We start from the raw sequence: 57671 nt of genomic DNA on the forward strand, positions 1-57671 counted from the left end.
TGAGGGACAGGCCGCCGACAGGCCAGCGGCACAGCGCCGTCCTGCAGTGCTGGCCCCGCCACCAGCCCAAACCCTTTTTCAGGGGCAAGTAGCTATGACAGCGAGCTGTGCTGGCTGCGCACCGATCACCACGGCACTCGCACCCTCGGTCGGACCCAGCACCTCGGAGGACGGCACCTATGGGGCGAGCACCAAGCGCCTCGTTCAACCGAGTCTGACGGACAGGCCGTTGTCAGTGCCGGTGGGGCCAAGCCGAACGATGAGAGGGCTACGCACCATCGGTGGCGCTCAGCCTGTACCGCTGAGTGCTGGTCACGACCCTCTCGGCGGAAGCAGCGGTGTCGGTGCCATCGTCAGCATCCAGCTCGCGCGCCCACACATCCACTCCCGACACGTCCGGCGAGTGCCTCCATGCGCCAGACATTGTCCGCTCCAGGAAGGCGCGTCGCCCCCTGTCGGCCATCCACTCTGCCTGATCCGTACGGCCAGCTACCGATGTCAGCTGATAGACGAGCTCCGCGTCTTCGGAGGAGTCGGCCAGCGGAGCGCCCCCTACCGATCCGCCCAGCGGATACAGCACGGTGTACGGAACCTCGGCGGGCTTCCCGTTCACCAGCGGCAACTTCCCGAGGCCGCACGGACGCCCCGTCGCTTTCGCGATCATTTCCTGGAGCGCCTTCGACACTGGCGCTCGGTCGATCACAGGTCGCCTCCGGCAAAGTACGCGGCCGCGGGCCCTTCGACGCTGAGCACCCCGTACCGGCACAGGCCGAGCGCGTCCCACTCCATTACCCCGGGCGTGGTCAGGATCGACAGGCTCCGCTCCCCGTCCTCATCAAAGACCTCGGCGACCACGATCGCTCGGGCCAGCAGCCCCCGTTCGTGTTCGGCGAGCACACCCGCCAGAGCGTCCTCAAGGCTATTGCTCATGTCGCTCACAACGCCCCCGAGACCGCGTCGCGAAGCTCCCGCACAAGGAGCGGTCCGAAGGCGTTGGCTGCCGGCCCCAGGTGCGGGAACGGGGGCTGGTTGTAGTGGCGGCCGAGACTGTCGATGCCGACGAACCCGAACTCCAGCCGCCTGCCCTGCGGAGCATTTGTACCGACCTCGCCCACGATCACGGGCCCGGCCCGGTGTACATCGGACTGCCACGATGCCCGGTACTTGCCGGTGATCACTCGTGGGCCGGGCCTACCGGACGCATTGCGCTGCACCTGCACCACCAGTGCCTTTGCACCGTGCCGCATAGCGATCTCCGCCGCGGACACTGCCGCCTTCCCACCACGGTCCAGCGCGGCTGCCAACTGGGATGGATGCTGAAAGGTTCCGCCGCTCACAGCGCCACCAGCGTTCGGTTGTGCTCCTCCAGCCACACGGTGCGCAGCACCGGGAACGACGACACTTCACCCAACGCCGACACCCGGTACGTACGGCCGACGGCTTGCTCGTCGCGGGCTTCAACGATCAGAACAGTGTCGTTCTCCCGTACCCCCGGCGCCGCAAGAGGCAGCAGCAGCCGGTAACCGGCACGCACCTCCTGGACATACGCACCGTCCTGCCCCGAGCCCTTGCTGCGGATCCGCTCCTGGTGCGCGTAAAGCCCCGCCTTGTCCTCGTACACGATCATCGGTGGTGCCGGTACAAGGTCACCGGTCCCCGGATCGAGCATGTCGTCACCGCTGCTTCGGGTGACCTGCACCTTGTCCGGCATCAGATGGCGCTCCGCAAAGCGGACGAGCCCGGATTGGTCAAGCACCCGCAGCCCACTCCCTCAGCTGCGCCAGCATCCCGCGGGTCAGCTCACCCGGCCGCCCATCCAGATCATCTCGGTCGAGAACAGCCTCATCGAGCCTCTGCCAGTCCACCGCGTCAAGGAAACCGACCACGACATGACGAACATCGGCGGGCTCCACGACCACCTCGGCCAGGCCGTCGAACTCGATGCCACGCCAGCCCTGCTGGACGTACAGGGTGACCTCGGGCCCTTCGTCGACGGTCTGCGTGATCCGATACGCCTCCACCGCGGAGGCGACATCGTGCCCGTCGATCTCGATGACCGCAGGCTCATCCGGGCGGGCCGCGATCCGAACGCGGCGGGGCTCCAGGTACGTGCTCATGCCCTCGACAGTAGGTGCGCGAAGCGCAGTTTCCTCCCCAAAGCGGACGCAGCCGAACGGCAGCAACCGGCTTCGCCTCAGTGGGCGCTGCTGTTCACCGTTCGCGTCGGATCAGAGAGTCGTAGGCGCCGAACTGGGGGAGGGGCTCCCAGTTGCTGGTCATGTCGATGCCTCGACGGTTCTCGCTGGAGACTTCGTCTCCCACTTCGACCTCTTGTACCGCAACTCCGTCCGGAGTGAAGTCGTACGACTCCATGCGCCAGGCGTCTGCGTAGCCGCCACGCTCCTCGGAATCCCCGTAATCGTAGATCCTGACCGTCTCCAAGAAGAGCGCGCCGGTCATCACCGTGAAGCTGTAGTGCAGCTCATCGCGTCCGAGATTGTCCATGAAGGTGACCGCCGTGAATCCCGTCTCCAGACGGATCTCCACACGGAGTTCAGGCGACGGGGCGCCAGTAGCGATCAGGACGGCCGTGTACAGATCCCCTGAGGCGTGCCGAACTCGGGCTTGCTCCGGCGGTAGAGGGTCCATGGGCTCCTCGGCGAGGTTGTTCCACTCCTCGCAGTAGGTCCAACTGCCGGTCACTTGCCTGAACCACCTTTGAGGAATTGTGTCCGTGTGCGCTGCATATGGGCCGAACGCGAGTTACCAGGGCAGGGGTTCGGGCCGCCGGTACCACCACCAGCCCAGCTGTGCACTCTGCGACTCCGGTCCCAGTAGCAGCTCCGCCAGCAAGCCCTGCCGGTCCTCCGAGGTGAGTCCGACATAGGTGCTGTCCAACTGCTGAAGACCCTGTTGAAGTACCGCCACTGCGGTAGGAGGAAGCTGGCTGGGGAAGACCTCGAGACCGTCCCGTGCCGCGAGCCGCTCGCAGTACAGATCCGGGGGGCACCAGCCGGAACCGGCCCACCCTGATGCCATATGGCTGACGAGCTTCTCCCACGCTCCAAGGTGATCTGAAACTTGCCACTCCGGACTCCCCGGGGTCAGGGACTGCGCAGGGATCTGTTCGTCGAAGCTGTCTGAAATAGGGGTGGGAATCTTCAACTCCCTGACAACTTCCGGGAACCTCACGACTCGTACGTTCGGCAGTTGCCGGACTGGGGATTCGACGGCATCGATGCGGTAGACGGGCGCCTCGTCGTCGGATTCGTAGAGGCGCGCCCGCGTGAAGTGCTGTTCGGGGGTGGCCGCCCAGTAGGCGCTCGGCAGGTCCTGCTCGGCAGGGAAGAGGACCACTGCCCCGGTTGCAGCAGCGACTTGCTGTGCCAGCGCCGACTCCGAGGGAGGATCTGTGACGGACTTCTGAGCGTAGATTTCCAAGGCCCACGACAGGCTCCCGCGAAGCGTGCTGTATTCACACGACACGGCAGCTTCCCAGTTCCGCAGGTCGGGATCGCCGAGGGAGTCGGCAACGTCCACATCCCGAACATTGATGTTAAATGCGGACGCCAGGATGGTTGCGAGCTTGGCTGGTTCTGCTGCATCCGTAACCAGCAGATTGTACATCATGGCATGATCCCGTTGTAGATCTTCAAGGCTTTTTCAATGGCTTCAGGGTTCTCTACGAACTTCGGATCTCTCGCGAGTCGGGGGGATGCCGAAACGTCACCGCGAGCTCGGGCAATTTCCCTTAGAGCCCCATATTCAACCCTGTTCAGATTCACTATGTTCGCCCCACTGTCAGGGAATACGGTCCCGCTCTCTTCCACCCCGTAGGTGCGGCCATTGATTTTGTAGCGCGACAGGCTCTTGACCCACTCGGCTCGCCCTGCCGCGATACCTTCAATGTCCTGCGCCACCTCCCGCTCGTGGCCCCGCATGATGACGCTGTTCTTCGTCTTGGCCGTGCCAGTGCCTGAGCCCGAGACGGTATGCCGGGAATGAGGGAAGCGTAGCTCCTTGCCCGCAGCGATGCCGTCGATGTCGTCGCCCGCCTGCCAAGACTGCCTTCCTGGGCTCGAGCCAGAGGTTCCCCCGTTGGACTCCGATGGCATGGCGTCGCTGCTGCCGCCCTGACTTCCGTTCGCCATAAGGGCAATACCAGCCACGCCGAGGGCGCTGACCTCGGCGACTCCCAGGGATCCTGCCGCGCCCACGGCCACTCCGCCGCCGGCCAGGGCCAGCCCGGCGGGCGGGAAGAGCATGAGGAGACCGAAGAGCGCGAGGATGGTGAAGGCGATCCCCAAATACAGGTCAAGGTCCTCCAGGAACGCCAGGAGCATCGCTGCCGGACCGGTGGCATCCCCGTCCAGCGGCTCGCCCTGACGGTAGTGGACGAACAGCAGGAGGCTGCCGGTCGCAAGCGCCCCGGCCGCCGCCCACACACGCAGGCGTATCAGCGCGACGATCTCAGCGAGCGGCTGTTGCCTTGCCTTACGCCAAGCGCGCAGCAGGAGGACCAGTTGAAGCAGCGTCCAGGCCAGGGCCGCGATGCCGAACCACAGCAGGATCCGGGGGCCGTTGCCGGTCGTGAACCACTTCTGCAGATCCTTCGTGGACGTGAATGAGCCCACGCCGAGGAAGAGCAGCGACGGCAGCATCAGGATCAGCGGAATGACCATCATCGGCCAGCGCCGCCGCCAGGGCCGCAGGTGGCGTGCCGACTTGAGCAGGCTGCGCACCCGGGTCTTCTCCCAGGCGCCCTGGTGGTTGGAGGCGTTCATCCGTGCCGCGGTGGCTGCCACTGCGGCGTGCAGTGACTGCAGGCGGTCAGGCGGGACGCGCCCGGCGGCATAGCAGAGGGACCTGCGCATGCGGGCGAACCGCAGCGCGATCAGCAGACTCCACGGCACGCGCCAGGCCGCGAACCCGCCCAACGCGCCCAGTCCGGTAAGGCCCTCGCGCTCAGCGTCCAGCAGGATGGCGGGCATGGCTTGCCGGCCCCGGCGTATCGCCGTGTAGTCCAGGGCCATGGCGAGCACCAGACAGACCAAGGGCGCCCACTCCAGGACTGCGTCGGGGAACCTGAAAAGAGTCTTGGCCCACCCGGCTCCAGCCGACCCACCGCCGGTGTAGTTGAACAGCGCGTGGTGCCCGATCGCGTACACCAGCGGCAGCAGGCCCAGCAGCCGACGCCAGCCACGGGCCCGCAGCAACAGCGCCACGCCCAGCCCGTCGACGGCTCCCCAGACCAGATGCAGATTGATGCCCAGGCTCGTCTCCGTGAAGCTGAAGTCCAGCGTGCCGAGCGAGTTGGGCAGCCACGTGCTCAGCACAGTCGACCAGTCGGGAATGTAGGGAGAACCCTTGCCGATGCTGCCGATCCCGCCTGACAGCATCCAGCCCCCGCCACCCGGGAGCGGGAAGGCCCGCTGGGCATCCAGCATGTGCGAGAGCAGGACCTCCAGCAGGCCGAGCCCGGCACCGGTCGCCGCACCCAGAACGACGAAGTCGGCAAAGCCCAACTGAGAGCGGATCTTCAGGTTCACCCCCGCCAGCACCAGCGGCGCGATCTGCGCGAGTTCCTCGACGACCGGGACGAGGGTGTAGGAACCGTTCCCCATCGCCTCGGTCAACGACTGGCCCGGATGCGAGACGGCGGCACGCGCGTAGAAGTACTCGATGAGCACCGCCATCACACCACTGCCGTACACGCCGACCGCAACCGTCACCAGCACAGTGGTGAGTTTCAAGGACCGCACCGGCGAGGCCAGCAAAGCCAATTGCAGAACACCGTATATCGCCGCGGCCGCCATAATGAGCGTCACGCACAAACCCCCGATTGCCAACAACCAGCACAAGCCCCAGGAGGCTAACAGCACGCCTTACAGCCGCGAATGGCTGGCCCCTGGCCCGCCGAGAAGAGGCTGGATGGCGCAGGGCGTATTCCTCGTGGGGCCTAACTCGCAGTAAATGGCCCGCTGTTGCAGAGCATTCAGGGAAATTCCGCCCATGCGCTCACATCTGGCGAGATATTGGATACGATCACTCGCCTCGACGGCAGATGAGATGACGCCGTGAAGGGTGGGTGAAAAACACGCACGTCGCAGATGGCACAGGGTTCGGAGGAGTTGAACCCGCCATGCATTTGCCCGAGCTTCACTGAAATGGGCAGCCAGCCCAGCTGCCACACGAGACCACAGCAACAATCGAGCACGCTGCTGGTCACGGGCCGGGCTTGAAAAATTCGGCCACAGGTAGATAGTGGTGCCACCGCTGCTTAAACACCGTCAGGAGAGTAAGTACCCCGGCAGCGGAAACCATCGTCGCCGCTGCCAACTCGGGCAAATGCAAGAGTGATACCGCGACGGGGACACCAGCTACGACCACCACGGATACCCCGACACGCAGCAGCTCCCGATCCCGAACCGGAGAGAGCCCGGTCAACGAAGCAGCGGGAAGCAGCGCGCCAACATGCCCCGCCGCGTACTGCTCGGCAATGGTGGCCATGTGGCCCGCTAGCTCCTCGAGTGCGTCGCCCGGCTCGCCCGAGTCGAGTTGAGACTCCGCAGCGCGAAGTTTCGCCACAACCTGGCCGGCATGCCGACGCAGTTCCCCGCGTCGCGGGAACTTGCGGGGAACAGTCCCGCGTAAGAGGTAGGCACGCTGGACGCACTCCTCCACGATCCGCAGCGAAGCCGACACAGTCCGCAACTCCTCCGTGCGCCGTGAACCTCCCGCCCGGTGAGCCTCGGCGCATGCCTTGATTGTCTCTGCGCAGTGCATCACCACGATGCATCTCCGGGTCCAGACGAACGCCTCGCGAGTGGCACCTGCGACGAACGACAGGAAGGCAGCCCAGACGATGAAAGCGACGACGGCAAAGGGCCCAGGGCTGAGATTGCCGCTGAGGACCGCCCCCGCCAGATACACCAGGCCCGTATCAACCAGGAAGGCCACCGCGACTACATGCAGGGTCGCCCAAAGGGCAGTACCTACACGCCGGCGAAGGGTGGCACGAACAGGGAGGGGGAGCGGCCACCAGTCAAAATGCAGACGATCCAAAGAAGTTCGCAACTCGGCAATCTGCTTGTCGGCCACACGCCGCACCCGGTTGGGTCGCCACCGACCTATGGGCTCCGTGATCGTCATGAACTGTGAGGATGCCACGGCACTTCCGTGCGAGGGACCAGCTTCGGCACACTGCGAAGCGACAGGCCATCAAGACACGGGCATTGCTCATAACCCTCTCTGCCCGTTCCGTCGCAGCATGCCTCCCCAGGCAGCCCGCTGGCTAACGAGCTCGTGAATGGTTGGTGGTGGCGCGTCGAGAGCCGCGGATTCGCTGCATAGTTCACTTTCGCGGACTGCTTGCCCACGCAGCGGTCTGTTGGTGGGAGAGGAGCCCGGCGGCGGCTTGGACGATGACCGATGCCGTGCTCGACCCGGATGCGGCGAGTCCGGCACCAAAGACGCCGTCGGCCACACCATGACGATCGCCGACGGCGGCTACCCCAGAACCGGACTCGTGATGCCGCACCGTCGCCGGGCCGGCGAGGAACTCGCCGAGTGGAAACAGGAGCACAACCGCTCACACAAACAGGTCCGGGCCCGTGTCGAGCATGCCTTTGCCCACATGGAGACCTGGAAGATCCTTCGCGGCTGCCGCCTCAAGGGCGACGGCGTACACCACGCCATGCTTGGCATCGCCCACCTACATAACCTCAGCCGTGCGGGTTAGGCAGCTGCACACGTCACGTACACCGAAGATCATTGCGGGACAGCCCTTAGCAGGCGCCCGGCGTCCTGATGGATACGCGGCAGCACATGCAGGCAGCCGCGTCATCGACAGGCCTGCCGCGCGGGTGCGTGGTCAGCAGGGTGCGCAGCCTCGGTTCGTAGGCGATGAGCCGTGGCCCCTGGGTGGGGTCGAGGCGGTGGATCGCGGTGCGGAACGCGATCACCTCACGACGGAGATCTAGGTCGGTGCGGACAATCCGGATGTCGATGAGTCCTTGGGGAGTCGAGACGCGCCAGGAGCGTGCCCCGCTGAGATCCGCGGGCAACGGCCAGGGCGCCAGCGCGCCAATGTGCGCCTTGGCCCATTCGGCTATCTGGGCGGGTATCGGAGTTGGGGGCGCGGACGGTGGCTGGCGAGATCGGGGGAAGCGTGGGGGCTCATGAGCGTGTGGTGGACGAGGGGGTGTCGGACTGGGGCGGGCGCGGTGAAGGGACCGGCGCGCTGTTGGAGTTCTGCTCGTTATGCTGAAATTGGGCGGCCTGCAAGTTGTACAGCTCGGCGTACAGCGACCCGTTTTGTGCGAGGAGTTGGTCGGGGCTGCCGGATTCGACGAGGCGGCCTTCATCCAGGACATGGATGAGGTCGGCGTGCCGCACCGAGGCGAGTCGATGAGTGATCAACACGATGGTTTGCCCTGCATCAGCCAAGGCTCGAATTTGACCGAATACCTCCAGCTCAGCGCGACTATCCAGCGCCGCGGTGGGCTCGTCCACGATCAACAGATCACCGGCTCTGTACGCTGCTCTGGCAATCCCCAGACGCTGCCATTGACCGCCGGAGAGCTCCACCCCTCCGCGAAAGCCACGCCCGAGCAGGCTGTCGAGTCCGCGCGGCAGCTTCGCGATCATTTCCTGAGCTCCCGCATGGTCGATCGCGCCCTGAAGCCGGTCGGCGTCCATGGGGAGTTCGGGGCGGCCGATGGTCACGTTGACGCGGGCGGTGAAGACCCATCTCGTGAAGTCCTGCGCCACCATGGCGATCCTTGACGTGAGCTGCCTGCGGGAGGCGTGTGTGCTGTCCACGTCGTCCCACAGGATTCGCCCGGAGCTGGGCTGGTAGAGCCCGGCCAGCAACTTCACCAGGGTGGTCTTGCCTGCGCCGTTGACCCCGACGAGCGCGACGATCTTGCCGGTGGGGATGGTCAGCGACACATCCTTCAGGGCCAGTTCGCCTTCGCCGCCTTGCCCAGGGTATGTGAAGGACACGTTCTCGAAGCGGATCTCATTCACCCGTTCAGGAAGATCGACGCCCCCGGACGGGATGGCACGCCGGTCGGCCTCGGTGACCAGACGCTCCAGATCGGCGACGTGCAGGGCCTCTCTGTTCAGGGAGTTGAGCTGGTTGACCAGTGTTGTCAGGCTCGCTGCCCCGGTGCGAATGCCGATGATGGCCGTGCCGGCCACCGCGAGAGCCATGGTCCCGGACCACAGCAGAGCGCAGAGGGCGCCGTAGGTGGCAGTGGTGGCCAGCCCGGTCCAGGCCGAGGCGATCAGCACGGTGCGCCCCTCCTGGTGCGCCACGCGGTCCTTCTCGGCCTCGGCCGCCTCCGACATGCCGCGGAAGTGCTTGAGCAGGAACGGGCCGACTTGGTGTACCCGAATCTCCGGTGCCGCCTTCGGATCAATGATCATTTGACCGATCTTCTGGCAGGCCCGGGAGTGCTGGACCCAGGCCTGGAAGAGGCGGTAGCGGCGCTGAGCGGTGACCAGAGCGGACCAGCCGCTGGGCAGCGCCATCAGCACGAGCATCGGCATCAGGAGCGGGTCCAGCACGGTGAGCACGCTGAGCGCGGCCACGAAGCCGAGCAGCGCGTTGATGACCTGGGTGCCCATCTTGATGCAGTAGCGGGCTGAGATCGCCCCGTACTGCGCGGAGTCCAGCAGGCGATGGAACTCGTCGTCTTCGATGGCCGCGAGTTCGACTTGGCAGGCCCGCTCCAGGTATGCCTCAGTCGCCCGTCGCTCCGCTTTGGGTTCGAGGCGGCCAGTCGCGTACGTGGACCGTGCCCGGCACAGTGACGTCAGCACCGTGGATAGGGCGATGACTGCGAGAGCCGGGGCCGCAGCCCGGGCCCGCTCCTGCAGGCCGGCACTGGTCATGACGTGCGCCAAGGTCGCGTTGACCGCGAGGAGGGCGACCACGCGGGCGATGCCCTGGACGAGCTCTGCCCCGATCAGCTGCCGTGTGGCGCTGCGGTCGGCGGCCCAGGCGAGCCGCAGGACGGTGGCCAGCTGCGCGGGCAGCTGCTTGATCATGCTCCTGAAGCTGATGTTGAGACGAGCCTCTTCGTGCCGTGACCACCCCTGGTCGTAACGCAGCGGCCCGCCGAACAACAACTGCTCAGACTCCGAGGTCTCCGTTGCTTCGATGCCTGGGTTTCGCTTCGCCATAGGGGCTCCTGACACGGGTGGCGGGGCTAGGGCAGTTCGAGCTGTGCCGGCTGGGTGGCGCGCGGCGTGCGGCTGGCCACGCGGACGAGATCGTGAAGACTCGTGATCGCTCGGGGACGCGCGGCCGCGGTGAGCAGGCGGCGGAAGAGTTCGGCGGTCACCGTGACGTCGTCCATGGCTCGGTGCCGTCGGGCGGGCTGGGGAATGCCGTGATGGGCGAGGAGCGCGTCGAGATCATAGGCAGGCAGACCCGGCAGGATGTGCTTGGCGAGGAGCCGGGTATCCACGATCCGGGTCTGGGCCAGGTGCGGGCATGCGGCCCGGTAGGCGTACAGGATGTTCGCCTCGGGCGGGGCATGGTGCGCGACCAATAGCGTTGGAGTTGTCGGCAGGATGGTGTCCAGAGCGCGTAGCGCGGCTCTCGCCGCGGGGGCTTCTGCGAGATCAGCGGATGTGATGCCTGTCTGCGCGGTGTCCCGGATGGTGAGGGGCGCGTGCTGGGGCGGGCTGATGAATGACTGGTAGGAGAGGCCGTTGGGCATCGGTCCGCGGCCGGGGACGTGCTGTATGCCGAGGGCGGCGACCTCGATGGGCTCTGCTGGATAGCCCTTGGGAGTCGTGCCTTCGAAGTCCATGACCACGAAGAGCACGTCCCGGAACTGTGGATCGTCAGCCAACCGCTCGCGGTACGGCGTGGTGTCGGTCATCGGTGGTCTCCGGGCTGGTTGGCTGAGGTCCTGAGCGCGTCCTCGAGGTCGTCGAAGTCGTCGAGGAGGCGGCGGATGCTGATCTGCCGGTCCTGCCAGTGCTGCTGCAGGTCGGCCTCTGCGTCGTGCGGCAGTTTGTACTCGCCGGTGGTCGCTCCGTAGAGGCTGAAGAGCATGTAGAGAATCGCGATCCGTACGCACGCCAGGACATCGCCCAGGGGCAAGCTGGGGTTCTCCGAGCGGTAGGCGGACACCATTGCCGTCGCGCAGGATGCCCACTGGTCGCTTGTAGCGACGGTCCGGGGATCGAATGCGGCGCGCCCCAATTCCCACGCTGGGAAGGCTTTCGCGCTGCGAAAGTCGATGATGCCGGTGACGACATCGGTGAGCACAAGAATGTTGGGTCGGGTGATGTCCGCGTGGAGTGCCTGCTCCACCAGGTCCTCTGGGAGACCGGTCCGGAGCCGGTCGACGTGCTGGGTGAGGTGGTGGCGACGCTGGTCGAGCTGCTCACGCAACTGTGCCAGATCGTTGTGCCCGTGCCGTCTGGCCATGGCCAGCACGGCGTTGCACCTGGACAGGGCATCTTCGATGGTTCCGGTTCGCCACCGTGATTGCTGCACGAACTTCGGGAGGGGATATGCGGCCAGCACTCGGTGCATGCGCCCGAGGACCATTCCGATGTGCTCCGCGCGGGCGACGCTCATGGCGGTCGTGGCCACCCGGCCGGGGGCCTCGTCGGTCACAGCCCACGCGCTGCCCTCGGACAGGGCGACGAGATCGCCGTCACGGTCTGCCCACGTCTTGGGCACGGGGAGATCGGCTGCCCGGCAAAACTCGGACATGTCCAGGGCCGACCGCGCTGCATCCAAGTTGGCCGTCGACGCGTACTCCTTCACGAAGAGCCGCCGCCCGTCGGATGTCAGCACCCGCCGGTTAACGGTGTCCGTGCCCATCGGCACCCGCTCTACCGTTTCGACCGTGATCTCGTACCGCTCAGCGAGCACGTCAGCCGTAAGTTCCTGTTCCCAGTCCGCCTCGTCCATACCGCTCACCAGCTTCTGAGGGGAGCAGAGCGACGGGCGGTGTAGGGGGTGAAGACGCTCATCGCCGCGTGCCCCTCCGCCTGTGGCCGCTGTGCTCGGCCTGAAGATGCTGCAGCATGGTGTGGGCTTCGTCGACGGATTCGATGTCGTGATGCTCAAGGCCCCAGCGCAAGGCGCTGACAGCGTCGAGCGCGGCGTACGCGGAACACGCCTGGTGCTCTTCGACGGCGAGCGTGCGCCCGTACCCCACCTCGAACGCTGCTTCCAGATCGGGCCGGCCGCGCAGGATGCGATAGCTGAGACGTGGGAGGTCGCGCCACGCGGCGGACTCGATGCAGGAACGCTCGAAGTCGATGATCCTCAGCCGTTGTTCAGCCTGGTCCCACAGCCAGTTGCGGGGCATGAAGTCGCCGTGCGACACCACGCGAGGCAGCTTCGCTGGCGTGTCCTTGGTGAGCAAGCGGACCATCGCCGTGTCGTCGGGTGTCAGGTACAGGGCGGTGCTGGCGAGCATTTTCTCGACGCTTTCGTCCCAGCGCACTGTGCTCGCGACTGGCTCAGAGTCACCTGGATTCGCGGCGTTGAGCCGGGAGAGGAGCATCCCTGCCTGGCCGTACGCCTCCTGCTCTTCCCTTGCATCTAGCCGGAGACTTCGGACCGGTTGGCCGGGGATAGCGGTGATCACGATGCCGCGGGCATCGTCGTCCACGGCCTCCAGCACTGGGGACCGGTCTGTTCCGAGTGAGCGGTTCCATCCCTGCTGATAGGCGTGAGCTTCACGGCGATGCAGCTTGGCCCCTGGGTTCTGCTTGGCGAACAACCGGCGCCCGTCTGCGCCTTCGATCTCCCACACGTCGGGACGTCCGGCACCGGGCGACGAGTGATCGGCGATGATGTGGAAGCTGCTGGTCACCGACGCCACCAAGCGGTGCATCGTCTCGGGCATGTCGGCCACAGTGATGCGTCCTCCTGTAAACGAAACCAACCTGCGACACCATGTGTGATCAGTCGAACGCGTACGGTGTTGTGCTGTGGGTGTGCAGCTTGCCAACTGCCACTGACAATCCCGCCCGAGCGGCCTCGCAGCGAGACGATCAAGCGCAGTGCCGTGAGCTCTGTTCCTTGCGGTGACGGGACATCAAGAATGTGGCGAAAAACCCGCGTTGGCACATCCGCCTGGTGATATCACCGACGTGATTGCGTCCAACGAAGATCCTGACCAGAATCTCGGCCCTGGTGGGAGGCAGCAGTGGCACACGAGGACGACCGTCGATGTACGCAGTGCGGCAGCCTGCTGAGCCGCTACAACGAAGACGCGCGCTGTGCCGCCTGCTCCCGGGCAGCCTTCGTCGCCGAGCCCGCCCCGCCTCTGAGTCTGCCGGACCACGTATGGGAGGACGCGGCAGTGACCGCGGCTCTGGCCGACTGGGACTTCGGTACAGCGTTCCGTCTGATCCGTCGAGCTGCGTCCCTCCGGCAGGAGGACATGTCGGTGATCACGGGCCTGAGTCAGTCGTTTCTGTCCACGCTCGAGTCCGGGACGCGGCGGCTGGTCAACATTGACAAGATCATCATCGTCCTTGAGCGACTGGGCGTCCCCGCGCACGTCGCGCCAGCCCCAGTCCCGGGATCCGCCACTCACAACCCACTCCAGGCACGTGGGCCGCAGCCCACGCTGATTCCTGCTCCCGTGTGGGAGAGCCCGCTCGACATTGCGAAGAGATTGAACGCCACCACCGCCTCCAACACCGACCCCGCCACCGTCTCCATCCTGGAACAAGGCGTGGCAGATGTCGTCGACCGCTACGAGGCCGAAGGCCCCCACCGCATCGCCCCCGAAGCGATCGATCTACGAAAATTCATCCAGGACCGACTGGACGGGCGGCAGCCACCGCGCCAGCGCGAAGCCCTCTTCCGGCTCGCCGCGCAAGCCTCAGGGCTGCTCGGTTACATGGCCGTCAACGCTGGCCGTGAAACCGTCGCCGAGGCGTACTGCAAGGAAGCAGAGGAACTCGCAAGAGAAATCGCCGACCTTGAGCTGATCATGTGGATCCAGGGCACCCGATCACTCAACGCCTACTATGCGGGCCACTACGACCAGGCCGTCCAGTGGGCAGAAACGGGTCTCGCCATCGACGCAGCTCACCCACAGGCCATCCGGCTCCAGTCCAACGGGCTCGCCAGAGCCCTGGGGAAGGTCGGCGACCGCGGCGGTGCCGAGCGAGCGATCGCAGTAGCCGAAGACCTGAGCAATCGGCACACCGTTCCCGTGGGGCTGACCTCCTGCATCTCCTTCGAGCCCTATGGGCTGGCCCGGACGCTAGCCAACGCCGCGACCGTGCACGTCGCACTCGCCAACGCCCCACGTGTGCTCGGGTATGCCGATCAGATCGACGAACTTGTGGAGCAGTCCGACTCTGCCTGGAGCCAGGCCCTAGTCCGCTTAGACGTCGCTACCGCGCTCCTGGCGGGTCCGCGCCCGGACGTCGAGCACGCCATGGTCCTGGGCCGGCAAGTCCTCGAAGCTGGTGGTGGGCCACCCATCCGCTCCGTAGTCCAACGTGCCGGTGAACTCTTCGCTGGAGCTGCAGACTGGCAGGACCTGCCCGCGGTACGGGAGTACGGAGACGCCCTCCGCTCCTGGCAGACCGAACCTCACACGAAGGACCTGGCGAAGTCTGCCAAGATGGCACGCCCGACCGAGCAGACGAGAGGGGTAGCGGATGCAGCTCACGGTCGACCCGCGCGTCTTTCCTCCCAGCCCTCCGCGCGACATCGATGACGCGTCGATCATCGCGGAACATGACTGGGCAGCCTTCGGCGCCGTCGAAGAGATGACCAACCACTGGGACCGGCCAGGATGGACCGCTACCACCCGCGCCTACTACTGGCTGCTCACCTTCGCCGGGGTCCCCGCACTCACGAAACACGCTCGACGCTGCCAGAGCGCACTGCGTCATCTCGGCTTCGACAACATTCCCGAAGACGGTCTGCACTTGACGCTGGGGCGCATCGGCCACGTCGACGAAGTCACCACGGGGCAGCTCGGCAAGCTGATCGCCGCCGTCTCAGATGGCGGGCCTGACGCGTTCAACATCCAGGCTGTTCCGCTCACGGCATCCCGCGGGGCGATCCGATACAGCATCGCCCCTTGGACCCCTGTGGTGCATTTGCACGCGGCCCTCGCCGCGGCCGGTACCGCGTCCGGGCTGCCGTCGCGTAAGCCGCCATCGATTCTGCGCCCGCATCTCGGTATCGCTTACTGCAACCGCCCCATGCCCGCACGGGCTGTCCGGGACGCTGTACGGCCTCTGCGTAACCTCGCATCAGTGGACGTGCCCGTTCAGCGGGTTCAGCTGGTGGCGCTCCGGCGCGAAGGGCGCGCCTACCGCTGGGACGTCATCCACGAGTTGGAACTGCGCTGAGGAAACTCGCCGGCCTCACCTCGTGCGACTCGTCGAGCCACCCATAGCGCCAGCCTTGCGTCACGAGGTGCGCATTGTTTTCGGCACCCACCCGGCCTCGCAACAGCTTCAGGCGGGCCTTCGCCGTGTCCCGAGAGATCCGGCAAACGTCGGCGATCTCCTGGATTGACGCTCCGGAAGCGACCAAATGCACCATCTGAACCTCGGCATCGCCCAAGGTGCGTGCGAATACTGCCCGTTCGCGCAGCGGTAGCTGCCGGGTGCGGTACGCGGTGTGGATGAGGGGGGGGCACGCCCGCTCACGCCGGCCCGGCGGCCCACGGCCTGTACCTGTGTTCCGAGCGTGCCGGTCGTGATGTCCAAGTCGAGGGCCGCGCTCGCGCTGCTGGCGCCGGTCGCAAGTTTGGCGAGGATACAGATGTGGGCTGGGGTAAATCTGTCGGGAGCAGTGCTTGGGCGTCCATGCATGGGCTGTTTGCCCCTCTCTGTTGCCTTCTGGGCTGCTCCGCATGATCTGTTCGTTCCGCGGGGGAGAGCAGTCGGTAGAGCGAGGTGGGTGCGCAGAGTGAGTAATGTGGAACGTCACGTAATTCCCCATCAGGAGCATCAGCTTCCTCAGCCAGACGTTCGAGCACGGCGGTGGGTGCCGCTGGTTCCCTCGCCTGAGTAATGTGTTCGCCGCCCCTTGGCGATCTCCGTATCTTGGCGCCATGACGGACGAGGGCGAGCCGAGGCTCTATGTGAACCGCTGGGGCGACACGTCGGACCCGGCCCCAGGCCGGCGAGGGTCCTACAGGGACACCTGCTCGTGCTTCGACCAGTCCAGACCTCATCCGCGAGCCCGAGTCGGATTCCACGTCGAGCGGCAGGACACCTCCGCCCCGGGCTGGCAACACCTGCTGGACCTGGTGGACGAGGCGGTCGCCGATGGGCGGGAAGAGTTCCGTCCTCTCACTGAGCTGAGCCCGGAAGAGCGGCGGCAGGTCATCACACTGCCGCCGGGCATCGCCAGGCTGACGGCGGTCAAGCACCTCGTGCTCTACGGCAGCAACCTGGTCCGTATTCCGCCGGAGATCGGGGCCATGGCCAGCCTGGAAGAGTTCACCCCGTACACCTCCTACCGGCTGCACTGGTTCCCTTACGAGATCACCCGCTGCCGGAAGCTGACCCGCAGCACGGTGAGCACGCGCGCACTGTTCGGCAACTACAAGCTGCGACCGCCCTTCCCGAAGCTTCAGCCCGCTCCGGGCTCCGCTGCGGACCTTGATCTCGGCACCAAGGATCCTCGGCACCGGGGCGCCATCGCCACCCACAACTGCAGTGTCTGCGACCGCTTGGTCGAGCAGTGCGGACTCCATCAGGTGTGGATTTCGCTGCGCGTTGCCACTGACGTACTGCCCCTGCTGGTCAGTGCCTGCTCATCGGCATGTGTCGCCGCGCTGCCTGATGGCGCTCGCGATTACATCCCTACTCCGCACAGAGGTGGCCGAGTCGACCAGCCGGCATCCGACTGGGACTGACGAGCCCAACCTCCCCTCCCCCTCCGGCCGCCGGAGAAACGACCACGATCAGGTGCCGATTGCTCGAACGTCTGGGCGGGGAAGCTGACGCTGCCGGTGGGGAAATACATGACCGTCGACAAGTGACTCGTAGTCGAGGATGGGTGTGGCTCTCTTGTAGGGATGTTCCTGATCAGGCCGTGAGGTCGTAGCTGTGCTGGTCAGGGGTGGGGTAGAGCCGTTTGTGCTCGCGGGCGAGGTGAAATGCCCAGTAGGTATGAAAGTCGCCGTTGTCTGCCAGGGTGCGGAGTTTGAGGATGGCCTCGGCGCCGTTGAGGCCCCAGCGGGCGCCGGTGATGTCGAGGCGGTCGCCCACGATGTGGCGGCAGGCACCTTCGATCGCGCCGGTGGCGATCGGCCGGCCCGCCGCCAGGGCGGTGTCGTAGCGGAGTTGGTCAAAGTGGCCGGTGAGGTAGCGGACGCAGGCATTGGCGCCCTCGCGCCGAGTGCCATGCAGGCCGGCCCGGTTGGCCTGGGTGGTGATCTCAACGGCGGCGCGGTCGGCCTGGCCGTGGAGGATCGTGGTGAGGTGGCCGGCCACCCAGGCTTCGGCCGCCGGGGTGCCGGGCTTGTGAAAGCAGTGAGCGGCGTCCCAGATGTACTCAGTCACGTGCACGAAGTCGAGCAGGATGTGCACTTCGATGTCCCGACGGTCGGCTTCGGCCTGGATCAGGTCGAGTTGGTGGCGGGCGCCGTCGACCAGGATGACCCAGTTGCGCAGGTGGTCCCGGTCGCGGGCGACGGCCTGGTCGAACGCGGCGGCGATGACCTGTTCGGGCGGATGTATCAGGGAAGCGGTGAGCCATTTTCTCTGCGCTCTCGGCCCGGAGCGAGGCGTCCGGGCGGTGGCGTTGCGGCCCTCGGGCGGGGCGATCACATCGTGCGGCCGGCGCGGTGCCGGGTCGGAATCGAAGACGCAGGCCAAGGTGGCCATCCGCTTGCGGTGCGGCTTCTCGCCCGGGGCGAGCCGGGTCCGCAGAGCATGCTGAGCGTTCAGATGTGCTTTGCGCGTCGCGGGCCGCAGGGCCTCGGGCCGCATCACGACGCCCTTCCCGTCGACCTGCATCACGAGTGCGGTGGAGGCAGTCGAGGGGAGAGGGATCGTGCCCCGGTAGAAGTCGTCGACATCCGCCGCTGCCGCGATGACCAGTTGTTCGGCCTGCCGTTTGCCCAGCACCTTCCCGCAGCGGCCGTCGATCGCTCTTTTCGCCTGGTCGTATGAGCCGCGGACGGCTTCGAGCACGGCCAGGCGACGCAAGCCGAAGGAGTGCCGGCCAGCGGGCAGCGAGAGCTCGACGTCAGTGGGATAGACGTTGATCAGTCCCTTCTGCCGCCAGGCGGTCCGCGTCACGGTGACCGTGCCGAACAGACAGGCCAGTTTGCGAGAATGCCCCAGCTCACGGTGCGGACGGACCAGCCCGTCCGCACCCCGGACCACTTCCGTGTCCGCAGCGGGGGATCGTTCCTGGATCTGGTCCCGCTCCCGTGCGGCGCGGAGATCGAAGTGGTCCTGCAGCAGCAGCCGCAACAGCTCCCGGCCCCTGACCTCCACGAGTTCTTCCAACTCGTGGTGGGCCAAAGCGGCCGACTGCGGTGCTGCCAGCGTGCCTGTCAGGCATTCGAAGGCCCTTGCCGAGGCGGTGAAGGAGTCGATGGCATCGAAGGTGTCGTACGGTTTCACCCGGCTCTTCTTTCGCCGGTTCGGATCGGTTCGCACCTTCGAATCTAGAGAGAAGAGCCTTTATCGTTCCGCGAGTTCACCGATTCCCCGCCCGGCCCCGGGTGAGCCGGACAGAACCGTCCGGGCTGGTCCTCGATCAGCCAGCCACGCTGCACCAGCCGTTTCAGCTTGCCCCGCGTCCCCTCGATCTTCCCGGTCACCGCCGGCAGCCCGATCCGGGGCACGATCTGCTTCGCCTGCATCGGCCCCGCCGCGTCCGCGATCACCTCCACGATGTCCCGATACACATCCGGCAGGGCGTCCGCCGTGAGACCCTCCCGCCAGTGCGGCACCATGATCGCCCCCACCACCCGCATCTCGGGTGCCACCGGCTCCTGCGGCGACATCGCAGCCTCGGCCGGCGCCTGCCCGGACAACTCCGTGATCACCTCGGCCACCGTCTCCCGAGTGATCCGCAGCCGAGACCACGTCTGCTTCTCGCCCTCGAGTCGCGCGGTCAACCCCGCGATCTCCGCCTCGAGTTCCTCCACCCGGACACGGCCCGCCGCCTCCCGCGGCTCTAACTCCTCGATCAACGAGCCCATCGCCGTCCCCCTGCCTCTCTACAGTCGAGATTAGGAGACCTGACGACCATCAACCACAGGCAACAACAACGTGGTTACCGCAACAGCAGCCGCCGCCCCGTTAGTCTCACCGCACCGAGATCAAGGAGGACCGGGTGCTTGAGGGCGTACTCATCGCCGAGAGTCTGCGCGTCGGAGCCGAGCTGAGCGGGATCCCGCTGCAGGTCACCAAGATTGCGCGGATCGAAGTTGCCACCACGGCTGCTGACCAGCCACGACAATGGACCCTCCTAGACTTCACCGCTCCAGAAGCCGAAGCCGAAGCCGAAGCCGAAGCCGAACGCCTCGCCCAGCACATGGCCACCTGCCTCGCTCCGACGGGAGGCTGGTACGTCAACTACAACACGGCAGCCGAGGCATGCGTGATCTTCCCCGGCAAGGTCTTCCGATACCCGCGCCGACAAGCCGAAGCAGTCTGACCACACGGTGAATTGCTCAGCAGATCAGAAGGGCAGGCCCCGCAGGTCCACGCTGGTGGTTGGATGAGGCAGGTTGGCCAGGTCGTAGATCATGGTTGTCAGTGGCGAGGTTCGTGCGCCGTCGGGCTGCTGGAGGGTGGCGGGCACGGAGAGCCGACTCCATCCCAGCTGCGTGTAGAGCGAGACCAGGGCCGGGCGGCAGAGCAGGATCACCGTGTCGGCGCCGGCCGCTCGTGCGTGTTCGACCGCCACGCTGATTACCGTCCGGGCGATGCCCTGGCCTCGATACGCGGGGTGCACCAGCACATCGCCCAGCCCCGCGGCGCGGCGCGGCAATCCGTCGAAGGCCATGTCCCGCAGCAGCCATCCCGCGGAAGCCACCGGCCGGCCTTCGGAGACAGCAGTGAGGGTGTGCTGTTTGTCAGCCCACACCAGACCGGGCCCATCCAGCCCGAAGGGGTCGGGCAGACCATCGCGGAGTGCGGCTTTGTCATCCGGAGAACCGGGTCCCATCGCAAGGTTCATCTGAAGGTCCGCACCACCGTCGTCCGCCACGTGCTCCGCAGCGGCGCGGTCAAACCGGTAGCGCAGACAATGCAGGCCACTGGACTGGACAGTCCCGTCCGCCTGGGCGCCCAGGCGGCGCAGTACCGCGATCGAGGCCGTATTGCCGGGCAGGACGAACGCGGAAACGGCAGGGAGCGAGAGGCGGCGAAACGCCAGGTCCAGGCACGCACGGCCTGCCTCGCCGGCGATCCCACGTCCTTGGGCCCGTGGGTGCACGGCGAAACCGAGGTCAACTCCGTGCTGGGCCCGATTACGCAGTCCCACCCGGCCGAGAAACACGTGCGTTGCCGCATCCCTGACCGCATAGTCGCCGTATCCGTGTCTGGTCCAGTGGGCGATGTGGTCGTCGCACATGGCCTTGGCCGCAGAACGACTGTCCGCCCGGCCGGTCGCCAGCCACTGCATAACGCTGGCCTGACTGACCACGGCCTCAAAGAGATCGTCGCTGTCCCCACGGCTGATCGGCTCCATCACAAGCCTCTGGGTACGCAGAACGGGTCCACTCAACAAGGCCACTCAGCAACTCCTCTCGACCAAGGACTGAAGGAGCGTACCCGGCGGGGCCGGGGTGAACAGGCCGGACTTCGCGCACTCCCGGGCCTCCTCCAACCAACCGTCAACTTCGGCCAGTTGATCCTCGGGCTCATCCACCCGCACCCGAGCAGCCGCCTCCCGGGCCTCCAACTCCTCGAACAATGAGCCCATCCCAGTTGCCTCCTCCACCGCCACAGTAGATAGGGACTCATTCATGCACACCCTGACCAAGCGTCTATGGCGAAGTCGAGTGCCGATCCTTTTCCGCAGCTGTTTTGGCAGCTCGCTCGATCTTCGCTCGGTGGGCTTCCCAGAAGGGCGCATCGTTCTGTGGAACCGAGTATCCGGCTGTTGTCCCTGTCGAGTTGTCGAGCTGTTCACGCAGGATGTCGGCGTGTCCGGCGTGCCGGCTGGTCTCGGTGAGCATGTGGAGCAGGATGTTGAACAGCTTCACGTCAGGCCGTGGCCACCAGGGCACGCGGCCGGGGGCGTCTATGGCGAGAGCGGTGATCGTCGCGTCGGAGTGCTCCCAGACGCGGCGGTAGCGGTCGATGATCTCTGCACGTGTCTCGTGCTCGGTTGCCCACAGGTCGGCGTCGCGCTCTTCGGCGCTGTCCCACAGGGGCAGAGCTTCAGGGAATGGCCGGTCGAAGACTTCGCCGAAGTACCTGGACTCCAAGATCGACAAGTGCTTGATCAGGCCGAGAAGGTTGGTACCCGTCGAGGTCAGCGGGCGACGCACGTCGTACTCGCCAAGCCCGTCGGCCTTCCAGAGCATCACCTCACGCATCTCTCGCAGATCGGCCTGCAGGCGCTCTTTCGCGAAGTCATCAATCACGGGACCCGAGCCTGCCATACGCCGCTGCCGGGCAGCTCACGTTCCCTTGAGAAGAGCCGCACCCGTCGAGGATTGCAGAGGGGCGCGCAGGTCCCGAGGGCCCTTCTCTGGACTGGCATGCGGCAGCGCGCACGCGGTACGGACTTCTGCGTTGGCCGTACCGCGGGCTCGTGCCTAGTACTCCAGCTGTAGATTGGAATCTCCGCTGGAGTGCACCTGAGCGCGACTGTTGATCACGGTAGGTAGGGCGGGTGACCTGCCCGTTCTCAGCTAGATTGGCTGGCGTGACCGATACGAAGCCTGTGGTCTTTCTGCTCGTGGGGCTGCCTGGATCAGGCAAGAGCACCTATGCGCAGGCGTTGCAGCGGCAGGGTGTGTTCCGGTTGTCCGTGGATGAGCGCATGGTCGCTCATCACGGTCGGCTCGGTGAGGACTACCCGGAAGAGCGCCATCTCGCCCTGCTCGCGCCCGTGGTCGAAAGCGTGTGCCGGGAACTGGTGGAACTGGTCGCCGCAGGGCTCTCGGTGGTCTTTGATCACGGGCTCGGTACTCGTGCGGAGCGGGAGAAATACAAGCAGCTTGTAGTCGGGCTCGGGGCTCGATGGAGGCTGGTGCACTTCCCAGTTGAGCACTCTGAGCTACTGCGCCGTTTGGCTGCGCGCGGCCAGGCGCCCGGGATCGGTCAGATCTCGCCCGAGGCTCTGGCATGGATCGCCGAGCACTCCGAGGAGCCTTGTGGAGAGGGCGAAGAGCTGCCTGAGCCCAAGCCGTAGATCGTGATCTTCATGCTTGGGATACGGCTCGCCTCCGGTAATGGCTGGTGCGTGATCGTGCCTGGTGGCGGCGTCGCCAGTCGGACCAGCCGAGCCGGTGAGCGAGGTCGTGAAAGGGTCGGACGACGACGGTGAGGAACAGGTGCTGGATCTCGTTGCAGGAAAGCGGGATCTGGTCGTCGGGGCCTGGGCCGCGTGCGTGTTCGTCGGCGCGGACGACAGCGAGGAAAGCGTGGGCGAGCATGGCGAGGGTGACCCAGCGGCTCCAGGACGGATATCGACGGACTTGGTGTTCATCGAGACCGGTCAGGCCCTTCTCGGTCTGAAAGGTCTCCTCCACCCGCCACCTGGAGCCAGCCGTCCTGACCAGAGTGCTCAGCGGTACCGGCTCGGTGGAGTGGCAACGGTAGTAAGAAAGTTCGCCGGTGGTGCGGTTGCGCCGGACCAGCAGCTGACGGTGGCCCTGCGCCGGGTCGACGAGGTCGATGACGGCCCAGTCGTAGTAACGGTGGCCTTTCGCACCGCGTCCGGCGGAGAGCTTCTGCCAGGCCCGCCTGGGCAGCCTTGCCGCCAGTGCGTCGGCGCGGAACTTGCCCGCGCCGGTGGCGACTTCGGACGTGCAGGCCACTGCCAGCACGTAGCCCAAGCCGCGTCCTTCCAGGGTTGCCCGCAGTCTCGGGTTGCCGCCGTAGACCTCGTCGCCGGTCACCCAGCCGATGCGGTGGCCAGCGTCCAGGAACCGTTCGATCATCACCCGGGCCAGCTCCGGCTTGGTCGCGAAGACGACGTCCTCGCCCAGGCCGGCCGCCCGGCAGCGATCCGGGTCCGAGGTCCACGAGCGCGGCACGTACAACTCCCGGTCCACCGCCGCGTGTCCGCGGGCACCCGCATAGACGAGATAGACGGCGACCTGAGAGTTCTCGATCGGGCCGGCCGTGCCGGTGTACTGGCGCTGCACCCCGACCGTGCGGGTGCCCTTCTTCACGTCGCCAGTCTCGTCCACGACCAGCACCGCCTGATCGTCATGGAGATGTTCAACGACGTACTCGCGCACGTCGTCACGCACGGCATCAGCGTCCCAGGACGCCCGGCACAGCAGATGCTGCATACCGTGCGGGGTCTTCTCCCCGGCCCACTCCGCGATTGTCCAGCAGTTCTTGCGGGGCAGGTCCGACATCAAGCCCAGCACCAACCGGCCTACCCGCAGCCGGGGTTCGACTCGGGTGAACCGGGCCGCGATCCGGCCCATGGCGACCTCGAACGCCTCCCGCCAACGGCCGGGATCTATGTTGTGGCCTGCGGCCACCGACTCTTCGTTCGTCTTCACAAACAACGATGATCATCGGTGGCCGTGCCTGTTCCCGAACCAGCCCTCATCAGCGCGAATACGATCTACAGCTGGAGTACTAGCTGGACGGATGAAATGATCTTGCTACATGGATGCGAGGGGTGGTGCGTCTTTCAGCCGGGCGTGAGCTTCGCCCTTGCGTGGGGAAGTCGCCTGCCCGCCGACTGTGTCATCGGGTCGCCCTCTGAGGCGCAGGGGCAAGCGGAGTGGTGTTCCGTGCGTGGTTCGGGTTGAGGAACCACTTGCGTGCGGAGACAAGCCACCAGGTTCCGGAGAAGGCGAGCACCACGCCGACGGCCAGGGGTGCGTAGTTGAACGTCTCGATGGTCACCGGGCTGGCTTGGGGGAGCATGAACAAGAGGGTGATGAATGCGACCCAGGCCACCGCGAGAACACCGATGGGCTTGGACCAGCGCCCGAGGTGCCAGGGGCCGCGCTTGAAGTTCTCCCCCTGGCGCAGCCGCAGAAGGGTGGGAATGACGTAGGCGATGTACAGGCCGATCGTCGCGATCGAGGTGACGGCGGCGTACGCGGTGGTGTTGAACAGGTAGGGCAGGCCGAGGACGAATGCGCCTCCGGCAGCGAGCCAGACGGCGTTAGTCGGCGTGCGGGTTCCCGGGTGCAGCTTGTGCCACACCGCGGAGAACGGAAGTGCACCGTCGCGGGAGAAGGCGTAGATCATGCGGGAATTCGCGGTGACCGATGCCATGCCGCAGAAGAGTTGGGCGCCGATGACGATGAGGAGCATCATCTTGCCGGTGCTCGCGCCGAGCGCGTCCATGAGGATCTGCGCCGGCGGCACACCGGTCGGGGAGTCGAGGGCACCGGTGTAGGACTGGATGGCGAAGGTCAGGCCGAAGAGCAGGATGAATCCGGCTGCCCAGGAGACGAGGATGGACCGGACGATTCCTTTCGGCCCTTCGACGGAGGCGTTCTTCGTCTCCTCGGTCATGTGGGCGGACGCGTCGTAGCCGGTGAACGTGTACTGGGCCATCAACAGGCCGATCAGGCCGACGTAGACGGCCGAGCTCCAGCCGGTGTTGTTGACGAACTCGGTGAACACGAAGCCCGGCGACTGATGCGTGTCGGGGATGAGCAGGAGCGCCCCGACGATCACGACGACGCCGATCAGGTGCCACCACACGGAGACGGTGTTGAAGAAGCCCACGATGCGCACCCGGAACGTGTTCACGGCGGCGTGCAGCAGCAGGATGAGGCCAAAGAGCGTGATGGTGTGGCCAGGGGTGGCGGCGTACCCGAACTGGAGGTCCAGGTAGGCGTTGAGGAACGAGGCAGCGCCGAAATCGATGCCCGCGGTGACAGCGACCTGGCCCAGGGTGTTGAACCAGCCGGTGAACCATGCCCAGGCCGGGGCAGACTTGCGGGGAGCGAGTTTGTGGGCCCAGAAGTAGAGGCCGGCGGACGTTGGGTAGGAGGAGCAGACCTCGGCCATGGCCAGGCCGACGAAGAGCGTCATCAGGCCGACGAGCACCCAGCCCCACATGATCACGGCGGGTCCGCCAGCGTTCATCCCGAAGCCGTACATGGTCAGGCATCCGGAGAGGATGCTGATGATCGTGAAACTGACAGCGAAATTCTGGCGCCCCGACATGGAGCGATCCAGTGTCTGAGTGATGCCGAGCTCGGCGAGGCGTTCCTCTTCCGATGGAGTGACGCTCGGTATGTCCAATGGCATAACGGTGCCCTTCTTCTGCTGGTTGTAACTGGCATTTGAATGGGTGGAGTTGGCGTCAACGTGCCCGGCAGGGTCACGGAGCCGATGCCTTGACCGCCCAGGTGCGATGGCGGGTGAATAGCTGCTGAGCGTCTCCGCAGTAGCTCCAGGGTGCGTCCGTGGCGTACGGACCGATGGCGTCAAATACCTCTGCGGCCTGCCTGTGCTGGTTCGCGAAAGACAAGGCGTGGGCCAGGTAGTTGGCGTCTTCCTGGAAGGCGGCATGCGGGCTGAAAGGTGCCCGGTATGTCCACCAGTTCGCCCACGCCTGCTGTGTCGAGGGGTTGTCCGTCCACGGATGCACCGTCAGTCCGTACCGATGTCCTTCCGACTCCATCCGGATGCGGTGGGTCTCGGCGAGAGCAACGAGGGGCAGGGTGTGCAGCGGTAGCCCGCGGGGGGCTTGGGCGCACTGCTCCTGCGCCCAGTGGAAGACCTCGCCCCCTATGCCGTGCCAGGTGGGGAACATGTAGGTGAGGAGCTCGTGGTGCGCCTCCCTGTTCCACCGGTCTCGCTCCTCGACCTGCTCCCACACCTTCTGCACCGTCGCCCTCCACTGCCGGTCGCAGTGCGGGGAGTGGTAGCGAAGCAGGGCGAGCATGATGACGTACGGAGTCGGATCAGCCGGCAGGGCGTCGCAGGCGGCATCGCACGCCTTCCAGGCCCGTTCCATCGCCTCACTGCTGCCCTCCCCCCGCGGACCAGCCATCGACCGCAAAGCCAGGACGGTGGCAAGGAGAGCCAAGGCGTGCGGTGACCGCGACTCGGCCTGCGCCCACGTATCAGCGAACGTCAGCCGCACTCCGGCGCGAGCCAGGACCTGCAGGCGAAAGATGCGCCGGTCCCAGTCCGTGCCGGTCGCGGTCAACAGTTCACGAGCGCCCTCCCACCGGCCCATCGCCGCGTCCTCCGCCACTGCCCGCAGCGCGATGTCATCCCGGGCTGGGTGCCGGTCGAACGCCGGTACGCGTCTCATGACTATCCCGTCACGATCGTCTCGGACGAGTGGGACAGCGCCTCGCCGCGCTCCGTTGCGGCTTTGACTAACACCTTGGGCCTCCGAGGGGGCGTCCGCCGTATCGCAGCGGACTTCGACATTGGGGACGAGCCAGCCCGTGCGGGACGACCGAGTGGGCTGCTAGGAGGAGGCGGACCGACGTGCTGGCTCCCGCTGGCCGTTCAACTCGCAGCTAGAACTTGATCTCACCTATCAGTTGGGCCACGCGCGCTGTCGCCTGCGAGATCGTTGGTGCAATCGAGGAACTTGCCAGGTAGAAGCCCAAGAGGACGCAGACGATCGCGTGCCCGGCATTCAGCCCAGCCTTCCGAATGAGCAGAACGGTGATGATGGCCAGCAGTACGACAGCGGAGACGCTAACGGCCACGGAACACTCGCCAGCCACCGAGTGATCGGGAACAGGCCGGCGTGTACCAGTGCAGGGCTTCGGAGCTGACCTCTGCGAGATGGCAGATGTGAGCTTCTGACCCCCGTGTCCGAGCCACTTGGGGGAAGGCACAGCGGTGTAGAGCATGTTGCTGGGCCCGTGTGGCCTCGCACAGCCTTTGAAGAGCAAGCACCCCGATCTCCTGGCGTCTCGACTTGGCTTCGAAGTGCACCTCGACCACATGACGCTTCGGCTGAGGCTGGTTGAGGCACAAGACTGATCGGTGCGATGCGTTTGCGCACATTCCAGGAGTGATATCGCTGACGTGATTTCCCTTGCAGAGGGTGTGTTGAACCTTCCAGCCCTGCACGCTTCGGTGGCCAGGCTGCAGTCCGTTGTCCGGTCTCATCCAGCCCAGACGCCGTCTCATCGAAGGCAGCCTGTTGGCGCTCTCTTTCATCCAATGCAGTCGTCGCAGGTCAGGTCCCCGCCGCCGACTGACTCCGCCGTCGGCGCACAGGATGTCGGCTCCGTGGTGCACGATTCTCGGCATGGTTGCCGAGACGCAGTTCACGCGCGCCGCGCTCGCGGCACGCGGGTTCAAGGGATTCGTTCGGTTCGCGAATTTGCCGGAGAGCGATGTACCGGCGACAGACGGCGTGTACGTGGTGGTGCGCGCCGAAAGCGAGATGCCTGGATTCCGTGCCGTCAGTCCCGCCGGGCACTTCAAGGGACGAGACCCGTCCGTGGACGTGGCGACGTTGCAGGATGCCTGGGTGGACGGTGCCGAGGTGGTGTACGTCGGCAAGGCATCGGAAGGTGGTAACGGGCGGGGCTTGCGCAAGCGGTTGGACGAGTTTCGCCGGTTCGGCGCGGGCCAGGCCGTCGGACACTGGGGCGGTCGGTACGTGTGGCAGCTCGCAGACGCGGACGCCCTCCTGGTGGCCTGGCGGGAGACCCCGAACCAGGATCCCGCCACCTTCGAGGCAGCCCTGATCGCGGAATTTATCGCCGTCCACGACGCCCGTCCGTTCGGGAACCGCAACCAAGGCCGCCGTATCGGTCCGGCCACATAGAAACGAGGTGGAAACCCGAGCGTCTCGGTTCGCTGAGACAACGACTCTATTGTTTGAGACCGGACACCCGTGGCTTTCCCGGACAGCGTTTGCCGACGTGTCTGAACGGCACTGGCCGTCCATTGGGTCCTGCGGTGTTCGGGAGTTCATACAGCACTTGGCGTGCCGATGCCTTCGCGGTTCAGCCTGCGACGGAGCGATTCCATCGCTGCCGCGCCGAGCGCGTTTGCCGAGCACATAGATGCGGGCGGCCGACGCGACCCGGTCCGCGTCGGCCGGAGCGAATCCGGCCTTCTCGTAATGAGCGAGGCTTTGCCGCGAAAGAGACAACGAGAGCGGCGAGTTGATCGCGCACTCGATCTCATACTGATGGACAGCGTCCCGCACCCTTGATGCCGCCCGGATCCGTGGACTCGTCACCGGTCAGGTGGGCGGCGGTTCTCCGTGCTCGAGGTAGAAAGGAATTCCGCTAGTTCGGGCGTCGATCGCGCGCTTCACTCTGCGGGACAGCCGGGGGATGAGTAGCTCATCAAGGTGCTCGGACGGGTGGAACTCCGCGGCGAGCAACTCATCGGCAGCGAGCTTGATCGATGCCACCTCGGGCGGGGGGAGCACGCCGCCGTTGAAGACGTACAGAACCTTGTCTCCTTCAGCGTCACTGGGGGCCCAGTCGATGACAAGCAATTCGCCGATGGGGGGAGTGATGCCCAGCTCCTCGTGGACCTCTCGCCTACACGCGGCCAGCGGGGACTCCCCGGTCTCGATATAGCCGCCCGGGATCTCCCACAGGGGCTTGTATGAGGGCCGGACCAAGAGGACGTGTCCTTGGGTGTTGAAGAACAGCGCGCCGGCTGCCATGCGAGGCCGGGCCATCCGCTGTTCCTGCTCGTTCTGGGCCATGCGCCACACCCTACGTTCTAGATTTCCGGCCGCCCCAGTCCCCCGTTTCGCTGCTGAGCCCATTCACCTCGTGTGACACTCAGTAATGCACGGTGAGGGGAGTGTGACCATGCGAGGCATGACCGACCATCTTCCGTTCGGTGAGCGCGTCCGCTACTACCGGAAGCGGCGGGGATTGAGCCAACGGCAGCTTGGCGATCTGCTGGGGCGCTCCGAGGACTGGGTGTACCGCGTCGAGTCCGAACGCATCCCCGTGAACAACGTGAAGATGCTCGCGGACCTGGCACACGCTCTGCGCGTCCATGTTGAGGACCTCCAGGGAATACCGACGCTGCTGGACGACCGCGGCAGTCATGTGGGCAGTGTCCCGGCCATTCGCGCCGCGCTCATGCAGTCCCGACGGCTCGCGGGCTCGCTGTACGACGACCGCGAGCCGCTGCGTCTGGAACGCCTCTCCTTCGAGGTGGAAGCAGCTTGGAGTCTCTATCAGGACTGCCAGTTCGCACGGCTAGCAGAACGCCTGCCAGGGCTGCTGGCGGACGCCCGGTTAGCGGCACAGGAGCGCACGGTGGGTGCCGAACGAGGCCACGCACTTCGATTGTTCGCGCTGACCTGCCACGTCGCCGCCGTACTCCTGCGCAAGCTCGGGGAGATCAACTTGGCTTGGACCGCGGTTGACCAGGGCGACATGGCCGCAGTGGAATCGGGTGATCCACGGGCGATCCTCGCACTGCGACGAGGCGTTGCCCACGTCCAGCTCGGCGCCGGGATGCCGGCGGAGGCCGTGAACGTCACTCTCGACGCCGCTGACGACCTCGAACGGGGCTGGTGGCTCTCCTCTCCGGCCACCCTCTCGCTGTACGGGACGCTGTTCCTGAACGGGGCTGTGGCAGCAGCAAGGATGCGGAACCGGGCATTGGCAGACCACATGATCGGCAAGGCGCAGGAAGCGGCGGACCGGCTCGGTAGCGACGCGAACGAGATGTGGACTTCCTTTGGGCCGGCCAACGTCAACATCCACCGGTTGGCGCTCGCCCTTGAGTTCGAGGACGTGCTACTAGCCGTCGACATAGCGCCGCAGGTCAGAACAGCAGGACTCCCAGTAGAACGCCGAGCGCGGGCCCGGCTCGACGCCGCCCGCGCGAACGCGGAAGCCGGGCAGATCGACGAGGCGGCAGATCATCTCAAGCGCGCCTACCGAATTGCACCTGAACAGATGAGAGCGCATGATCTCGCCCGCGACCTGGTTCGTCGGCTGCACAAACTCTCCCGCCGCCGCGACGTTCAAGACCTCGCGTTGAAGCTGGGTGCCATCAAGTAACCGGGAACTCAGGAAAGTTCGAAGGCACACCCGGAAAATTCTTCCGGGTCCACCCCGCCTGCCGCCCCTACGGTCTTCCCCATCAGACCACCGGGCCATGGGAGGCGGCGAGAATGTGCCCAAACGACTGAACGGCACCCCACAAACCGATGGTACCGGCAACCTAGTGGTGCTGCGGTGGAGCCGGCACCCGCGATGCGTCGGGTTAGCCCGCGTCGAACTCCGTAAAGCGATGACGGCATGGGGGCTAGCGGACATCGCAGACTCAGCTGTCCTCGTGCTCTCGGAACTCCTGACCAACACAGTGCGACGTGCCCACGTCGCACCAGGCCGGGCGATCGAAACCTGGTATCAGCGGAGAGACAAAGGCCTACGCATCGAGGTGCATGATGCCGACGACGGGTCTCCGAGGCTGAGCCCTGACGCTTCGGCTCCGGTCGGCGGACACGGCTTCGCACTGGTGTCGGCACTAGCCGACCGATGGGACGTGAGCGACCGCATCGGGCACGGCGAGTCGTCGGTATGGGCCGAGTTGGATATCCCTACGCAGAGCCACCCTCGTGGTGGCGCGTGAGTACGACCGCATAAGCGTCGGAGCCAGCCCATATGTCCTTCTGGGGCAATTGGCGCGAGAGGCCAGGCATGATCACTCCGGCCAGTGGCGGTACCTCCATGTTCCGAATGCGTCGAGACCAAGAAAGGAGCGGATAGTGCCGACGATGCCGAGACACGGCTTCGATCACAACCTCTTCGTCAGGACGGCAGGCGAAAGCCATTTAGCCCCCACAGGGTCGGCCGAGAGGGATGCCGCCGATATCAGGACGAGTGAGTTGACGCCCGCCTCCTCGTATCCCTCCTCCGCATCGAGCGTCAGGAAGGACAGTCGAGTCCGCCAATGCGGACAGTGCCTATGCCATCTGAGTCGATACAACGCCGAGACGTATTGCAGCGGTTGCGCCCGGCGTATGTCGCAGCAGTCTGTCCCGACACCCAGCGTGGCAACTGAGATCTGGGGGCAGGCGGATGTCCAGGAGTCTCTCGCTGCACGGGACTTTGGCAGGCTTTGCCACCTCGTGAGGGTTCGAAGCGACCTCCGACAGAGCGACATGGCCCAGATCACGGGGCTGAGCCAGGCGTTCCTATCGATGCTGGAGTCCGGTGTCCGAAAGCTCACCAACATCGACAGGATCGTCCAACTGCTCGACGGGCTTGATGTACCGAGTGAGTTGACCGGCCCGATGCTCCGCACCCCCGCTACCCAGAGGCCGTCCCGATTTCACATCGCGTGAGTAGAACAAGCATCGCCAACCTCACGAGATAGGCTCGAACTAGCCCAAATATGGGTACGTTCCCGCGAGGTGGTGTCCGATCTGTTCACGCATACTGGCGTGAATATCTAGATCACCGAGGTCCTCGGGACGGACCCACCGCACCTGATCTGCTTCCTCGTTCACCGTCGGAGTCCCGCCCACAGGCTTGCCGATGTAGGTGGCCTCGTACTGCTGGCGAATCTCCCCATCTGTGTAGGCAATGATGTGTGCCGGATTTGAGTAGATGCCGAGAAATCCAGTGACTTCCGCAACGATTCCGGTCTCTTCCTCGCATTCGCGGATAGCGCATTGGGCGGGGCTCTCTCCGATGTCCTGTGCGCCACCGGGCAGTGCGAATTGGCCGGTGTCCCGTCGGCGCAGCAGCAAGATGGCGCCGTCGCTGTTGACGACCAGGAGGTTGCTGGCCGGGATCAAGGTGTTCGCCTTGGGGGCTCTCGGGTCGTGGTAATACTCAGTCCGGCCCATGGTGGCAATGCTCCTAACGGGCTGGTGGTGATGGTTGCTTCCAGAAGGTCTAGTGTCCACCGCCACGAGTTCGGTGAAGGAGCCCAGCGCGGTGTCGGCGGTGAAGCCCAGAGGGAGCTGTCGGTCTTCCTGGAGGAGAGAGGTCACCGTCGCGGTTCGGCCATCCAAGCCGCGATGCCGCGAACCCGGGCGAGGAGATCATCCGGGGCTTCGGGTGAGCGTAGTGATGTACAGGCCAGTGCACCCAGTTGCGCATCTGGCAGCGTCAGATGTGAGCGCGCGAGCCCGCCGCAGGACTCCGCGAAGGTTTGGGACCGCATGCCGACTTCGAGATGGAGATCAGCCTTGGGTAGCCGTGCCAGGGAGCAGCCATCGCGGTGATCTTGCCGGAGGCTAGGGGGTTCTGGGGAAGGCTGTGTCCTCGCGGGATACGGGGTCAGTGGGCGCAGTGTCACAGGCGCTCAATGTTCGTGCCGCTCAGGCGAGCCCGGCAGTCCAGAGCGTGTGCGGCGTGTCGCTCGACGAGCCGGAGGTCGAATGCATCGTGATCGGTCAGCAGGACCACGGCGTCGGATGCCGCCAGATTGGCCGCTGTGAGGTGGGCATGGTGAGCGTGTGCATCCAGGTCGAAGGGTTCCTCGACATGAGGATCGACCACCTGGATCTGCGCTCCCTGGGCGATCAGGAGCCGCGCGATGGTGAAGGCGGGTGAGTGCCGGGTATCGCCGGTGTTGGCCTTGTAGGCGAGGCCGAGGAGGAGGATATGCGAGCCCTTGACCGGCAGGCCGCGGCGGTTGAGTGCCTCGGTCAGACGTTGTACGACGTGGGCCGGCATTGAGGTGTTGATCTCGTCAGCCATTTCGACGAGGCGCAAGGCGCTGCCTGTCTGGTGCCGGACTCTCCAGGACAGGTAGGTGGGGTCGATCGGCAGACAGTGTCCGCCGACACCGGGGCCTGGCGTGAAGCGCATGAAGCCGAAGGGCTTGGTCGCGGCGGCGTCCAGCGCCGCCCAGATGTCCGTACCCAGTTGCCTGGCGTAGGTGGCGATTTCGTTGACCAGGGCGATGTTGACCTGGCGGAAGGTGTTCTCCAGGACCTTCGCCAGTTCGGCGTCGCGTATGGAGGCGACTTCTACGACGGTGTCGACGAGGCTCTTGTAGAACGTACTGATGGCTTCCAAGGAGGCTGTGTTGATCCCGGAGACGATCTTGGGCGTGTTCTGGAGAGTCCAGGTTCTGTTGCCGGGGTCGATGCGTTCCGGGCTGTAGCCCAGGTGGAAGTCCGCGCCCGCGGTGAGTCCGGACGCATCCTCCAGTAAGGGTTTCAGGACCTCCTCTGTGGTTCCGGGGTAGGTGGTGGATTCGAGGACGATGATGCAGCCGGGCCGCATGTGTGGGGCGAGTATCTGGCCGGCCTGCTCAACCGCGGAGAGGTCTGGCACGCAGTCCCGCAGCGGGGTCGGCACCGCGATGACCGCGACGTTGAACCCGGCCAGATCCCCCGGGCATGCCGTCGGCGTGTACCTTCCGCTGGTCAGGGCAGCCCTGATCTGGACCGCGGGCACGTCCGGACTCAATGGCTCTGCTGCCTGGAGCCGTTTCACGCGTAGGGCGTCGGTATCGAAACCCACGACCCGGTGGCCGGCCCGCGCTGCCTGGATGGCCAGAGGAAGGCCCACATAGCCTTGGCCGAGTATGACTGTGCGGCGCGGTCGGAGCACGTCAGCCACTGGCGATCACTCGACCGGCAGGGGCATGTCGGCTGCCAGCAGGCGCTCGTGGAGTTCGCCGAGGGCCGTGCGGTTGCTGTCGAACCGCAGCACATCCTGGGCTGCTTGGTAGTCCAACCACTGGACGGCGATGTGCTCGTGGGAGATCTTGACCTCGATGTCGGTGAGGTCGGTGGCGAACGAGTACTCCGGTACGACATAGGTCCCGGCAGGCCAGCTGACGCGATCAGCGAAGAACCGCGCCGGGACACTAGCTGTGGTCTGCAGCGGATACAGCGGGACAGCCCGGTCGAGGCCGAGCTCTTCACGTGCCTCGCGGGCGGCGGCCTGCTGCGGGGTCTCGCCAGCTTCGCCGCCGCCTGCCACGGCCTGCCAGACGTCCATGTCCTCGCGTCGCAGCACGGCGAATTCGATCTGCTCGCCGACTCGACGGAAGGGCATCACGAGGATCTGGAAGGGGGCTCGGGCCATTGGGTACTCCTCGATCACTGATCGGATGAGACGTGGGGACGGGCGGGCCGACGCTGTTCTTGACGCAGACGGATACGGTTCTCGTGAATCTTTTCCACGGCGCGCACGACATCGGTGAGTTCCGACGGCCCCTCGAGCAGCAACCCTGATCCGGCTGCCTGCCCGAGCAGCACCAGCGTGGAACACGCCACGCGTGCCTGCTCGGCTGAGACGGTCCGCGAGCTGGAATAGTCGCGGCTGGTGATGTCGGCATACACCGCCTCATCGGGGCAGGCGACGAGGCCACGAGTGGAGGCAGGTATGCCCTCCGCCCGCAGCGCGGCCCGGAAGGCACCGGGTGAGGTGCTGTTGTACCCGTCGCCATTGAATGCTTCGCCGTCGAACGTGAAGGCGAAGGAGAACCGGCCATGCGCGGTCACCCGCGGGTCGAGAGTGGCAGGCACGGGCATCAATCCGGGCAGTCTGGACAGCGCCAAAGCGAGGAAGGCCGCGCCTTTCGCTTTCACCGCCAGGTGGGCCTCCAGACGTTTCAACTGGATCCGCAAGACGGCGGATTGGAATTCGCTGAGGCGCAGGTTCCAGCCGAGTTCGGGATGGTTGGGAGTGCCCCCAAGAGGGCGGCCGTGATCTCGCAGGGAGGCGATGCGCGCGGCGAGGGCATCGTCGTGTGTGACGACTGCCCCGCCTTCACCGGCAGAGATGTTCTTGGTGCTGGCGAAGCTGAACACGCCGATGGTTCCCAGGGATCCGGTCTGGGTGCCGTTCCAGGCCGCTCCGAGGGACTGGGCGCAGTCCTCGACGACCGGAATGCCGTAAGTGTCGGCGACGGCGCCGAGACTGTCCATGTCGGCCGGGTGACCACCCAGGTGAACGGCGATCACTGCCTTCGTCTTCTCGCTGATCGCGCCCTTCAGCGACGAACCGGTGATCGTGTGGGTAGCGGAATCGATGTCCACGAAGACCGGCACGCCCCCGAGCAGGGAGACCGCAGTGGCCGTCGCCAGGTAGGTCATCGCGGGGACAATGACCTCGTCTCCCGGCCGTACGCCCAGGGCCTTGAGGGCGATCATCAATCCGGCGGTGCCGTTGGCGACCACGGCTGCATGGGGCACTTGCAGATAGTCGGCGAGTTCGGTCTCGAAGACCTCTCCTTGCGATCCGCCGTGGATACCACCCCATCGGCGGCTGCCCAGGACGTCGGCCAGTGCGTCGAGTTCCGCCCGGTCGAACTGCGGCCATGGCTGGAAGGGACGTGTGCGCAGGGGTGGTCCACCGAGGAGTGCGAGAGCTGTCATGGCCATACCTCCTCCGCGACCGTGCGCAGGAGGTCGCGATGTTGGATGATCCAGATCAGTTGCTGGTGACGGGTACGGGCGAAGGCCGACATGTCGCGAACCTCGCCCTCGGGCGTGGTGAAGGTACGGGTCTCGGCCGCCTGGACGGTGATGTACAGGTCGATCATGAGTGCGCGCTCCGCCGCGGGGATCGACGTGACGGCTTGATAGGCGCTCAGATAAGACCGGAATGTCGAGCCCAGCAGTGGGGCGGGCAGCTCAGGGCTGACGGAGGCAACGTAGGCCCGCATAACCTCATAGGGCCGCGGGAAGCGGGAGACCTGGTCGAAGTCGATGAACAGATGCTGCTCCGGGGTGCGCCTGGCGAGCACGTTATCCGGACGTGCGTCACCGTGGACCCACATCTTGGGCGCACTCGCCACCGCCTGCGCGCCGAGCCCGAACTCCGCAAGGATCCGCAGACGCCAGTTGACGACCTCACGGAGGGCCTCGCCTTGAGACTGTCGCAAAAGGTGCTCCAGGCCAGCGGCGGGAGGGTCGGACAACTCAAGGAAGTCCGTGCGGCGACCACCGGGACGGAAACTGTCCAAGCGGGCATGCAGCGCGGCGAGTGCAGCGGCAAAGTCTGTGAGCCCGGGCGGCCGTGCCGTGTGGATGTACTCGGTGAGCATGTACGTGGCACCGTTGATCTCGGTGGTCAGCTGGCCATTCGGTGTCTGCCGCAGCTGCGGGGCCAACCCGTCCAGGGCCGCGTGCTGGTGTGCCTGTGCCGCGAGGAGAGTGCGCACGGTGTCGAAGCGTCTGCCGAACCGTTTGACGGCCAGTGATCCTTGGTCGGTTGGCACCACGGTGGTGACCCCGACGTGTCCACTGGGCAGTGGCCGTGCTGACCCACATGCCTGCAGGCCGTACTGGCGCAGGCACGCTGACAGCTCCTCCGCGCCGATGGCCGCCGTCACTTGGTGAGCACCCTGTTTCCCAGCACGAGCAGGTCAAGGCCCGAAGAGTAGAAGGTACGGATCGCGTCTTGGGGGCTGCACACGATCGGCTCCTCGGCGAGGTTGAACGACGTGTTGAGGACGGCGCCGACGCCGGTGAGGTCGCGGAATGCGGTGATCAGCCGGTGGAATAGCGGGTTGCTGTCCACGGTGACGGTCTGCGGCCGAGCGGTGCCGTCGACATGAACGGCGGCCGGGATGAGGCTCCGTGCTTTGGCCCGTACGGCCAGGGTTCGCTCCATGAACGGCACCGCCGGTTCCGCCCCGAAGTACGTGGCGAAGTCCTCGGCGAGCACGGCCGGCGCGAAGGGCCGCCATGTCTCGCGGAACTTCACCGCATCGTTCACCCTGTCGCGCATGGCCGGGCTGCGAGGGTCGGCGAGGATCGATCGGTTACCCAGCGCCCGTTGGCCAAGCTCCATGCGGCCCTGGAACCAGCCGACGATCTCCCCGTCGGCTAGTGCGTGCGCCGCGATATTCGCCGGATCGTCCACGGCCGGAGCCCGCAGCTTGGCACGCGACAGCGCCTCGTTGATAGAGGTCTGGTCGAAGTGCGGTCCGTAGTAGTTGTGAGTCATCGCGGGGCCGCGATCCGAGCCGAGCAGGACGCAATGGGTGTAGAGGGCCGCGCCGATCGAGGTGCCGCTGTCATCCGGGCAGCTGGAGATGTAGATCTCGTCGAACGGGGTCGAGGACGTGATCTTGCCGTTGAAGACGGAGTTCATGAAAGTCCCTCCGCCCAAGGCGACCCTCCTTTCTCCGGTCTGCTGGTGCAGGTTCACGAGCAGGTAGCGCAGTGCGTCCTCAAGCACGTGCTGGACGGCTGCGGCCACATCATGATGCCGACTGGTGATCGCCTCACCAGGCTGCCGTGCCGGACCGAAACGGCGGATGAACGCTTCGCTGACCGCGCCACGCGGGGGTTGAAGGTAGTAGCCGAAGTAGTTGAGGTCGACGCGGATTGTGCCGTCCTCGAAGTCGACGAGGTCGCGTAGCGATTTGTAGGCGGCTGAGTCGGGATCTCCGTAGGCGGCTAGCCCCATGACCTTCCACTCGTCGCGGTCGATCCGGAAGCCCAGGTACTGGGTGACTGCGCCGTACAGCAACCCCAACGAATGGGGATAGGGGAGGGTGTCGATGGCGGCGATAGTGTTGCGGTCCCCGATTGCGCTCAGCGCGGTGCAGTCCTCGCCCCGGCCGTCGACTGTCAGGATCGCAGCCGATTCGAAGGGGGAGAGGAAGAAGGCGTTCGCCGCGTGGGCGTCGTGGTGGTAGATGTAGTCGATATGTAGGGGCTTACCCGCGGTCTGCAGGATCTGCGTTGCGTGGCCCTGGTACGGCGCGTCCACGAGTGTGGCGAGGTTGTTCGGTATTGAGTAGAGACGCTCGGGGTGCCAGCGGGCGCGTCCCGTGTGGCGACCATCGGGCACGCTCAGGTCGATCGCCGGGTTCGTGCTGACCGCGACCCTCTCCACGCCGTCCAGACCCCCGGGGACGGCCGACAGGCAGTAGTCGATGGCGCGGGCGGGAAAGGCTCGCGCGTGCTTGCTCCGGGTGAAGCGTTCTTCGGCCGCAGCTGCCACGACCTGGCCGTCCTCGATCAGCGCGGCGGAGGAAATATGCAGATCACTGGCGATACCGAGGATGCGCATCTGGTTCACTCTCCCACCGCTGTGCGGCATATGAGGTCTTCGAGCAGTCGGGTGGTCAGCGGGCCGACAGCTGGTGGTTGAACCAGGCGGTAGGCAGGAATCTGCGGGATCCGCAGTTCGGCCCGCGTTGTCGGGTCGACCACAGCGGCCTGTTGGGGGAAGACTGCAGCCGGATGGAGCAGTGAGTGGCGGGCCCAAAGTGCTTTGCAGTCAGCGCCGTTGAGCCTTTCCAAGCGAGGTTTAATCGCTAGCGGATCGAGGTGCGGTTCGAGGGCCATGCTGAGACGAAACCGAGGTATCACCTCACTGCCAGAGGCGGCCGCCAATTCCTGCGGTCGCACGTGGAGACGGGTGTCCCCCTCGTGCCGGGCCGTAAGATCGCCGTACCGCTGCGGCCATCTGTGCATGAGGAACGCCCGCAGCGGACCTTCAGCCAGAGCAAGCACGCTGCCCGCGCGGATCCCGACTTGGATGGGGAAGCCTAGTGCCACGGGGGGCTCAGAGCTCTCGGCGGCGGGCAGCAAGGCGAACTTGTCGTTGCTGACCAGTGCCGTCTCCGGCTGGTCCAGGGCGTGCAGGAGCGTCGTCGTCTTGCCGGCCCTATGAGCTCCGATCAGCGCCACGCCCGTTTCTCGCAGTACGAAACACGCCGCGTGGAAGAACGGGTGTCCCCTCCTCAGCAGTTCATGGAGAACGAGCGCGCGCAGGATCCGCACCACCGCCTGTACGGGCTGGGGCTCCGGGCCGGTCGGTAGAAGGAGGTGGACCGCCTGGTGCCCGTCGTCCACGAGGCAGATCGTGTCTGGCGCCGAGGGGAGAACAGCTCGCCTCAGCGGTGGTGAGAGCCGCGCCTGTTGGACCGAGCGCCGCAGTTCCAGGGGCACCTCATGGACGAAGAGCCGTGCTTGGGCCGGGGACTGCTGAGGCCCGAAGTAGCCTTCCGTGTACCACCTGACATAGTCGACGATCGGCGACGGCGCGTAGATCTCAACCGCAGCCTCCGCTACACCGATGCGTTCCCGCCGCGAGACAGTCGCAGGACGGTGCGCCCAGGTGTCGAGATCCTCGCTCGAAAAGCTGTCCTGCACGGCGGTCAGCCCCCGACCGAGTAGGCGCCGCCGTCTACCAAGTCGGTCACGTGGTCCTCCAGCCGATCGATACCGTCGGCCGCCACGACGCTCTTGGCCTCCGCCAGAAGCCGGTTGGAGCGGTTCTTGAACGGGTCGCACACCTTCGGGCAGATCACGGGCAGCCTGCCGCGCAACTGCCGGCGTATCTCCCCCTCCCAGACCGTGGCGAACGACTGCTCCAAGGCACTGCCGTAACTGAAACCGCCCGGGCGGGGGTGGTAGTTGCACGGGTACAGGCAGCCGTCGGAGCCCACCGCGGCCATCAGATCGGTGATCGAGCAAGTCGAGCACGACCGGGCCATCTCGCCTGTCTGGCCGACCCGGTGGATCTCGAACAGCCGAAAAGCCTCCGTTTCGAGCTCCCGGCGGATCCGTTCGATCAACTGGGCAGCGTGACGTGCTTGGTCAGGATCCAGCGGACGCTGACCGGAATTGTCCTGCTTCAAGCGCAAGCTGTCGGCGCCTGCGGCACGGATAAGCCCGGCTGCCGTATGCACCTCGTGGTAGTTCTCCGGATACATGACGAAGGACGTGTTGATCTCCACGTCAGAGCCAGTCTCAGCACGCCGCTGGACAAGCCGTGCCAAATTGGCAAGGGCCCGCTCGAACATGACCTTGCCAGCCGGCCGGCCGCCGTACTTCAGCTGGGCGTAGGTCTCCGGTGTTCCCGCATCGATGCTTATGTGCACATATCCGGCTGGGAGCAGGGCTTCGATACACGCGTCATCCATCAGCACGGCGTTCGTGAAAATCCCGTAGCGAATGTCGCGCTCTGCCAAGAGACCGAATGCCGGGATCAACGCCGCGCGGGCGACGAGCGGTTCGCCGATCAACCCGGAGAACGACACGGCCTCCACCTTGAAGACCCCCGACTGGTCTTCGCCGTTCTGCCGGTAGGACCCCTTCACCTCGTAGTCGACGATGTCGCCAATGAGCTTGAGCATGTTCGCCGGGTTCGTCAGATGATCCGGGAGCCTATCCGCAGCACCCTTGGCCGCGTCGAGCATGACCAACTGCTCGCGCTCGTCGTCCCACAACTCGAGAGGAACATGGTCTCCGATGCACCAAGCGCATCGCAGGTTGCACCCGCTGGAGGGATGGATGAGTACTTCGTACGGTGGGACGATCGCTCCCTGCGACACCGCCGCGAAACGCGACCAGTGCCGTCGGAGCACGTCGAGTTCGTTGAAGCGGCCGGGTAGATCGCTACGTACGAACGGGGCAAGTGGATTTGCCTCTGGAACACTGACCATGCGTAAAACTCCCGAGCTTTGTCGGTTGCCGTCACGCGGGTAATAGCACGGCACTTTCAAGTGGTGGGCCAGACGACGGTCTTGGCGCTCACCAACGATCGCGGAACCGGGCGAGGTTGGCACATCGCTGCGGTGATATCACTCCAGTGATGAGACCCAAGTCCACCACTCCCGCGCGCAGCCGACAAGATTTCTCGATGAACCGTCAATGGCCTGGAGCCGCGAGTCCACAACTCAGCCCGCTCTAGGCGGTGCTGGCCGGATTCCGGACGCTGTCGCCTCCTCGGGCGGAACGGCGGAGCCTTGGACTAACAGTAGCTATTACAGCAGTAATATAGGGCCAGGTTGCCGGGCGCTACAATGCCAGAAGAGTCGTAACTGTTGGCCACTCAAGCTCCCGCCGAGTGGATTCAGAACCCTTCGAAGCGGGCCGCGTCTTAGAAGGGTCGGGTGGCGGTCTTCTGCGCAGTCAATTTATGCGCATTCTAATTCTGGTCACGTGTCGGAAAAGCGTGCGCGAAAACCTAGGTGAAGGGATCTGCGCGGTGGAAGATCCGCTTTGTGCTGGAAGCCCGGTTGAGGATGTCTCCACCAGAAAGGCCTCCGACCGCAACGTCTAGGACGCATCTGCACTCCGCCCCTGCGTGAGTCGATCCCCTACGGGCGTGGGGGCGGTTTCTGGCGCCTCGTGCGCCAGAGCGCACCACGTCCACGGAAACCCCCGTTGGGCGAATCGAAGAGGAAGGAGCACACCGTGCCCGAGAAAGCGTCGCCGCCCGACGGCGACCTCCTCGTTGCCGTGGAGGTGCTGGCCGGTGTTCATGACCGGCACGACAGCAGTGCCTCAGACCCTGGGCAGGGCTCGTCCGGTGACGGCCCCTGGCCTGGTGGCGATGGGCTGAACCACTCCGCATAACAGTCAGCTGGATGACTGGACGGAGGGGCCGTGTACGCGCGGTCCCTCCGTCGCCCGACTCGAGAAGGGACACGCTCATGGACCACCTTCTGCCGCGCGCCGTCGAGGAAGCCCTGGGATGGGACGGGCCCGGCCAGCTCGGTGTCCAGTTCGCCCAGGGAAGCCTCAGCGACACCGAACTGGTGCGGCGCTTGCTGACACCGGCTCGCTTGCTCGACGTGGTCATGCGCCGCAGCCTGGAGAACCCGCAGTTCCGGTGCTTCAAGGGCGGTGAGGAGCTGCACCCAGACGCGTACCTCAACCCCCAGGTCACACTCCGGGGCCAGACCATCCCGATGGCCAACATGCGCCGCCTGGGCAGCCTTCTGGACGAGGGTGCAACGGTGATCCTGGACCAGGTCAACACCTTCGACCCGACCATGGAAGTCGCCTGCCGAGCCATGCAGTGGTGGGCCCGCGAACACGTCCAAGTGAACGTCTACCTCACCACCAACGACGCCGCGGGCTTCGATCTGCACTGGGACGACCATGATGTGCTGATCATCCAGCTCGACGGCGAGAAGGAGTGGGAAGTCCGCGGTACGTCCCGCCCAGTGCCGATGTTCCGTGACGCCGAGCGGAACAACACCCCCAGCGAGGACATCGTGTGGACGGGCACGATGAAGGCCGGCGACGTCATGCACATTCCGCGTGGCTACTGGCACAAGGCCACTCGCTTAGGTCGAGGCGATGGGCAGAGCCTCCATATGACACTTGGCTTCGCCAAGCGAACCGGCGTGAGCTGGCTGACCTGGCTCGCCGACTGGTCCAGGGAGAAGGAGCTCTTCCGGTACGACATTGACCGCTGGGGCGGCTCAGAGCGGCAGGAATCGCAGCATCGCGAACTGGCCCAGAAGGCAGCGGAATTGGTTTCGACGCGAGGCGCGGCTGAGTTCTTGGCTCTGCGGGAGCAGGAAGCCATAGCCTCTCGCCACGTGCCGTACCTGAACATTCTCGGCCCGCTCGAAGCCGTCGTCTGCATCACCGAGTTCCCTCCCCACATCGGGGAGAACTCCGAGAGCGTCACCGTGCTGGGTGCAGGCAAGAAGCTCACCTTCGCCGCCAAGGCCGCACCCGCCCTGCGCCTGCTGCTGAGCGGCAACCCGGTACGCCTCGATGAGGCCGCACGCGCTGTGGGCCCGGAGGCCGAGCAAGTGGCAAAGATCCTTACCAGGGAGGGACTGTGCGCGAGCCTGACCCCGGAGTTGTCCTTGGGTTACACCGGTCTCGTTACGAACGCCATCTCCTGACCGGCGCTCTCGACCTCGGAATTCGCGCCATCGACACCAGCTTCAATTACCTGGGGTTCCGCGCTCACGAAGTCCTTGCGAAGGTGGCCGGTGATGTCCTCGGGCAGTTCCGACTCGCCACGAAGGTTGGCTACTTCCCGGCAGCGGGCCGTTCGGCACACTCCCTGGCCCCCGGCCGTCTGCGTACCGCGATCGAGCAGACGAACCGCGACTTGGGCCGCACGCCGGATCTCGTCTTCCTTCACAACCCCGAGGACTCGCTGCACGGCGAGCCTGCTCACGCCCGTGTGACCTTGGCCAACGCCTGCAACGCACTTCAGGAAGCGACGGCTGAAGGGCTGTGCCGTGCATGGGGAGTTGCATCCTGGAAACCCTCTCTTCTCCTCACTGCAGTCGACCTCACAGCACCGAGGCCGTCTGTTCTGATGACCCGTGCCGGGCTCCTGGTCGGATTGGAGACCCTCGACGCCTCGGACGCCCTGGCAGGCATTTGGGACATCCGTGAGGCAAATCGATGGGGCATGAGTCCCTTCGGTGGAAACGCCACAGACCAGATATGGACTGAATTCGACCCACGCATCTTTCTGGAAGAGCCCCCGAGCCAACTCTCACGTCTTCAGGCAGCGTTCCGGGCCGCCTACAGCCTTCCCAAGGTCAGCACAGTCGCGGTCGGCTCGGACAACCTGGCTCACCTGCGAGAGCTTGTCGAAGCCCTACGCTACGAGGTCGACACCGACAAGGTCCTGAACTACCGCGGGCTCCTCCGCGGCCGAGGAGTAGCCACATGACGCCCATCGCGTCCGCCGTATCGACAGTCGACCTCCGCAAGCAGCCGGTCGACGCGGTTCTCGAACGCGTGGAGCGGTCCCTGCAGGCCCGCCTGGACCGTTCCACAGTGGTGCGAAAGAGACGTTCCGTCGGCGCCAGGACGGACCGCGATACGTGGGTACGCATTGAGCGGCGCCCGCTCGACAAGATCGGCGACCAGGGGTGGAACGGCACCGAGAGCGCGGCCCGACTGACCGATGTCATCCAACCCGCCTGGCATCAGTGTGCGGTCTGGCGCGATCCGCACGACGAGGCGATGTGGCGGGCCGACGAGACCGACCTCCTCCCCGGAGCAGCCGTCGGCACCAGCGTGCTGGCCGAAGACCCAAAGCTGTCAGACGAGTGGTGGCAGTCCCTCAACGCCTCGCTGGACGCACTCGCCGCGCACCGCACCGCACGCATCGCAAGCCCGGACACCGTGACCATCACTCAAGAACTGGTGACCAAGACCATCCAAGGCGTCTTCCCCGACGCCACCGATACGATCACAGAACACTGGCAACCAGCTCACGCGGATCTGAACTGGGCCAACATGACAGCTCCCCAATTCTGTCTCTTCGACTGGGAAGACTGGGGGATGGCCCCCCGTGGACTCGACGCCGCGTCCTTGTGGGGCAACTCCCTCGCCGTACCCGCACTCGCCGACCGCGTACGCCAAGAGCGACGCCACGACCTCGAAAGCCGGGACGGGAAGGTAATGACGCTCTTCATCTGCGCGAAAATCCTCACCCCAGACGCGCACCCCGAAGATCCACGCCTCGAACCCGCCCGCCATACCGCGGATTGGATCAACCGTGACGGTAGTTGACGTGAAGCAGGCTCACGAACTGGCGGCCAACCTGCTGCAGGAGAGCCTGCCACGAAGATGGGCGCACACGCAGGGCGTGGCCGCCTGCGCTCGACGACTCGCCGTTGCCGTCGAGGGAGAGGCTTCGCTGCTCGAAGCGGCCGCCGTCCTGCACGACATCGGCTATGCGCCTCCGCTTGTCGCCACGGGGTTCCATCCCCTTGACGGTGCGCGATACCTACGCGATGCCCAGGTCATAGACAGCCGCGTCGTGAGGCTTGTAGCCAACCACTCCTTCGCCTTGCTGGAAGCGGAGGAACGCCATCTCCACACGGAACTGGCCAGCGAATTTCCCCTACTCGACGATACGTTGCTCGTTGATGCGCTGGTGTATTGCGACATGACCACTACACCGGACGGGGAGAGCGCAACGTCCGAAGAGCGCGTGGCCGAGATCCTGTGCCGCTACGGGGCGGACAGCGTGGTGGGGCGGTTCATCCGGCGCGCCGCGCCCGAGATCCATGCCAGTGTGGCCCGGGTGCGGGCGGCGGCGGACGCCGCGGGCGTGATGCTCTGAACTTGTTACCCCAGATATGGGTAGGGGCCGGCCAGGTAGCGGCCGATCTACTCGTGCATGCTGGGATAGATATCGAGGGTGCCGAGGCTGACCGGATGGACCCAACGGACTCGGTCTGCCTCGTAGTTGATGGTGGCCTTGCCGCCAACGGCGCGTCCAATATAGGAACCCGGCCCCCAGCAGACGGTGCTTACCTAGCCCGTGTCTTGACAGAATCCGGAAACCACTCAGGGAAGCCCTTCTTCACCAGGGCGCCTACGTTCTCCCGTTCCCAGTGGTAGTCCAGCGACCGGCGGCACTCGGCCTCGGTGAACCCGAGCCGGCGAAGTAGAACGGCCTCGGCGAGAAGAAGGGCTGAGGAAAGCATCCCCACCATCTGGTCCACGGTCGTCTTCGAGGACAGTACGTGGCCGAGCTCGTTGCGGACATCGCGAAGCTTCCGGAACCACTTGTCGTGGTCCCCCAAAACGCCAACCATCACCTCCCCGGCTTCTTGCAGCAACTCCTGAATCCGGAAGGCGTAGCTCTTACGGTGCGCATTCCCGATGACGTCCCTCAGCCACTCGTGGTGCTCTGGGCAGTTCTCTTGTACGGCCGCAAGGATTGCAGTGTTTCGGGCTCGATCGTTGGCAGTCCTTTCCTCCAGCTGTGGATTAAGTCCGCGGTGCAGACCTTCGACCGCTGAAGCGATCGTGAACAGCTGCTGTTGCAGGTAGCCGTCGGAGTCAGAGCGGAGAGAGAAGATCAGATCGCAGACGCCTGACAAGCGTGCTTGCAGCTCGAACCAGCTGGGCACCAAGTCCCCGAAGTCGATGTCTGGCGGGTAGCCGTTGCTGTTCATCCCGAATCGCATGTGCGGGCGGACCACTGGCCGCTCGACCTGATCCTGATCGGGCCTCCGGCGCCGAACGGAGTGCGCGGTCAACTCCCAAGCCAGGACGTCACCGTCGTCGTTGCCCACCAGAAGGTCGAGCGCCTTGCTGTGAAAGCCAGCGGCCAGGGTAAGCAGTTGTTCAAGCGGACGGACGAACTGGTACTCCAGCTCGTTGAGTGGAACTCGTTCGTCGAGCCGAAGCTCGATCACCTCGTGGCTGTTGAACCCTGCATCCGCCAGCCGATTGAAGTGCGACCTCCAGGTTCTGCCCAGAACGATCTCGCAACCGGGGACCGATGCCGTCAGATTCGCTAGATCGTCGACTACCTGCAGCGATTCGGGCGGGCCCGCCTCCCAGTTGTACGGCGACCGGTTGACCCATTCGTCCAGATAGGTCAGACGCAGGGAGGCCCGGTTAAACCGGACGGCTTCTTCTCGCAGGTGGGAGTCGCCGATCAGCACTGTGCCCACGATCAAACGCCGATGGAGCACTCGGTGCTCGCCCTTACCGGCTGCGGGGGCGTCAGTCTGCACGTTCGTAAGGAGTGTCAGCTTGGTGCCCATGCTGAGGCCGTGGATCACAGGAGGCTCGAAAGGTTCCGAGGCGCCACCTGCGTGCGACGAAGCTCGGTCGTACAGTTCAAGCTCCGGATAATGGGGGCCCACCGTCAGTGTGCCGTTCAGCACCTGATCTGGCCGCTCAGGCAGCCACCACTCGCCCATGTACGTCGTCTGCTGTTTCCGGTTCGCCATCTGCCAAGCCTAGGCGGGTGCGATGAGCCTCCCCGGTGATCCCACCCGCTGTCTCGGGCATCGAACAGCCCTTTCGGGCCCTCACCCGTCGTCCAGACCCGCGCGTCCAGTCCACCCAAGTCCGGAAGCTAGGCCTCCGTCTCGGTGAACTCCTTGCACTCCAGGACATGCCGCAGTTCTCGTGCGAGTTCCAGGCGGACGTCCTCCACCTTGGGCTCGATGCTGGATGCGCTCACTGCTCTTGGCTGGTGACTAGGTGGTTGATGTACAGCAGGCCCCCACCACAACGAGCAGCCCAAGGTCGTGCGCTTCCGGCGCAGGCGAGAGCCATTCGGAGCGACAGCCCTCCCGATGTTCGTGGGCTTTCAGCGACTCGAACTGCTGGCGGATCTCGCCATCGTCCGAGGGGGCTTGATGTCTGGGAGGAAGAAGCACCGCAGCAGAGGTAGGGCCGGGTCGCGGATCTGAAGCTGGCCAAACGCCAGATGGCGGGTATGGCCGGCCTCCGGCTACTCCGCAAGCGTGGCAACCTCGTCGCCCACTCCCGCCGCAGCCGCCAACGGCCCGCCAACGACGATCTCTGGACGATCGCCGGCTACGGAAACCTGGCTCTCGCCAGAGCCAGGCCCCGTTCCCATCGGGGATGGCTTCGTACGACAAGGCGGTGGGTAGGAGTTCTGGTTGCGTGCGTGCAGCAGGAGTGACCAGTGCACTCGTACCAGCCTGAAACGAAGCCGGGCGCTGCGTAGCCATTCCTTCTACTGTGCGTGATTCTAGTAGGACGCAACGTGGATGCGGCACCGGGGCGGGGGCTCGAGGGGGCGTCATGGAGATCGAGTTGGCGGACGCAGTGGCAGTGCTGCGCGATGAATTGCTGGACGCAGCCGCCCGGGGCTCCAGCCAGGAGATCGCGTTCAAGGTCGGCCCGATCGAGTTGGAGTTCGCAGTCGAACTCCGTACGGACGCGAAGGCCAAGGCAGGCTTCAAGGTATGGGTGGTCTCAGGCGACGTGGAGGCTGCAGTTGCACGCGGCCGCACGCACCGGGTGAAGGTGGCGCTCACGCCGCAGCGGCCGAACGGCGGCGACATCCTGATCCGCGGCACCGATCGGAGGCCGCCAGGCCCAGGGAACCTCACTGGCCGGATTGACGACTGACCGCCCTGCCCGTGAACGGGCGGGTACCGGATGAGTATCGGGGGTGGGGATGGATCGGCAGCGTGTGGTGGCTGTGGCTGGCCCGAAGGGGCCGGGGTCGGGGTACGTGATCGCGTCGCGGCTGGTGCTTACTTCCGCCCACGTCGTATCCGAAGAAGACTCCGACATCCAGCTGTTCCGGCCAGGCCAACCGCAGATGTACACCGCATTGGTCGTCTGGCGTGGTGAGCCAGGCGGTAGGGACGACGCCGCCCTGCTCCGCGTCGACGACCCGGCCTGGGACCCGCCGGGATTGCAGATCCGGTGGGGGCGGCTGGTCACGGACCGGCCAGGAACGCCCTGTGAGACCTGGGGTGTCCCGGAAGTGGTGCAGCGGCCCGAGCGGCCGATAGACACGCTGCACCCCTCGGGCAGCATCAACCCTGGGGATCGGTTCGTCGGCAATCGCTACGTGATGAACCTCAACCAGCACCCGCCCGCACCGACCCAGGACGGCACCTCTCCCTGGAGCGGCCTATCGGGGGCAGCACTGTTCTGCACCGACCTGCTCACTGGAGTCATCGCCAGCGATCCGGCGAAACTTGCGCATGCCCGCCTGGAGGCCGTGCCTGCCTATGTCCTGCTACACAACCCGCGGTTCCGCAGGGCGCTGGCCGAGCACGGCTCTGACACCGGCAGCACGCTCGAACCTGTCGAGTGGCAGCATCTCGCCGAAACTACCGACGTCCTCGCCAGTGATTCCTGGATTCCCTCCCCGTCCGCGCTGCTGCGAGCCCGGCACGCTGTGGTGCCCTTTCACGGACGAACCGCCCTGTTGAATGAACTCCGCGCCTGGGCCGCCCTACCGGGTATCGGCGCTTGCCTGCTCCACGGGCCGGCTGGGCAGGGCAAGACCCGGCTCGCCCATCACTTCGCAGACCAGCTGGCCAACGGCCGTTGGGCTGTACTGTGGCTGCGCTCCTCCGACACCGACAATGCGGCTTTGGAGGTGCTGGCGGCGTCCGCAGTCCCCGCGCTCGTCGTGGTCGACCAAGCCGACGCCCGCGCCGGTCAGCTCGCCATTGTGCTCGAAGCCTTGATCCGGCGCACCCCGGCAACGCCGGTGAAACTGCTGTTGCTGGCCCGCACCGCTGATGAGTGGTGGAACACTCTCCGGACTGGCAACCCGCTCATCGAGCAGATCCTGAACCAGGCCCCGGTCACGGCCCTGACTGCGCTCGCACCCGACCCCACAACTCGCGCGCAGGTCTACCAGCAGGCTGTCGACAGCTTCGCCCGGCATCTGCCCCGGGTACGCAGCTGGCAACACCACGATTGGACCATCCTCGCCAGCCGCCTCCCCGCCCCCGGCCCCGACCGGCCCGGGCTGGATGTCGCACTGACGCTCCACGCGACCGCGCTGACCGACCTGCTGGACACCGCCATGGCCCACAACGAGGCGGAAGTACAGCGCCTCCGAATCCAGGCGCACGCCCAGACGGGTCGAGGTGGATTGCGCAGCGCACCCACGCGGCGCCTCCGGACCACCGACCTGGCCTCACCCGACCCACTGATCGCCGTGCCGACGGCCCTCGCCATCGTGCAGTCAGGGCAAGTCGACGCGGCAGCCGTGATCGACCTGCCCGCCCGCCAGCAAATGACCAGCTCCGCCCTTCGATACGTCCTTGCCAGCGACCCGGAACGCTCAGCCGCACTGCTGCTCCCGCGGATCGCGGCTGCCAACGACTCCTGGCAACCGGCCGTGGCCGCCACCAATCTGTTATCCCCGGCGCACCACCCCTTCACCACTGAGCAACTGTGCGAGATGGCGACCGAAGACGCGCAGTACGACGCGGCACGGATGGCCATCCAAGGCCTGGGCCTGATCGGGGCAACAACCGCAGCGTGGGATGCCGTCGAATGCGCACAGCAGGACGACGACGCCTTCGACAAACTCTCTGACTACACCTCAAGAGCTCTCGCGCGAATGTTCCACCGGCCGGGACCAGAATCCGCCCCGGTGGACAGCCAAGTCCTCGAAACCTACGGCCGGTTCATCACCAGTCACCACCAGCAGGAAGACCGCCTGAACCTGCCCTACGTCTATGAGATCTTCAGGTGGCTCGGCCCGGCCCACGCCGATCCGCTCCTGCAACGATGGCTCCCAGCAGCACACGAGCGCCTGGTCGACCTGGCGGCGACCGCGCTGGGACGGATACGCCTGGACCGTGCCTGCCGCCCCCTCGCCGAGCGGGCCACACAGGTTACCAACCACACGAGCCAGACCATCTGCGAAGCCCTGGGCTACATCGCAACCCCCCAGGCTATCGAAATGCTCCTGGCCCGAACCACCGGCCAGCTAAGCAACGCCGCATACCAAGCCTTGGCCATCTGCCTGGACCGCACCGCCGAGGAGGACTTCGTGCCTCTGGTCGAAGAGCTGCTGCGACGCGACGACCTCGAACACTGCCGGTGGCGCGTCTACCGCGCTATCGGCCTGCGCCTGGTCCCGGAACTGCTGCCACACCTCCAGACCGGCATAAACTCCCCTGCACCGTTCGAGCGTGCTGTAGCCGCTCTGGCCCTCGCCCGGGCCGAAGGAACCACCGCACTCCCACGTCTGCTCCAGATCCAGCAGCAGACGTCGAGCCCAGGTCAGGAACTGCTCGTCCTCCTGGCGCTATTGCACGCCACCCGTGACGAGAACTTGGTAACTGACCTCGCGATCCCCCTGGGCGACCAAGGCTGGCAGCTTGAAGACGCCCTCTACGACGACGCCATCCAAACCCTCCGCGAGGCTGGCGGCAAAACCGGCCACACACTGGCCGACTGCACGACCTGGATCCGCGATGCCGCCCGCTGACCCCCTCGGGAGCCAGCCAAATCGCTTGGAGCCCTGCAGCGCGGCGCTGGTTTCGCCTGGTCAGTCAGTCCGTCGATCTGCTCAGCGAATGTGACCTTTGAGCAGGCGGGGTTCTCGCGGTATAGGCGGCGGACCGACAGATCGATCGCACCGGACGCTCGCGGACCGCCTCGTCGCGACAGGCCGCACATAGCGGCTGTGTCCCAGTCGAAGGCCTGGCACAACCGGTGCACGCAACCGGCCCCGCCCGGGGCCGTGCAGGGATCACCACCATCTCTCCGCGACACTTGACCGAACTGATCTCCACAGAAGCAAGCCGCGATGACAGCTTCAACGCGTGGTCAGGCACGGGCAGCATCTCGCCGGAGCAGCGGGATGCCACGGCCCAGCGAGAGCGATCAACGGCTACGAAAATCTTGTATGAGCCCACCTCGTTCTCAGAGAGCCCATAACCTGCAATGGCGTGCAACGTCTCGACTCGCGTCGGCGGTCACGCCCGTCGCAAGGGGCAGCGGCGTCTGGTAAGAGTCTCCGAGGCGGTTCCAACTGCGCGACAGGTGTCCCTCGGCGCCTCGCTCGGCCTACCCTGAACAGTAGCGGCCGGTTGCAACCCTGACTCACCAGAATCACGCCGAAGTTTGTCGGCTGCGTCGATTCGTCGAGCATCACCGGAGACAGACCATGGCAAGGAACTCCCGCGATCTGTTCACACCGGTTGCGCCATCACAGAAGCTTGACCCACGGTTCTTGAAGGTCGCTGAGGGCATTAGCCACGAGGCGGCCCGGACACTGATGAATACCCTTTTTGAGAACTTCCGCGACGTCGACGGTAACTTCGTCCGGGACTTTCAGACGACAGGGTTCTCCGCGCCGGTGTTCGAACTCGCGGTGTTCGCCTACATCGAGGAGTGGAACCTCCAGCTCGACCGCACTGCGCCATCGCCCGACTTCATGCTGCATGGTGACCAGCCTGTTGCGATCGAGGTCACTACCACAAACCCCGCCCAGGGTGCCCCACCAGATGGCACGCCGCCGCAGAGCTGGCTGCCCGGCGATCTCCCTTCCGCCGACCGGGAGTTCGTCTTCCAGCTCGGCAAGGCCCTACGTCGCAAGCTGGTACACCGCGACGCACAGGGGCAAGCCTACTGGGAGAAGCCCCATGTGGAAGGCGTTCCGTTCGTGATCGCCGTCGGAGCCTTCCACAACGCTCACGCCCAATTCCACCCCGACGGGTTGCTCGCCAGCTACCTCTACGGCATCGACCAGACATTCAGCCACGACGATGCCGGCAACCTCACCGTCGCCCAGCACGACGTTATCGAGCACCACTGGGCAACGAAGACGATCCCCAGCGCCTTGTTCAAGCTGCCCGAAGCAGCCAACCTCTCTGGTGTTCTGTTCAGCAACGCCCACACCATTGCGAAATTCAACCGAATTGGAACCGAGCAGGGCCTTGGCAACGCCGAGACCGCACTCGTGCGCGTCGGCGCCTGTTACGACTACGTACCCAACTCGGCCACATCCAAAGGATTCGCATACGTCCTGGGTGACCGGCCCGAGGACGATCCGGAGACCTTCGCCGAAGGACTCCATCTGTTCATCAACCCATGGGCGAACGCGCCGCTTCGCCGCGAAATTCTACCCGAGATCGCTAGCTCCACCTTGCGGGAAAGTGATGGTCTCCTGGAGACAAAGTTCCCGACGGGTTCCGGCCCTTCGTCTCGAAGACGTTCGCTTTCGAGGGTCCGAACTCGGACGTCTTGGCTCGATACTTCCAGCAGGACTACTTAGGCCTCCTCAAACCAGGGTCGCCCAGCTTTGCCGAAATCATGCGGCGTATGGCGTCAGGGGCAACGGAAGTTCAACCTTAGTTGCTGGGGGCCCTGGGGAAATCTCGCCGGGCCCTTAGCAGTAACTGCATCCAAAATGCATCTGTATGGCTGTCTCGCACCCCTGGCTATCATGGTGACATTTCCCCTTCGTTGCGTCGCCACGCGAGTGGTTCCCAGGGTGTCGAGCATTTGCCCTGATGGCGGACGTGCAATGGTCTGGCTCCTCGTGGACTCGTTGGTAGCCGGACAGAGTGTCCGGCCCGTTCCGGGCCCGATAGCGGATTGTTGAGCACGGTACGACAGCCCGAATCACTTTCTGATCTCGAGTGTCTGCTCGGCCGCTAACGTAGATGGCGGACCAACCGTCAGAGAGGCAGCGCGCATGCGTGGTCTTGGGGATCACCTCAGCGTCGGAGAACGGATCGCGTTCTACCGCGAGCGCCGGGGCTATACGCAGCCTGTGCTCGCCGGGCTCGTCGGGCACAGCACCGACTGGCTCTCGAAGATCGAGCGAGGTGTGCGCAAGCCGCCGAGGATCGACAAGCTCGCCGAGCTCGCCCGTGTACTGCGGGTCCCGCTCGGCGACTTGCTCGGTCAGCCCGTCCTCCTGGAGAACGAGGCGAAGCACATGGACGACGTGCCAGCCGTCCGCGACGCGCTGATGAGCCCCCGGCGTCTCTCCAAGCTGCTGTTCGGTCCCACGGCGGAGCGGCAGTTGCCCCAGCCGGATCAGGCGCAGGTCGTCGTCGAACGCAGCTGGGATGACTACCAGGCCGGCGTTCTTGGGGATGTCATCGCCGCCCTGCCCGGTCTGCTCAGGACTGCCCAGGAGCTGGAAGACCTTCCGAGTGGCGATCAGCGCCGACGCGGCCTCGCCATCTCGGCTCGCACGCATCACCTGGCGGCGACCACCCTCGCCAAGGTCGGCGAGTCCGACCTGTCGTGGCTCGCCGCCGAGCGAGCCATGCGGGCCGCCGACGAATCCGAGGACCCGCTGTCGCTCGTGTCCGCAGCCCGCTCCGGTACGCACGCACTGCTGGCCAACGGGCGTTATGGGGACGCCCTCGAACTGGGCGATACCGCGGCTGCCTGGCTCGCCAGCCAGCTTCACAACGATGACCCGGCAGCCTTGAGCCTGCTCGGCATGATTCATCTGCGAGCAGCTGTGGCCGCCGCACGCCACCAGGACCGCCCCACCGCCAACTCCCTGCTGGAGAAGGCGAAACGACTCGCCGACCAGCTCGGCTCCGACGAGAACCACTGGCAGACGTGCTTCGGTCCCACAAACGTCGAACTGCACCGCCTCTCGATCGAGCTCGACCTGGAGAACATCCCGTACGTCGTCGAGCACGGCGACATCAACGTCTCCCACATGCCAGCGGAGCGCGCCGTGTCCCACCGCATCGACTACGCCCGCGGCCTCTGCCTCAGCGGTCGCGTCGACGAGTCCTTCAGCGAGCTGCGCGAGGCCGAACACACCTCGCCGCAGCTCGTACGGAACAATCCACGCGTACGCGAGACCCTTCGCGACCTGAGGAAACAGTCCCCGGTGACGGGAAGCAGCCACTCATCCGAGCTGCTAGCCATGGCCCAACGATGCAGGGCGGTGCAGTGAATTCGGTACAAGGCAAGGTGCTGGGCGTCGTGGGATCGAGCGCCGGCGGAGTCGAAGAACTGCGTACAGGGCTTGTGGTCCCGGCGCTCGAACGGGGCTGGACGGTCGCAGTCACGCTCACACCAACCGCGGGTCAGTGGCTCCGCACGAGCGGGGAGACCGCGGAGCTCGAAGAATTGACCGGCCTTCCCGTACGGGCCGAACCGCGCCTGCCGAGTGACTGCCGGCCTCATCCGCCAGTCGACTGCTACGTCGTCGCCCCAGCGAGTGCCAACACCGTCGCCAAACTCGCCCTGGGAATCTCAGACAACCAGGCATTGACACAGGTCAACGAGGCCATCGGGACACTGGACCTCCCTGTAGTCGTCTGGCCCCGGGTGAACGCCGCGCATACCCGCCACCCCGCATGGGAGGGACACATCAAAGCCCTTCACGATTCGGGGGTGCGGTTGATCCACGGAGATGAGGTGTGGCCGCTCGCCGAGCCGCGGGCAGGGATGCCGGAGCGCCGGTACCCGTGGGAAGCCGTACTGAATGAGGCTGGCAGAACCACCTCCTGATGGCCCATCAATAGCGATAAGAGCAAGAAGAATTGGGCCCGGACAGTCTGTCCGGGTCCTTCGTCATGACTGGCTCCAGCCTGAGAGCATCACGGACCAACGGAGGCAACCGGTGCCCGATCAGGCATTGAGCGCGGCGCTCCCCGGCGCGAAGGCCTGGGGCGACGCATCCAGGAGCTGCCCGAGCGCACGCACGGATGTGCAGGCCAGCAGTGACGACTCGCATCGACGCTCGTCAGAGGCGGCCCTATCGCCGTCAGGCACGGAGCGCGTCGTCGCGGACACTCCCACACCTGCTGGCGCCCCCCGGCTCTGCAGCCGCTGCCGATGCCGTCTGAGTCGGTACAACGGGGAAGACCTCTGTGCCGGTTGCAGCCGCGACACACGGCACCAAACAGGGACCGCGCGCAGCATCCCCAAGGACCTCTGGCAGTTACCCGATGTCCGGCAAGCCTTGGTCAACCGCGAATTCGGGCGCATGTGCCAACTGATTAGACAGCACAGTGGGATCCGCCAAGACGACATAGCCGCAATCACCGGCTTGAGCCAAGCCTTCCTGTCGATGCTCGAGTCCGGAGCCCGCAAACTGACCAACATTGACAAGATCATTCAACTGCTGGATGGCCTGCAAGCTCCTCCAGAACTCACCGGACCGATGCTGCGGCCTAGCGTCAATCACCAGCCTCGTGGCTCTGCACCGACGGCTCTCTTGCGGTGTTGACCTCACCGTCTTCTGGAGTACGCACTCGCCCGCGCCCTTGTCGATTTGGAGGCCGGCCCCCAAGGCTCAGCGGCTGTAGCGGGGTACGACCGAGATCATCGATTGGTGCAGCGGTCTTGACGTGCACGGTGCACCCGATCGCATTCTTCTTGGAGTCAGGGCGAGGCTCGGGGCGCTGCTATGGATCACAGGCTGCCATCATCGGATCGTGACCGATCCGAACCCGGACAGTTCCCCGCCTGGCAGGACCACACCTCAGCGCATTCTCGTCGTCGGCGGGGTGGGCGCAGGCAAGAGCACCTTCGCCGCACAGCTGGCCGCGGTTACTGATTTGCCGTACCTCCCACTTGACGGCTACCGGTACCAACCTGACGGACAGCGCCGAAGTCGTATGGACCTTGAACACATTGCAACCGGCCTCGCTGCTGGGGACCGGTGGATCTGCGAGGGGATCTTTCTCACCTGGACCGGATCACTCATGGAAGCCGCCGACACGATCGTCTGGATGGATCCACCTGCCAGAGTTGCTGCCTACCGCGTCATGCGTCGCTGGTTCCTTGACCGGTTACGGCACCGGCAACTGCCCTACGGATTCCGGAAGTGTGTGCGTCTGGCCCGCAGTACCTTGCAACCTCATGACCTTCACGCAGTTCGCGCAGCCGCGAAGAACCTGAATCCCTCACCTGCCGCGCTCTCCGAAGCCACCAACCCATGGCGTGAGAAGACCGTCCGGCTGCGCACCCGCCGCGAGCAGATCGCATTCCTCAGCCGTACAGCATCAGACCCAACCGCGAGACGCCCGTGAGTTGGCGAGGCTACCCGCGCTGGGACCGTCGCACGGGGCAGCATGGTGAGGAGCTCACCCGGTCCTGGGCGCCGGAGGCTGGGAAGCAGCGGGCTGGGCTGGCGTGTCAGTGTGATCGGCTACTTTGGGGCGTGGCTGCTATGGGAGTGACGGAGGGACTGACGTGAGTGATCTGGGCGAGCGTGCCAAGAACCGCTTGATCATGCTCGATGGTCATTTTGCACACCCTGTGAGAGTGGAGCACGTCGAGCCCATTGGGGTCGGTGTTTTCCTCGTCAGGGTTCGTCACGCGAATGGGGCGCCCGATGAAACTCAGGCACTGGAAGCTGAACTTGAGGCGGCTCTTGCGAGGGCCGCCCCGAAGCCTGAGCTGGTCAGCCCGCAGGATCTGTTTCTGTGGGTAGAGTCGCAGCGAATTAAGCATGCCTTCGCCCACGACCCTCTCTTCGCTGTTTCGATGAGCGGGGTTCGCGGGCTGCCGCATCAGATTGAAGCGGTTTATCGGCACATGCTTCCTCAGCCCCGGCTACGTTTTGTGCTTGCGGATGACCCTGGTGCCGGTAAGACGATCATGGCGGGGCTCCTGCTCAAAGAGCTGAAACTCCGTGGGGCTGTGGAAAGAATCCTGATTCTGAGCCCTGCTCCGCTCACCACGCAGTGGCAGGACGAAATGCTCGAGAAGTTTGACGAGCAGTTCGAGATCGTCTCTGGTGAGCAGGTTCGTTATCAGCTTGGGCAGAGTCCATGGGAACGCTTCCCCCTGGCCATTAGCAGCATCGACTTTGCCAAGCGCGACGATGTGCGTGATGAGCTTCTGCGTGCACAGTGGGATTTGGTCATCGTCGACGAGGCCCACAAGGCGTCGGCGTTCACGAAGCGTGGCCGGGATGAGCGGGTCGTGAAGACTAAGCGGTACGTGTTGGTGGAGGGTGTGGCGCAGCAGGCGGATCGATTGCTGCTGCTAACGGCAACTCCGCACTCAGGTGATGAGGATAGATTCACCCGCTTCTTGGGCCTGTTGGATCCGGACCAGTTTTCGACGCCTGACCTGGTGAAGAAGCAGATCTCGAATGATGGCAACCCTTATTTCTTGCGTCGCCAGAAGGAAGACCTTGTAGACGAGCACAATCATGCGCTATTCGTCGAGAGGCATGTCCGAACTCAGCCGTTCCAGCTTTCGACCGCAGAATATTCGCTGTATCAGGACGTCACGGAATACGTGAATACCTACCTCGGGCCAAGCGGAGGTTCGAGGGGGAACGCGGTAGCTCTCGCGCGCACTGTTCTCCAGCGTCGGCTCGCGTCCAGCCTAGGGGCAATCCGGTCCTCATTGGTCAAGCGAGCCGATCGCTTGAGTGACCTGATCGAGCAGCTGAATGTCATGGCTCCTGCTGATCGGAAACGGCGCCTGGCGGCGCTGGGGCGCATGCCGACGGATTCAGACTTCGAAGACGATGGAGAAGCGGCGTCGGACGACATCGATGAGATCGTCGATGACGCGCTAGCTACCGAGGTCACCAGCGCGGAACAGATTTCCCAACTACGTACCGAAGTAAGTGACCTTCGGAAGCTGGTCTCTCATGCGGACAGGGTCCGGGCTCAGGGCGACGAGCGGAAACTGGTGGCCCTGCGAGAGTGCCTTGCGAGGGCAGAGTTCGAGGAGC

Annotated in this window: 54 protein-coding genes (1 of these 54 running past the window's edge); 22 read left to right on the forward strand and 32 right to left on the reverse strand. The window is 65.4% G+C overall.

Annotated features, from left to right (window positions below; genetic code table 11):
• Positions 1-699 precede the first annotated feature (699 nt).
• From AB0E78_RS33205 to AB0E78_RS33240, 8 genes are all read right to left on the reverse strand, one after another.
• Entirely contained in the window at positions 700-930 is a 231-nt protein-coding gene (locus AB0E78_RS33205) for a hypothetical protein (RefSeq protein WP_361840546.1), read from the reverse strand.
• Between the two features lie 5 nt (positions 931-935).
• Positions 936-1373 (reverse strand): HK97 gp10 family phage protein, encoded by a 438-nt coding sequence (locus tag AB0E78_RS33210; RefSeq protein ID WP_361840549.1) that lies wholly within the window; start codon positions 1371-1373, stop codon positions 936-938.
• Entirely contained in the window at positions 1334-1756 is a 423-nt protein-coding gene (locus AB0E78_RS33215) for a DUF6093 family protein (protein WP_361840552.1), read from the reverse strand. Before AB0E78_RS33215 ends, AB0E78_RS33210 begins: the two co-directional genes overlap by 40 nt.
• Positions 1749-2117 carry a hypothetical protein gene (locus AB0E78_RS33220; RefSeq protein ID WP_361840555.1) on the reverse strand — a complete coding sequence of 123 codons (369 nt, stop codon included), beginning with the start codon at positions 2115-2117 and terminating at the stop codon, positions 1749-1751. Before AB0E78_RS33220 ends, AB0E78_RS33215 begins: the two co-directional genes overlap by 8 nt.
• A 94-nt stretch (positions 2118-2211) precedes the next feature.
• Positions 2212-2703: a hypothetical protein gene (locus tag AB0E78_RS33225; protein WP_361840556.1), complete on the reverse strand. Its 492-nt coding sequence runs from the start codon at positions 2701-2703 to the stop codon at positions 2212-2214.
• Positions 2704-2763: 60 nt separating this feature from the next.
• Positions 2764-3630: a hypothetical protein gene (locus AB0E78_RS33230; RefSeq protein WP_361840559.1), complete on the reverse strand. Its 867-nt coding sequence runs from the start codon at positions 3628-3630 to the stop codon at positions 2764-2766.
• A complete protein-coding gene (locus AB0E78_RS33235) occupies positions 3627-5828 on the reverse strand; it encodes a PrsW family intramembrane metalloprotease (protein ID WP_361840561.1) in 2202 nt (733 codons plus the stop codon). The genes AB0E78_RS33230 and AB0E78_RS33235 overlap by 4 nt, the downstream gene beginning before the upstream one ends.
• Before the next feature lie 397 nt (positions 5829-6225).
• Positions 6226-7101, reverse strand: a complete 876-nt coding sequence (locus tag AB0E78_RS33240) for a hypothetical protein (protein ID WP_361840564.1) — start codon at positions 7099-7101, stop codon at positions 6226-6228.
• Between the two features lie 208 nt (positions 7102-7309).
• Here AB0E78_RS33240 and AB0E78_RS33245 point away from each other — a divergent pair, with 208 nt between their 5' ends.
• Positions 7310-7741, forward strand: coding sequence for a transposase family protein (locus AB0E78_RS33245; RefSeq protein WP_361840566.1), 432 nt, complete (start codon positions 7310-7312; stop codon positions 7739-7741).
• Between the two features lie 46 nt (positions 7742-7787).
• Here the strand turns inward: AB0E78_RS33245 and AB0E78_RS33250 are convergent, their stop codons facing one another.
• From AB0E78_RS33250 to AB0E78_RS33270, 5 genes are all read right to left on the reverse strand, one after another.
• Positions 7788-7964 carry a hypothetical protein gene (locus AB0E78_RS33250; protein ID WP_361840568.1) on the reverse strand — a complete coding sequence of 59 codons (177 nt, stop codon included), beginning with the start codon at positions 7962-7964 and terminating at the stop codon, positions 7788-7790.
• A 214-nt stretch (positions 7965-8178) separates the two neighbouring features.
• Positions 8179-10191 carry an ABC transporter ATP-binding protein gene (locus AB0E78_RS33255; protein ID WP_361840571.1) on the reverse strand — a complete coding sequence of 671 codons (2013 nt, stop codon included), beginning with the start codon at positions 10189-10191 and terminating at the stop codon, positions 8179-8181.
• A gap of 26 nt (positions 10192-10217) precedes the next feature.
• Positions 10218-10898, reverse strand: a complete 681-nt coding sequence (locus AB0E78_RS33260) for an exonuclease domain-containing protein (RefSeq protein ID WP_361840574.1) — start codon at positions 10896-10898, stop codon at positions 10218-10220.
• A complete protein-coding gene (locus AB0E78_RS33265; protein WP_361840577.1) occupies positions 10895-11944 on the reverse strand; it encodes a phosphotransferase in 1050 nt (349 codons plus the stop codon). The genes AB0E78_RS33260 and AB0E78_RS33265 overlap by 4 nt, the downstream gene beginning before the upstream one ends.
• A 58-nt stretch (positions 11945-12002) precedes the next feature.
• On the reverse strand, positions 12003-12890 hold the full coding sequence (locus AB0E78_RS33270) for an aminoglycoside phosphotransferase family protein (RefSeq protein WP_361841225.1): 888 nt from the start codon (positions 12888-12890) through the stop codon (positions 12003-12005).
• Between the two features lie 459 nt (positions 12891-13349).
• On the opposite strand from AB0E78_RS33270, the gene AB0E78_RS33275 reads away from it, so the two are divergent.
• Both AB0E78_RS33275 and AB0E78_RS33280 read left to right on the forward strand, forming a co-directional pair.
• Positions 13350-14726: a helix-turn-helix transcriptional regulator gene (locus tag AB0E78_RS33275; RefSeq protein ID WP_361840580.1), complete on the forward strand. Its 1377-nt coding sequence runs from the start codon at positions 13350-13352 to the stop codon at positions 14724-14726.
• Positions 14668-15369, forward strand: coding sequence for a 2'-5' RNA ligase family protein (locus AB0E78_RS33280; RefSeq protein WP_361840583.1), 702 nt, complete (start codon positions 14668-14670; stop codon positions 15367-15369). The genes AB0E78_RS33275 and AB0E78_RS33280 overlap by 59 nt, the downstream gene beginning before the upstream one ends.
• Here AB0E78_RS33280 and AB0E78_RS33285 read toward each other — a convergent pair.
• Positions 15344-16081 (reverse strand): helix-turn-helix transcriptional regulator, encoded by a 738-nt coding sequence (locus AB0E78_RS33285; RefSeq protein ID WP_361840586.1) that lies wholly within the window; start codon positions 16079-16081, stop codon positions 15344-15346. The two genes, AB0E78_RS33280 and AB0E78_RS33285, sit on opposite strands and share 26 nt — an antisense overlap.
• Between AB0E78_RS33285 and AB0E78_RS33290 the strand changes: the two genes are divergently transcribed.
• Positions 16080-16889 (forward strand): leucine-rich repeat domain-containing protein, encoded by an 810-nt coding sequence (locus tag AB0E78_RS33290; RefSeq protein WP_361840587.1) that lies wholly within the window; start codon positions 16080-16082, stop codon positions 16887-16889. The genes AB0E78_RS33285 and AB0E78_RS33290 overlap by 2 nt on opposite strands.
• A 172-nt stretch (positions 16890-17061) precedes the next feature.
• On the opposite strand, the gene AB0E78_RS33295 is transcribed toward AB0E78_RS33290, so the two are convergent.
• Together AB0E78_RS33295 and AB0E78_RS33300 are read right to left on the reverse strand one after the other, a co-directional pair.
• Positions 17062-18609, reverse strand: coding sequence for an ISKra4 family transposase (locus AB0E78_RS33295; protein ID WP_361840590.1), 1548 nt, complete (start codon positions 18607-18609; stop codon positions 17062-17064).
• 44 nt (positions 18610-18653) lie between these two features.
• The gene (locus AB0E78_RS33300; protein WP_361840592.1) at positions 18654-19193 is read right to left on the reverse strand and encodes a hypothetical protein; all 540 of its coding nucleotides are present in this window, start codon (positions 19191-19193) and stop codon (positions 18654-18656) included.
• Between the two features lie 134 nt (positions 19194-19327).
• Here AB0E78_RS33300 and AB0E78_RS33305 point away from each other — a divergent pair, with 134 nt between their 5' ends.
• A complete protein-coding gene (locus AB0E78_RS33305; protein WP_361840595.1) occupies positions 19328-19651 on the forward strand; it encodes a hypothetical protein in 324 nt (107 codons plus the stop codon).
• A 24-nt stretch (positions 19652-19675) separates the two neighbouring features.
• Here the strand turns inward: AB0E78_RS33305 and AB0E78_RS33310 are convergent, their stop codons facing one another.
• Both AB0E78_RS33310 and AB0E78_RS33315 read right to left on the reverse strand, forming a co-directional pair.
• Positions 19676-20689: a GNAT family N-acetyltransferase gene (locus AB0E78_RS33310; RefSeq protein ID WP_361841228.1), complete on the reverse strand. Its 1014-nt coding sequence runs from the start codon at positions 20687-20689 to the stop codon at positions 19676-19678.
• A 298-nt stretch (positions 20690-20987) separates the two neighbouring features.
• Entirely contained in the window at positions 20988-21590 is a 603-nt protein-coding gene (locus tag AB0E78_RS33315; RefSeq protein ID WP_361840598.1) for a DinB family protein, read from the reverse strand.
• 284 nt (positions 21591-21874) lie between these two features.
• Here AB0E78_RS33315 and AB0E78_RS33320 point away from each other — a divergent pair, with 284 nt between their 5' ends.
• A complete protein-coding gene (locus AB0E78_RS33320; RefSeq protein WP_361840600.1) occupies positions 21875-22363 on the forward strand; it encodes an ATP-binding protein in 489 nt (162 codons plus the stop codon).
• A gap of 10 nt (positions 22364-22373) precedes the next feature.
• Here the strand turns inward: AB0E78_RS33320 and AB0E78_RS33325 are convergent, their stop codons facing one another.
• The 4 genes from AB0E78_RS33325 to AB0E78_RS33340 all read right to left on the reverse strand — a co-directional run bounded on the left by AB0E78_RS33325 (position 22374) and on the right by AB0E78_RS33340 (position 26831).
• Positions 22374-23612 carry an IS701 family transposase gene (locus AB0E78_RS33325; protein ID WP_361841230.1) on the reverse strand — a complete coding sequence of 413 codons (1239 nt, stop codon included), beginning with the start codon at positions 23610-23612 and terminating at the stop codon, positions 22374-22376.
• A gap of 268 nt (positions 23613-23880) precedes the next feature.
• A complete protein-coding gene (locus tag AB0E78_RS33330; protein WP_361840603.1) occupies positions 23881-25407 on the reverse strand; it encodes an amino acid permease in 1527 nt (508 codons plus the stop codon).
• Between the two features lie 73 nt (positions 25408-25480).
• Positions 25481-26422 carry a hypothetical protein gene (locus AB0E78_RS33335; RefSeq protein ID WP_361840606.1) on the reverse strand — a complete coding sequence of 314 codons (942 nt, stop codon included), beginning with the start codon at positions 26420-26422 and terminating at the stop codon, positions 25481-25483.
• 214 nt (positions 26423-26636) lie between these two features.
• Entirely contained in the window at positions 26637-26831 is a 195-nt protein-coding gene (locus AB0E78_RS33340) for a hypothetical protein (protein ID WP_361840609.1), read from the reverse strand.
• 551 nt (positions 26832-27382) lie between these two features.
• Here AB0E78_RS33340 and AB0E78_RS33345 point away from each other — a divergent pair.
• Positions 27383-27907, forward strand: a complete 525-nt coding sequence (locus AB0E78_RS33345) for a hypothetical protein (protein ID WP_361840612.1) — start codon at positions 27383-27385, stop codon at positions 27905-27907.
• Positions 27908-28330: 423 nt separating this feature from the next.
• Here AB0E78_RS33345 and AB0E78_RS33350 read toward each other — a convergent pair whose 3' ends face one another.
• Positions 28331-28807 carry an NUDIX hydrolase gene (locus tag AB0E78_RS33350; RefSeq protein ID WP_361840614.1) on the reverse strand — a complete coding sequence of 159 codons (477 nt, stop codon included), beginning with the start codon at positions 28805-28807 and terminating at the stop codon, positions 28331-28333.
• A gap of 118 nt (positions 28808-28925) precedes the next feature.
• Between AB0E78_RS33350 and AB0E78_RS33355 the strand changes: the two genes are divergently transcribed.
• The 3 genes from AB0E78_RS33355 to AB0E78_RS33365 all read left to right on the forward strand — a co-directional run bounded on the left by AB0E78_RS33355 (position 28926) and on the right by AB0E78_RS33365 (position 31417).
• Entirely contained in the window at positions 28926-30128 is a 1203-nt protein-coding gene (locus AB0E78_RS33355; RefSeq protein ID WP_361840616.1) for a helix-turn-helix transcriptional regulator, read from the forward strand.
• 97 nt (positions 30129-30225) lie between these two features.
• Positions 30226-30702, forward strand: a complete 477-nt coding sequence (locus AB0E78_RS33360) for an ATP-binding protein (RefSeq protein ID WP_361840619.1) — start codon at positions 30226-30228, stop codon at positions 30700-30702.
• A 391-nt stretch (positions 30703-31093) separates the two neighbouring features.
• Positions 31094-31417, forward strand: coding sequence for a helix-turn-helix transcriptional regulator (locus tag AB0E78_RS33365; protein ID WP_361840622.1), 324 nt, complete (start codon positions 31094-31096; stop codon positions 31415-31417).
• A gap of 39 nt (positions 31418-31456) precedes the next feature.
• Here AB0E78_RS33365 and AB0E78_RS33370 read toward each other — a convergent pair whose 3' ends face one another.
• The 8 genes from AB0E78_RS33370 to AB0E78_RS33405 form a co-directional block, all read right to left on the reverse strand.
• The gene (locus AB0E78_RS33370) at positions 31457-31924 is read right to left on the reverse strand and encodes an NUDIX domain-containing protein (RefSeq protein WP_361841232.1); all 468 of its coding nucleotides are present in this window, start codon (positions 31922-31924) and stop codon (positions 31457-31459) included.
• Between the two features lie 451 nt (positions 31925-32375).
• Positions 32376-33644, reverse strand: coding sequence for a nucleotide sugar dehydrogenase (locus AB0E78_RS33375; protein ID WP_361841235.1), 1269 nt, complete (start codon positions 33642-33644; stop codon positions 32376-32378).
• Between the two features lie 15 nt (positions 33645-33659).
• Positions 33660-34124 carry an NUDIX pyrophosphatase gene (locus AB0E78_RS33380; protein ID WP_361840625.1) on the reverse strand — a complete coding sequence of 155 codons (465 nt, stop codon included), beginning with the start codon at positions 34122-34124 and terminating at the stop codon, positions 33660-33662.
• A gap of 14 nt (positions 34125-34138) precedes the next feature.
• On the reverse strand, positions 34139-35419 hold the full coding sequence (locus AB0E78_RS33385) for a DegT/DnrJ/EryC1/StrS family aminotransferase (protein WP_361840628.1): 1281 nt from the start codon (positions 35417-35419) through the stop codon (positions 34139-34141).
• The gene (locus AB0E78_RS33390) at positions 35416-36378 is read right to left on the reverse strand and encodes a phosphotransferase (RefSeq protein ID WP_361840631.1); all 963 of its coding nucleotides are present in this window, start codon (positions 36376-36378) and stop codon (positions 35416-35418) included. The genes AB0E78_RS33385 and AB0E78_RS33390 overlap by 4 nt, the downstream gene beginning before the upstream one ends.
• Positions 36375-38069 carry a carbamoyltransferase C-terminal domain-containing protein gene (locus AB0E78_RS33395; RefSeq protein ID WP_361841238.1) on the reverse strand — a complete coding sequence of 565 codons (1695 nt, stop codon included), beginning with the start codon at positions 38067-38069 and terminating at the stop codon, positions 36375-36377. Before AB0E78_RS33395 ends, AB0E78_RS33390 begins: the two co-directional genes overlap by 4 nt.
• Before the next feature lie 5 nt (positions 38070-38074).
• Complete coding sequence (locus AB0E78_RS33400; protein WP_361840633.1) at positions 38075-39157, reverse strand: hypothetical protein; 1083 nt, start codon at positions 39155-39157, stop codon at positions 38075-38077.
• A 5-nt stretch (positions 39158-39162) separates the two neighbouring features.
• A complete protein-coding gene (locus AB0E78_RS33405) occupies positions 39163-40452 on the reverse strand; it encodes a radical SAM protein (RefSeq protein WP_361840636.1) in 1290 nt (429 codons plus the stop codon).
• 993 nt (positions 40453-41445) lie between these two features.
• Here AB0E78_RS33405 and AB0E78_RS33410 point away from each other — a divergent pair.
• From AB0E78_RS33410 to AB0E78_RS33425, 4 genes are read left to right on the forward strand one after another with little or no spacing between them, the layout of a single operon-like run.
• Complete coding sequence (locus AB0E78_RS33410) at positions 41446-42657, forward strand: cupin domain-containing protein (RefSeq protein ID WP_361840639.1); 1212 nt, start codon at positions 41446-41448, stop codon at positions 42655-42657.
• A complete protein-coding gene (locus AB0E78_RS33415; protein WP_361840642.1) occupies positions 42591-43445 on the forward strand; it encodes an aldo/keto reductase in 855 nt (284 codons plus the stop codon). Before AB0E78_RS33410 ends, AB0E78_RS33415 begins: the two co-directional genes overlap by 67 nt.
• Positions 43442-44293 carry a hypothetical protein gene (locus AB0E78_RS33420; RefSeq protein WP_361840644.1) on the forward strand — a complete coding sequence of 284 codons (852 nt, stop codon included), beginning with the start codon at positions 43442-43444 and terminating at the stop codon, positions 44291-44293. The genes AB0E78_RS33415 and AB0E78_RS33420 overlap by 4 nt, the downstream gene beginning before the upstream one ends.
• Before the next feature lies 1 nt (position 44294).
• Positions 44295-44849: an HD domain-containing protein gene (locus AB0E78_RS33425; protein WP_361840647.1), complete on the forward strand. Its 555-nt coding sequence runs from the start codon at positions 44295-44297 to the stop codon at positions 44847-44849.
• 190 nt (positions 44850-45039) lie between these two features.
• On the opposite strand, the gene AB0E78_RS33430 is transcribed toward AB0E78_RS33425, so the two are convergent.
• Positions 45040-46476, reverse strand: coding sequence for a HEPN domain-containing protein (locus tag AB0E78_RS33430; protein WP_361840648.1), 1437 nt, complete (start codon positions 46474-46476; stop codon positions 45040-45042).
• Between the two features lie 826 nt (positions 46477-47302).
• Here AB0E78_RS33430 and AB0E78_RS33435 point away from each other — a divergent pair.
• The 8 genes from AB0E78_RS33435 to AB0E78_RS33470 all read left to right on the forward strand — a co-directional run.
• Positions 47303-47632, forward strand: a complete 330-nt coding sequence (locus AB0E78_RS33435) for a trypco2 family protein (RefSeq protein WP_361840650.1) — start codon at positions 47303-47305, stop codon at positions 47630-47632.
• A 106-nt stretch (positions 47633-47738) separates the two neighbouring features.
• Positions 47739-50474, forward strand: coding sequence for a hypothetical protein (locus AB0E78_RS33440; protein ID WP_361840653.1), 2736 nt, complete (start codon positions 47739-47741; stop codon positions 50472-50474).
• A gap of 681 nt (positions 50475-51155) precedes the next feature.
• A complete protein-coding gene (locus AB0E78_RS33445) occupies positions 51156-52265 on the forward strand; it encodes a hypothetical protein (RefSeq protein ID WP_361840655.1) in 1110 nt (369 codons plus the stop codon).
• 423 nt (positions 52266-52688) lie between these two features.
• A complete protein-coding gene (locus AB0E78_RS33450) occupies positions 52689-53921 on the forward strand; it encodes a helix-turn-helix transcriptional regulator (protein WP_361840658.1) in 1233 nt (410 codons plus the stop codon).
• A 29-nt stretch (positions 53922-53950) separates the two neighbouring features.
• On the forward strand, positions 53951-54481 hold the full coding sequence (locus tag AB0E78_RS33455; RefSeq protein WP_361840661.1) for a flavoprotein: 531 nt from the start codon (positions 53951-53953) through the stop codon (positions 54479-54481).
• Between the two features lie 478 nt (positions 54482-54959).
• Positions 54960-55202: a helix-turn-helix transcriptional regulator gene (locus AB0E78_RS33460; RefSeq protein WP_361841241.1), complete on the forward strand. Its 243-nt coding sequence runs from the start codon at positions 54960-54962 to the stop codon at positions 55200-55202.
• 208 nt (positions 55203-55410) lie between these two features.
• Positions 55411-56007 carry a hypothetical protein gene (locus AB0E78_RS33465; RefSeq protein ID WP_361840664.1) on the forward strand — a complete coding sequence of 199 codons (597 nt, stop codon included), beginning with the start codon at positions 55411-55413 and terminating at the stop codon, positions 56005-56007.
• Positions 56008-56170: 163 nt separating this feature from the next.
• Positions 56171-57671, forward strand: the start of a protein-coding gene (locus AB0E78_RS33470) for a helicase-related protein (RefSeq protein ID WP_361840667.1). The gene runs 1985 nt beyond the window's last position; 1501 of the gene's 3486 nt are visible here — the first part of the coding sequence; its start codon is at positions 56171-56173; its stop codon lies beyond the right edge, outside the window.

The organism is Streptomyces sp. NPDC032198 (assembly GCF_040636975.1).
Classification (GTDB): Bacteria; Actinomycetota; Actinomycetes; order Streptomycetales; family Streptomycetaceae; genus Streptomyces.

Coding starts and splice junctions, on each gene's coding strand:
- AB0E78_RS33345 (WP_361840612.1), top strand. CDS start 27,383: ATGGTTGCCGAGACGCAGTTCACGCGCGCCGCGCTCGCGGCACGCGGG.
- AB0E78_RS33445 (WP_361840655.1), top strand. CDS start 51,156: ATGGCAAGGAACTCCCGCGATCTGTTCACACCGGTTGCGCCATCACAG.
- AB0E78_RS33300 (WP_361840592.1), bottom strand. CDS start 19,193: ATGGGCTCGTTGATCGAGGAGTTAGAGCCGCGGGAGGCGGCGGGCCGT.
- AB0E78_RS33205 (WP_361840546.1), bottom strand. CDS start 930: ATGAGCAATAGCCTTGAGGACGCTCTGGCGGGTGTGCTCGCCGAACAC.
- AB0E78_RS33350 (WP_361840614.1), bottom strand. CDS start 28,807: ATGGCCCAGAACGAGCAGGAACAGCGGATGGCCCGGCCTCGCATGGCA.
- AB0E78_RS33410 (WP_361840639.1), top strand. CDS start 41,446: ATGGACCACCTTCTGCCGCGCGCCGTCGAGGAAGCCCTGGGATGGGAC.
- AB0E78_RS33325 (WP_361841230.1), bottom strand. CDS start 23,612: ATGGGCCGGATCGCGGCCCGGTTCACCCGAGTCGAACCCCGGCTGCGG.
- AB0E78_RS33420 (WP_361840644.1), top strand. CDS start 43,442: ATGACGCCCATCGCGTCCGCCGTATCGACAGTCGACCTCCGCAAGCAG.
- AB0E78_RS33335 (WP_361840606.1), bottom strand. CDS start 26,422: ATGAGACGCGTACCGGCGTTCGACCGGCACCCAGCCCGGGATGACATC.
- AB0E78_RS33245 (WP_361840566.1), top strand. CDS start 7,310: ATGGTTGGTGGTGGCGCGTCGAGAGCCGCGGATTCGCTGCATAGTTCA.
- AB0E78_RS33355 (WP_361840616.1), top strand. CDS start 28,926: ATGACCGACCATCTTCCGTTCGGTGAGCGCGTCCGCTACTACCGGAAG.
- AB0E78_RS33290 (WP_361840587.1), top strand. CDS start 16,080: ATGACGGACGAGGGCGAGCCGAGGCTCTATGTGAACCGCTGGGGCGAC.
- AB0E78_RS33230 (WP_361840559.1), bottom strand. CDS start 3,630: ATGATGTACAATCTGCTGGTTACGGATGCAGCAGAACCAGCCAAGCTC.
- AB0E78_RS33265 (WP_361840577.1), bottom strand. CDS start 11,944: ATGGACGAGGCGGACTGGGAACAGGAACTTACGGCTGACGTGCTCGCT.
- AB0E78_RS33330 (WP_361840603.1), bottom strand. CDS start 25,407: ATGCCATTGGACATACCGAGCGTCACTCCATCGGAAGAGGAACGCCTC.
- AB0E78_RS33385 (WP_361840628.1), bottom strand. CDS start 35,419: ATGACAGCTCTCGCACTCCTCGGTGGACCACCCCTGCGCACACGTCCC.
- AB0E78_RS33450 (WP_361840658.1), top strand. CDS start 52,689: ATGCGTGGTCTTGGGGATCACCTCAGCGTCGGAGAACGGATCGCGTTC.
- AB0E78_RS33255 (WP_361840571.1), bottom strand. CDS start 10,191: ATGGCGAAGCGAAACCCAGGCATCGAAGCAACGGAGACCTCGGAGTCT.
- AB0E78_RS33360 (WP_361840619.1), top strand. CDS start 30,226: ATGGGAGGCGGCGAGAATGTGCCCAAACGACTGAACGGCACCCCACAA.
- AB0E78_RS33395 (WP_361841238.1), bottom strand. CDS start 38,069: ATGCGCATCCTCGGTATCGCCAGTGATCTGCATATTTCCTCCGCCGCG.
- AB0E78_RS33220 (WP_361840555.1), bottom strand. CDS start 2,117: ATGAGCACGTACCTGGAGCCCCGCCGCGTTCGGATCGCGGCCCGCCCG.
- AB0E78_RS33270 (WP_361841225.1), bottom strand. CDS start 12,890: ATGCCCGAGACGATGCACCGCTTGGTGGCGTCGGTGACCAGCAGCTTC.
- AB0E78_RS33260 (WP_361840574.1), bottom strand. CDS start 10,898: ATGACCGACACCACGCCGTACCGCGAGCGGTTGGCTGACGATCCACAG.
- AB0E78_RS33405 (WP_361840636.1), bottom strand. CDS start 40,452: ATGGTCAGTGTTCCAGAGGCAAATCCACTTGCCCCGTTCGTACGTAGC.
- AB0E78_RS33280 (WP_361840583.1), top strand. CDS start 14,668: ATGCAGCTCACGGTCGACCCGCGCGTCTTTCCTCCCAGCCCTCCGCGC.
- AB0E78_RS33310 (WP_361841228.1), bottom strand. CDS start 20,689: ATGGAGCCGATCAGCCGTGGGGACAGCGACGATCTCTTTGAGGCCGTG.
- AB0E78_RS33380 (WP_361840625.1), bottom strand. CDS start 34,124: ATGGCCCGAGCCCCCTTCCAGATCCTCGTGATGCCCTTCCGTCGAGTC.
- AB0E78_RS33285 (WP_361840586.1), bottom strand. CDS start 16,081: ATGGCGCCAAGATACGGAGATCGCCAAGGGGCGGCGAACACATTACTC.
- AB0E78_RS33435 (WP_361840650.1), top strand. CDS start 47,303: ATGGAGATCGAGTTGGCGGACGCAGTGGCAGTGCTGCGCGATGAATTG.
- AB0E78_RS33370 (WP_361841232.1), bottom strand. CDS start 31,924: ATGGGCCGGACTGAGTATTACCACGACCCGAGAGCCCCCAAGGCGAAC.
- AB0E78_RS33430 (WP_361840648.1), bottom strand. CDS start 46,476: ATGGCGAACCGGAAACAGCAGACGACGTACATGGGCGAGTGGTGGCTG.
- AB0E78_RS33365 (WP_361840622.1), top strand. CDS start 31,094: ATGTCGCAGCAGTCTGTCCCGACACCCAGCGTGGCAACTGAGATCTGG.
- AB0E78_RS33460 (WP_361841241.1), top strand. CDS start 54,960: ATGTGCCAACTGATTAGACAGCACAGTGGGATCCGCCAAGACGACATA.